Origin of the sequence: Paraglaciecola sp. MB-3u-78, assembly GCF_002835935.1 — a bacterium.
In the GTDB taxonomy this organism is placed as follows: domain Bacteria; phylum Pseudomonadota; class Gammaproteobacteria; order Enterobacterales; family Alteromonadaceae; genus Paraglaciecola.
Map to the genome: position 1 here is coordinate 173,015 of NZ_PJCF01000006.1, position 57,671 is coordinate 230,685.

At 40.9% G+C, this 57,671-nt stretch carries 56 protein-coding genes and 2 pseudogenes (2 of these 58 running past the window's edge); 38 read left to right on the forward strand and 20 right to left on the reverse strand.

Annotation, left to right across the window (positions count from 1 at the left end; genetic code table 11):
* Both uvrD and CXF95_RS14975 read left to right on the forward strand, forming a co-directional pair.
* Positions 1–1,010, forward strand: partial view of a DNA helicase II gene (gene uvrD, locus CXF95_RS14970; RefSeq protein WP_101199455.1) — the 3' portion only. The gene continues 1,159 nt to the left of window position 1, outside the view; 1,010 of the gene's 2,169 nt are visible here — the last part of the coding sequence; its start codon lies off the left edge, out of view; it ends in the stop codon at positions 1,008–1,010.
* A gap of 63 nt (positions 1,011–1,073) precedes the next feature.
* Complete coding sequence (locus CXF95_RS14975) at positions 1,074–2,312, forward strand: diguanylate cyclase (protein WP_101199456.1); 1,239 nt, start codon at positions 1,074–1,076, stop codon at positions 2,310–2,312.
* Between the two features lie 39 nt (positions 2,313–2,351).
* Here CXF95_RS14975 and rarD read toward each other — a convergent pair whose 3' ends face one another.
* Positions 2,352–3,251 (reverse strand): EamA family transporter RarD, encoded by a 900-nt coding sequence (gene rarD, locus CXF95_RS14980; RefSeq protein ID WP_101199457.1) that lies wholly within the window; start codon positions 3,249–3,251, stop codon positions 2,352–2,354.
* Between the two features lie 98 nt (positions 3,252–3,349).
* On the opposite strand from rarD, the pseudogene CXF95_RS31490 reads away from it, so the two are divergent.
* Both CXF95_RS31490 and CXF95_RS31495 read left to right on the forward strand, forming a co-directional pair.
* Positions 3,350–3,853, forward strand: a pseudogene (locus CXF95_RS31490) (chromate transporter); the annotation flags it as partial.
* 81 nt (positions 3,854–3,934) lie between these two features.
* Positions 3,935–4,498 (forward strand): chromate transporter, encoded by a 564-nt coding sequence (locus CXF95_RS31495; protein ID WP_369809323.1) that lies wholly within the window; start codon positions 3,935–3,937, stop codon positions 4,496–4,498.
* A 31-nt stretch (positions 4,499–4,529) separates the two neighbouring features.
* Here the strand turns inward: CXF95_RS31495 and CXF95_RS14990 are convergent, their stop codons facing one another.
* The gene (locus tag CXF95_RS14990) at positions 4,530–5,453 is read right to left on the reverse strand and encodes a diguanylate cyclase (protein WP_101199458.1); all 924 of its coding nucleotides are present in this window, start codon (positions 5,451–5,453) and stop codon (positions 4,530–4,532) included.
* Positions 5,454–5,743: 290 nt separating this feature from the next.
* On the opposite strand from CXF95_RS14990, the gene recQ reads away from it, so the two are divergent.
* Positions 5,744–7,561 (forward strand): DNA helicase RecQ, encoded by a 1,818-nt coding sequence (gene recQ, locus CXF95_RS14995; protein ID WP_101199459.1) that lies wholly within the window; start codon positions 5,744–5,746, stop codon positions 7,559–7,561.
* Positions 7,562–7,668: 107 nt separating this feature from the next.
* Positions 7,669–9,066, forward strand: a complete 1,398-nt coding sequence (gene dnaB / locus CXF95_RS15000) for a replicative DNA helicase (protein ID WP_101199460.1) — start codon at positions 7,669–7,671, stop codon at positions 9,064–9,066.
* Positions 9,067–9,131: 65 nt separating this feature from the next.
* Here dnaB and CXF95_RS15005 read toward each other — a convergent pair whose 3' ends face one another.
* The 4 genes from CXF95_RS15005 to CXF95_RS15020 form a co-directional block, all read right to left on the reverse strand.
* The gene (locus CXF95_RS15005; RefSeq protein WP_101199461.1) at positions 9,132–10,403 is read right to left on the reverse strand and encodes an OmpA family protein; all 1,272 of its coding nucleotides are present in this window, start codon (positions 10,401–10,403) and stop codon (positions 9,132–9,134) included.
* 144 nt (positions 10,404–10,547) lie between these two features.
* Positions 10,548–10,967 carry a secondary thiamine-phosphate synthase enzyme YjbQ gene (locus CXF95_RS15010; protein WP_101199462.1) on the reverse strand — a complete coding sequence of 140 codons (420 nt, stop codon included), beginning with the start codon at positions 10,965–10,967 and terminating at the stop codon, positions 10,548–10,550.
* Between the two features lie 16 nt (positions 10,968–10,983).
* Complete coding sequence (locus tag CXF95_RS15015) at positions 10,984–11,448, reverse strand: chemotaxis protein CheX (protein ID WP_101199463.1); 465 nt, start codon at positions 11,446–11,448, stop codon at positions 10,984–10,986.
* A 29-nt stretch (positions 11,449–11,477) separates the two neighbouring features.
* Positions 11,478–11,927, reverse strand: coding sequence for a transcriptional repressor (locus CXF95_RS15020; RefSeq protein ID WP_101199464.1), 450 nt, complete (start codon positions 11,925–11,927; stop codon positions 11,478–11,480).
* Between the two features lie 192 nt (positions 11,928–12,119).
* Here CXF95_RS15020 and nudC point away from each other — a divergent pair, with 192 nt between their 5' ends.
* Together nudC and hemE are read left to right on the forward strand one after the other, a co-directional pair.
* Positions 12,120–12,962, forward strand: a complete 843-nt coding sequence (gene nudC, locus CXF95_RS15025; protein ID WP_101199465.1) for an NAD(+) diphosphatase — start codon at positions 12,120–12,122, stop codon at positions 12,960–12,962.
* A gap of 272 nt (positions 12,963–13,234) precedes the next feature.
* The gene (gene hemE, locus CXF95_RS15030) at positions 13,235–14,302 is read left to right on the forward strand and encodes a uroporphyrinogen decarboxylase (protein WP_101199466.1); all 1,068 of its coding nucleotides are present in this window, start codon (positions 13,235–13,237) and stop codon (positions 14,300–14,302) included.
* 11 nt (positions 14,303–14,313) lie between these two features.
* Here hemE and CXF95_RS15035 read toward each other — a convergent pair whose 3' ends face one another.
* Genes CXF95_RS15035 through mpl form a run of 3 tightly spaced genes read right to left on the reverse strand, consistent with a single transcriptional unit; the run spans position 14,314 to position 18,396 of the window.
* On the reverse strand, positions 14,314–16,221 hold the full coding sequence (locus CXF95_RS15035; RefSeq protein WP_369809315.1) for an alkaline phosphatase family protein: 1,908 nt from the start codon (positions 16,219–16,221) through the stop codon (positions 14,314–14,316).
* Between the two features lie 17 nt (positions 16,222–16,238).
* A complete protein-coding gene (locus CXF95_RS15040; RefSeq protein ID WP_101199468.1) occupies positions 16,239–17,015 on the reverse strand; it encodes a S1/P1 nuclease in 777 nt (258 codons plus the stop codon).
* Between the two features lie 16 nt (positions 17,016–17,031).
* Entirely contained in the window at positions 17,032–18,396 is a 1,365-nt protein-coding gene (gene mpl / locus CXF95_RS15045; RefSeq protein WP_101199469.1) for a UDP-N-acetylmuramate:L-alanyl-gamma-D-glutamyl-meso-diaminopimelate ligase, read from the reverse strand.
* Positions 18,397–18,653: 257 nt separating this feature from the next.
* On the opposite strand from mpl, the gene CXF95_RS15050 reads away from it, so the two are divergent.
* The gene (locus tag CXF95_RS15050; protein WP_101199470.1) at positions 18,654–19,622 is read left to right on the forward strand and encodes a class 1 fructose-bisphosphatase; all 969 of its coding nucleotides are present in this window, start codon (positions 18,654–18,656) and stop codon (positions 19,620–19,622) included.
* 65 nt (positions 19,623–19,687) lie between these two features.
* On the opposite strand, the gene CXF95_RS15055 is transcribed toward CXF95_RS15050, so the two are convergent.
* Positions 19,688–21,682 carry a sodium-translocating pyrophosphatase gene (locus CXF95_RS15055; protein ID WP_101199471.1) on the reverse strand — a complete coding sequence of 665 codons (1,995 nt, stop codon included), beginning with the start codon at positions 21,680–21,682 and terminating at the stop codon, positions 19,688–19,690.
* A gap of 314 nt (positions 21,683–21,996) precedes the next feature.
* On the opposite strand from CXF95_RS15055, the gene ppa reads away from it, so the two are divergent.
* From ppa to CXF95_RS15070, 3 genes are all read left to right on the forward strand, one after another.
* Entirely contained in the window at positions 21,997–22,545 is a 549-nt protein-coding gene (gene ppa / locus CXF95_RS15060) for an inorganic diphosphatase (protein ID WP_101199472.1), read from the forward strand.
* 253 nt (positions 22,546–22,798) lie between these two features.
* Positions 22,799–23,272 carry a DUF3299 domain-containing protein gene (locus CXF95_RS15065; protein ID WP_101199473.1) on the forward strand — a complete coding sequence of 158 codons (474 nt, stop codon included), beginning with the start codon at positions 22,799–22,801 and terminating at the stop codon, positions 23,270–23,272.
* Positions 23,273–23,487: 215 nt separating this feature from the next.
* Positions 23,488–23,772: a hypothetical protein gene (locus CXF95_RS15070; protein WP_198556601.1), complete on the forward strand. Its 285-nt coding sequence runs from the start codon at positions 23,488–23,490 to the stop codon at positions 23,770–23,772.
* A gap of 55 nt (positions 23,773–23,827) precedes the next feature.
* Here CXF95_RS15070 and CXF95_RS15075 read toward each other — a convergent pair whose 3' ends face one another.
* A complete protein-coding gene (locus CXF95_RS15075) occupies positions 23,828–24,223 on the reverse strand; it encodes a thioesterase family protein (protein WP_101199474.1) in 396 nt (131 codons plus the stop codon).
* Positions 24,224–24,229: 6 nt separating this feature from the next.
* Positions 24,230–27,076, reverse strand: a complete 2,847-nt coding sequence (gene uvrA / locus CXF95_RS15080; protein WP_101199475.1) for an excinuclease ABC subunit UvrA — start codon at positions 27,074–27,076, stop codon at positions 24,230–24,232.
* A 198-nt stretch (positions 27,077–27,274) separates the two neighbouring features.
* Here uvrA and CXF95_RS15085 point away from each other — a divergent pair, with 198 nt between their 5' ends.
* Together CXF95_RS15085 and ssb are read left to right on the forward strand one after the other, a co-directional pair.
* On the forward strand, positions 27,275–28,612 hold the full coding sequence (locus tag CXF95_RS15085; RefSeq protein ID WP_101199476.1) for an MFS transporter: 1,338 nt from the start codon (positions 27,275–27,277) through the stop codon (positions 28,610–28,612).
* A gap of 12 nt (positions 28,613–28,624) precedes the next feature.
* A complete protein-coding gene (gene ssb / locus CXF95_RS15090; RefSeq protein WP_101199477.1) occupies positions 28,625–29,230 on the forward strand; it encodes a single-stranded DNA-binding protein in 606 nt (201 codons plus the stop codon).
* Between the two features lie 126 nt (positions 29,231–29,356).
* On the opposite strand, the gene CXF95_RS15095 is transcribed toward ssb, so the two are convergent.
* The gene (locus CXF95_RS15095) at positions 29,357–30,382 is read right to left on the reverse strand and encodes an IS630 family transposase (protein ID WP_198556590.1); all 1,026 of its coding nucleotides are present in this window, start codon (positions 30,380–30,382) and stop codon (positions 29,357–29,359) included.
* A 215-nt stretch (positions 30,383–30,597) separates the two neighbouring features.
* Here CXF95_RS15095 and CXF95_RS15100 point away from each other — a divergent pair, with 215 nt between their 5' ends.
* Both CXF95_RS15100 and CXF95_RS15105 read left to right on the forward strand, forming a co-directional pair.
* The gene (locus tag CXF95_RS15100) at positions 30,598–30,825 is read left to right on the forward strand and encodes a hypothetical protein (RefSeq protein ID WP_101199478.1); all 228 of its coding nucleotides are present in this window, start codon (positions 30,598–30,600) and stop codon (positions 30,823–30,825) included.
* Positions 30,826–30,889: 64 nt separating this feature from the next.
* Positions 30,890–31,048, forward strand: a complete 159-nt coding sequence (locus CXF95_RS15105) for a hypothetical protein (protein ID WP_198556641.1) — start codon at positions 30,890–30,892, stop codon at positions 31,046–31,048.
* Positions 31,049–31,050: 2 nt separating this feature from the next.
* Here CXF95_RS15105 and CXF95_RS15110 read toward each other — a convergent pair whose 3' ends face one another.
* From CXF95_RS15110 to CXF95_RS30710, 3 genes are all read right to left on the reverse strand, one after another.
* Positions 31,051–33,084, reverse strand: a complete 2,034-nt coding sequence (locus tag CXF95_RS15110; protein WP_101199480.1) for a TonB-dependent receptor — start codon at positions 33,082–33,084, stop codon at positions 31,051–31,053.
* A gap of 192 nt (positions 33,085–33,276) precedes the next feature.
* Positions 33,277–33,396: a helix-turn-helix domain-containing protein gene (locus CXF95_RS30705; protein ID WP_232787865.1), complete on the reverse strand. Its 120-nt coding sequence runs from the start codon at positions 33,394–33,396 to the stop codon at positions 33,277–33,279.
* Between the two features lies 1 nt (position 33,397).
* Complete coding sequence (locus tag CXF95_RS30710) at positions 33,398–33,568, reverse strand: hypothetical protein (RefSeq protein WP_232787866.1); 171 nt, start codon at positions 33,566–33,568, stop codon at positions 33,398–33,400.
* A 67-nt stretch (positions 33,569–33,635) separates the two neighbouring features.
* Here CXF95_RS30710 and CXF95_RS30715 point away from each other — a divergent pair, with 67 nt between their 5' ends.
* The 21 genes and pseudogenes from CXF95_RS30715 to CXF95_RS15220 all read left to right on the forward strand — a co-directional run bounded on the left by CXF95_RS30715 (position 33,636) and on the right by CXF95_RS15220 (position 51,425).
* Positions 33,636–34,034, forward strand: a complete 399-nt coding sequence (locus CXF95_RS30715) for a hypothetical protein (RefSeq protein WP_232787867.1) — start codon at positions 33,636–33,638, stop codon at positions 34,032–34,034.
* Positions 34,015–34,257, forward strand: a complete 243-nt coding sequence (locus tag CXF95_RS15125) for a hypothetical protein (protein WP_101199481.1) — start codon at positions 34,015–34,017, stop codon at positions 34,255–34,257. The genes CXF95_RS30715 and CXF95_RS15125 overlap by 20 nt, the downstream gene beginning before the upstream one ends.
* 233 nt (positions 34,258–34,490) lie before the next feature.
* Positions 34,491–35,420 carry an MSHA biogenesis protein MshI gene (locus CXF95_RS15130; RefSeq protein ID WP_101199482.1) on the forward strand — a complete coding sequence of 310 codons (930 nt, stop codon included), beginning with the start codon at positions 34,491–34,493 and terminating at the stop codon, positions 35,418–35,420.
* Positions 35,420–36,034, forward strand: coding sequence for a PilN domain-containing protein (locus tag CXF95_RS15135; protein WP_101199483.1), 615 nt, complete (start codon positions 35,420–35,422; stop codon positions 36,032–36,034). Before CXF95_RS15130 ends, CXF95_RS15135 begins: the two co-directional genes overlap by 1 nt.
* Positions 36,027–36,689 carry a type II secretion system protein GspM gene (gspM, locus tag CXF95_RS15140; RefSeq protein ID WP_101199484.1) on the forward strand — a complete coding sequence of 221 codons (663 nt, stop codon included), beginning with the start codon at positions 36,027–36,029 and terminating at the stop codon, positions 36,687–36,689. The genes CXF95_RS15135 and gspM overlap by 8 nt, the downstream gene beginning before the upstream one ends.
* A gap of 6 nt (positions 36,690–36,695) precedes the next feature.
* Positions 36,696–37,037, forward strand: coding sequence for a hypothetical protein (locus CXF95_RS15145; RefSeq protein ID WP_101199485.1), 342 nt, complete (start codon positions 36,696–36,698; stop codon positions 37,035–37,037).
* Positions 37,027–38,703, forward strand: a complete 1,677-nt coding sequence (gene mshL, locus CXF95_RS15150) for a pilus (MSHA type) biogenesis protein MshL (protein WP_198556602.1) — start codon at positions 37,027–37,029, stop codon at positions 38,701–38,703. The genes CXF95_RS15145 and mshL overlap by 11 nt, the downstream gene beginning before the upstream one ends.
* Positions 38,704–38,705: 2 nt before the next feature.
* Positions 38,706–39,614, forward strand: a complete 909-nt coding sequence (locus tag CXF95_RS15155) for an ExeA family protein (RefSeq protein ID WP_101199486.1) — start codon at positions 38,706–38,708, stop codon at positions 39,612–39,614.
* Positions 39,611–40,756 carry a lipopolysaccharide assembly protein LapB gene (locus tag CXF95_RS15160; RefSeq protein WP_101199487.1) on the forward strand — a complete coding sequence of 382 codons (1,146 nt, stop codon included), beginning with the start codon at positions 39,611–39,613 and terminating at the stop codon, positions 40,754–40,756. Before CXF95_RS15155 ends, CXF95_RS15160 begins: the two co-directional genes overlap by 4 nt.
* Entirely contained in the window at positions 40,753–42,624 is a 1,872-nt protein-coding gene (locus tag CXF95_RS15165) for a GspE/PulE family protein (RefSeq protein ID WP_101199488.1), read from the forward strand. The genes CXF95_RS15160 and CXF95_RS15165 overlap by 4 nt, the downstream gene beginning before the upstream one ends.
* A complete protein-coding gene (locus tag CXF95_RS15170; protein WP_101199489.1) occupies positions 42,611–43,831 on the forward strand; it encodes a type II secretion system F family protein in 1,221 nt (406 codons plus the stop codon). Before CXF95_RS15165 ends, CXF95_RS15170 begins: the two co-directional genes overlap by 14 nt.
* A gap of 4 nt (positions 43,832–43,835) precedes the next feature.
* Positions 43,836–44,366, forward strand: a complete 531-nt coding sequence (locus CXF95_RS15175; RefSeq protein ID WP_101199490.1) for a hypothetical protein — start codon at positions 43,836–43,838, stop codon at positions 44,364–44,366.
* Positions 44,367–44,488: 122 nt separating this feature from the next.
* The gene (locus tag CXF95_RS15180; protein WP_101200074.1) at positions 44,489–45,073 is read left to right on the forward strand and encodes a type II secretion system protein; all 585 of its coding nucleotides are present in this window, start codon (positions 44,489–44,491) and stop codon (positions 45,071–45,073) included.
* A gap of 384 nt (positions 45,074–45,457) precedes the next feature.
* Positions 45,458–46,000: a prepilin-type N-terminal cleavage/methylation domain-containing protein gene (locus CXF95_RS15185; RefSeq protein ID WP_101199491.1), complete on the forward strand. Its 543-nt coding sequence runs from the start codon at positions 45,458–45,460 to the stop codon at positions 45,998–46,000.
* A 90-nt stretch (positions 46,001–46,090) separates the two neighbouring features.
* Positions 46,091–46,651 carry a prepilin-type N-terminal cleavage/methylation domain-containing protein gene (locus CXF95_RS15190; RefSeq protein ID WP_101199492.1) on the forward strand — a complete coding sequence of 187 codons (561 nt, stop codon included), beginning with the start codon at positions 46,091–46,093 and terminating at the stop codon, positions 46,649–46,651.
* Entirely contained in the window at positions 46,638–47,180 is a 543-nt protein-coding gene (locus CXF95_RS15195; RefSeq protein WP_101199493.1) for a prepilin-type N-terminal cleavage/methylation domain-containing protein, read from the forward strand. Before CXF95_RS15190 ends, CXF95_RS15195 begins: the two co-directional genes overlap by 14 nt.
* Positions 47,180–48,025, forward strand: a complete 846-nt coding sequence (locus CXF95_RS15200) for a type II secretion system protein J (protein ID WP_101199494.1) — start codon at positions 47,180–47,182, stop codon at positions 48,023–48,025. The genes CXF95_RS15195 and CXF95_RS15200 overlap by 1 nt, the downstream gene beginning before the upstream one ends.
* Entirely contained in the window at positions 48,015–48,455 is a 441-nt protein-coding gene (locus CXF95_RS15205; protein ID WP_101199495.1) for an MSHA biogenesis protein MshP, read from the forward strand. Before CXF95_RS15200 ends, CXF95_RS15205 begins: the two co-directional genes overlap by 11 nt.
* On the forward strand, positions 48,455–48,886 hold the full coding sequence (locus CXF95_RS15210; RefSeq protein WP_101199496.1) for a hypothetical protein: 432 nt from the start codon (positions 48,455–48,457) through the stop codon (positions 48,884–48,886). Before CXF95_RS15205 ends, CXF95_RS15210 begins: the two co-directional genes overlap by 1 nt.
* Before the next feature lie 422 nt (positions 48,887–49,308).
* Positions 49,309–50,911, forward strand: a pseudogene (locus tag CXF95_RS15215) (IS1634 family transposase).
* Positions 50,886–51,425: a uracil-DNA glycosylase family protein gene (locus CXF95_RS15220; RefSeq protein ID WP_232787868.1), complete on the forward strand. Its 540-nt coding sequence runs from the start codon at positions 50,886–50,888 to the stop codon at positions 51,423–51,425. The pseudogene CXF95_RS15215 and the gene CXF95_RS15220 overlap by 26 nt, the downstream one beginning before the upstream one ends.
* Before the next feature lie 96 nt (positions 51,426–51,521).
* Here CXF95_RS15220 and CXF95_RS15225 read toward each other — a convergent pair whose 3' ends face one another.
* On the reverse strand, positions 51,522–53,753 hold the full coding sequence (locus tag CXF95_RS15225; RefSeq protein ID WP_101199498.1) for an EAL domain-containing protein: 2,232 nt from the start codon (positions 53,751–53,753) through the stop codon (positions 51,522–51,524).
* Between the two features lie 216 nt (positions 53,754–53,969).
* Between CXF95_RS15225 and CXF95_RS15230 the strand changes: the two genes are divergently transcribed.
* Complete coding sequence (locus CXF95_RS15230) at positions 53,970–54,878, forward strand: TIGR03899 family protein (RefSeq protein WP_101199499.1); 909 nt, start codon at positions 53,970–53,972, stop codon at positions 54,876–54,878.
* Positions 54,879–54,896: 18 nt separating this feature from the next.
* Here the strand turns inward: CXF95_RS15230 and CXF95_RS15235 are convergent, their stop codons facing one another.
* The 3 genes in view from CXF95_RS15235 to CXF95_RS15245 are tightly spaced (at most 25 nt apart) and all read right to left on the reverse strand, a layout consistent with a single transcriptional unit that may run on beyond the window.
* Positions 54,897–55,598 carry a phosphoadenylyl-sulfate reductase gene (locus CXF95_RS15235; protein WP_232787921.1) on the reverse strand — a complete coding sequence of 234 codons (702 nt, stop codon included), beginning with the start codon at positions 55,596–55,598 and terminating at the stop codon, positions 54,897–54,899.
* A 25-nt stretch (positions 55,599–55,623) separates the two neighbouring features.
* On the reverse strand, positions 55,624–57,354 hold the full coding sequence (gene cysI, locus CXF95_RS15240) for an assimilatory sulfite reductase (NADPH) hemoprotein subunit (protein WP_101199501.1): 1,731 nt from the start codon (positions 57,352–57,354) through the stop codon (positions 55,624–55,626).
* Positions 57,354–57,671, reverse strand: the 3' portion of a protein-coding gene (locus CXF95_RS15245; protein WP_101199502.1) for an assimilatory sulfite reductase (NADPH) flavoprotein subunit. It continues 1,491 nt past the right edge of the window; the window shows 318 of its 1,809 coding nt (coding positions 1,492–1,809); the start codon falls outside the window, past its right edge; its stop codon occupies positions 57,354–57,356. The genes cysI and CXF95_RS15245 overlap by 1 nt, the downstream gene beginning before the upstream one ends.

Sequence of the window (57,671 nt, forward strand, 5' to 3'; positions counted from 1 at the left end):
AAATTCGAGATGCCCTAGGTTATCTACGTTTAATTAATCAAACCATTGATGACGCCGCGTTTGAACGAATTGTCAATACACCGGCTCGTGGTCTTGGTGATAAAACCCTGTCGCAAATTCGCGAACTCGCTCGCGATTCAGAATTATCCATGTGGGATGCCAGCACCCGAATACTTGCTGAAAATCGTCTAACAGGCCGAGCTTCTAATGCCCTTACTTCATTTACAAAGTTAATCAGACAACTCACACAGGATACTGCAGAGCTTTCCTTAGAACAACAAGCTGACTACGTGATCAAACATTCTGGCTTATTTGCCATGTACAAAGCAGAAAAAGGCGAAAAAGCTCAATCCAGAATTGAGAACTTGGAAGAACTGGTCACCGCTTGTAAACAATTTGTGGTGCCAGAAGAGGCGGATAATATGAAACCTATGTCAGCTTTTTTAGCACATGCGTCTCTAGAAGCAGGAGATAATCAAGCTGACAAACATCAAGACGCGGTTCAAATGATGACCATTCACACCGCAAAAGGCCTAGAGTTTCCACTGGTCTTTTTGGTCGGTGTTGAAGAAGGCATGTTCCCAAGCCAGATGAGTAACGAAGAGCCCGGTAAAATAGAAGAAGAGCGCCGCCTTTGTTATGTAGGCATGACACGCGCTATGCAAAAGTTATATATCACTTACGCTGAAAACAGAAGGGTATACGGTCAGGACAAATATCACACCCCTTCTCGTTTTATCAAAGAAATCCCAACCGATTGTATAGAAGAAGTCCGTTTGCGGACAACCATCTCTCGCCCAGTCCAAAATAGGTTTACCCCAGTCACGGGTCATACTGCTTTCGAATCAACAGGTTTCCAACTAGGGGAAAGAGTGTCCCACCCTAAATTTGCTGAAGGTACGGTGTTGAATTATGAGGGCAGTGGTGAACATGCAAGAGTACAAATTAACTTCGATGAATTTGGAAGTAAATGGTTGGTCTTGTCATTTGCAAAGTTAACGAAAGTCTAAGTTTTCCAGAGCTTGGAACGGGTTAATCTGCTAAATTAAATTTTTTCCACTAGATGTTAGCCTATGCAACGCAAAGTATTAATAGTCGAAGACAGTAAAACCAGCATGAACCTGATGCGCAGTCTTATAACTAAGGCTAAATTGCGCCCGATTTGTACCACTAGTTTAGTCGAAGCCAAACATATTTTTTCTAGTTCGGCACCGGAAGAATACCTTTGTGCAGTGGTCAACTTTAATTTACCAGACGCTCCAAATGGTGAAGCTATAGACTTTGCGATTGAATCTTTTTTACCCACTATAGTGATAACTGGTAGCATAAATGAATCAACCAGAACTACTATTCTTAATAAAAGTGTGGTGGATTACATCCCTAAAGAAAACCCTCAGGTCTATGAATACCTGACACGTTTATTAAATCGCTTGGATAAAAATAAAAAAGTAGGGGTGTTAGTAGTTGATGATTCTAGGGTCAACAGACATGCAATGACCGCTCTACTTAGGCGACATAATTTTATTACCTTTGAAGCCTCGAATGCTGAACAAGGCGTAGAATATTTACGCAGCCATTCTAATATTAAACTAGTGATAATAGATGAAAATATTTCAGGTGTGTCCAGTATTCAGATGATGTCTGAACTCCGTAAAACCTATTCTAAAGAAGATCTTGGTATCATTGGTATAACCTCAGATACCACAAGTGGTTTGTCTGCAAGATTCATTAAAAGTGGCGCCACTGATTACTTAAATAAACCTTATTGCCATGAAGAATTTTTCTGTCGAATTATGCAAAATGTTGAACGTTTAGAAAATATCGAAACGATCAGGCGTGTTGCAAATTCCGACTACCTTACGGGTTTACCTAACAGACGTCATTTTTTTACGCGAGTAGCTGCCAGCCTAACAATCAAGCCCAAATCACAAAGTTTAGCGATTATTGATATCGATCATTTCAAAAAAGTGAATGACACTTATGGTCATGATTGTGGTGATTTCACCCTGAAAGAGCTTGCTAAGTTAGTCGCTGAATATTTTATTGATTACACTGCTGCGCGATTTGGTGGTGAAGAATTTTGTGTATACTTTTCGAATACAGCGCCCGAAAAAGTACTGCAAATAATGGAAGATTTTCGAGAAGCTATAGCGAATAAGATACTCACTTTTGAAAAGAAAAAGTTGTCTTGCACCGTTAGCATAGGTCTAACACACAAAAGTAAAGGCGGCATAAACGCCATGATACGTTTAGCCGACGAACATCTGTATAGTGCAAAAAATAATGGAAGAAATCAGGTAGTTGATGATTAATATCTGCTTTGTAAGCAGTTAATCCTCACTCCAAACAAGTTACTCTTGGAGAAGCCGTCGCGATTTTCGGTAGACTCTCAGTGAGTCATAGACATAAATCAATAACCCTGACCAAACACATACGAAAGTGATTACCCTTGTTGTATCTAGTGGTTCTTGGTAGAGCATGACTGCTAACAGGAACATCAGGCTTGGACCTATATATTGGAAAAAACCTAAAGTCGTATAACGGATACGTCTAGCTGCAGCAGTAAAGCATAACAATGGAGCGGTAGTCACCACACCGGCAAGCAGCAGTGTAACATTGAGGTCAAAACTATTTGCCAACATGTTGCCACTGGTTGTATCCATGACAAGCCAATACAACAAAGCGAAGGGCAACATTATACAACTTTCAATCAATAAGCCGGGCATAGAGTCCACAGTCACTTTTTTACGCAATAACCCATAGATACTGAAACTAGTTGCTAACACTAAGGCAATCCAAGGTATCTGACCATATGAAAAAATCAAAAAAGTCACACCCGCAAAGGCTACAAAAACGGCTAATAACTGTAACCTGGTTAAGCTCTCTTGCAGGAAAAAGCGCGCTAGTAATACATTAAATAAAGGATTAATAAAGTATCCTAAACTGGCATCAAGCATTTGATCGTTATTTACGGCCCAGATAAAAGTTAGCCAGTTCACCGCTAACAATAATCCACTTATTGACAAGATTGCGATGACTTTTGGATCGCGGATTGCCCTAAACACTTGACTAAATTTTTTTCGAACAGCCAACAACAAACACAATACCAGCACAGACCAAACTATTCGGTGCATAACAATTTCTAGAGCAGGTACACTTGTCAACAATTTAAAATACATGGGTGCTATGCCCCACATTGAATAAGCAGCTAGTGCAAAGATAACACCTGCTTTTACTGATTTATCGTTCAAGTATTTGACCTAGCTTTAACAGCGCTTAATATAGCGTGGAGTGTGATGTAAGCATTTCGCAAATGCAATCTAAAACCTAATTGAGGTAAGGTAAACCCATGAAGAAAAGCGGGGAGATATTTTGGCAATTTCTGTTGCTAGGTTGTATCAGTTTTGGTGGCCCAGTAGCACACATTGGATATTTCCAACGCACTTTTGTGCAAAAACTGGAATGGCTTTCTAATGATGCCTACGCCAGATTGATATCTTTAAGTCAGATTTTGCCAGGCCCTGGCTCAAGCCAAATTGGATTTGCAATAGGATTACATAAAGCATGACTGGCTGGAGGCATTGCAGCATTTTTAGGCTTTACCTTACCCTCATTTATATTGATGTATTGGCTGGCCGTGTCGGTAAACTTAGATACCCCAGCAAGTTGGTTACTTTCAGTGAGTAGCGGCCTAAAATTGTTAGCCGTTGTTGTTGTGTTAGATGCAGTAATCACAATGTTTAGAAGTTTTTGCAAAAGTCGCTTATCAATCTTAATCATGGTCCTTAGTGTGTTACTACTCGTCATCTATCAATCCTTTTATACACAAATGTTAGTGTTACTAATAGCCATGTTAATAGGCATGGCTAATAAGCAAATTATCCCTAAGCAAATCAACATAGGTCAGACCCTTAAAAAAACATCCTGGCTACCTATGCTGCTATTTATCTGTATATTTTTAATCAGTTTGGGTCTAAGTCAAGGTGATTCTGTGGCAGGCTTATTCGCGACATTTTATAAAAATGGCAGTGTAGTATTCGGCGGTGGGCATGTAGTCTTACCACTATTACAAACTAGTATTGGCGCGACACTGACAGAGCAGCAGTTTCTTTTTGGCTATGCAGCTGCTCAGGGGGTACCCGGCCCTATGTTTACTATGGCAACATTTATGGGTGCACAATGGATAGAAAACGCACCATTAATTGGGGCTGCCGTGGCTACATTGGCGATTTTTTTACCCGGTTTTTTATTGATTTTAGCCATCAACCATAGTTGGCAATCTCTAGCTCAACACCCAAAATTTATTGGCGCATCCGCAGGTATTAATGCTGCGGTAGTGGGTTTTCTGATTGTGGCTCTCTACGATCCAGTATTTATTAATGCAGTTCACAACTATATTGACTTGGGCCTAGTGGTCATCGGCTTTCTGGGCCTAAAATTATTTAACCCCCCTATTCTGCTGCTGATAAGTATTTTTATTTTGTTAGGTTTTATTTAAAAATGTCCTGCTAAGTTTATGCCTATAACGACTAAGTAGCCGCTGAATACTGATTACGACCTGCTTGCTTCGCTTTGTATAAATTGATGTCGGCCTTATCAATCAAATCTATAGGATCCGCCACAGTATTTTTTTTATGGGTGGGGCTAAAGGCTGAAATACCCACGCTGATTGTCACAACAGGATATGAAGCCCGATGTGCAGATGGAATACTCCGGTTTTGCACATTTTGGATTAACTCCTGTGCCACCTGTTCAGCCCCTTTTAAATCTGTGAAAGGTAATAGTAGGACAAATTCTTCTCCGCCATATCTCGCAGCAAAATCGCGCTCTCTCCTTTTACTTGAAGCTATAATTGAAGCTATAATTTTCAAACATTTATCACCCTCCAAGTGACCAAACTCATCGTTAAATAACTTAAAATCATCAATATCGATAATTAATGCAGCCACGGAATGACTCCCCCGAACAGCTGCATACCATTCCTTATTTAGCATAGTATCCAACTGCATTCTGTTGGCTAAGCCTGTCAGCCCATCAGTGCAGGAAACCAGAGCAAGTCTTTTCTGTTGCGCGACCATCGTCATTAAATTCGTGACACGGGAGACCAAAATTCTAGGCCGCGTTCTTTTGTCTATATAGTCCACTGCACCTAGGGTTAAACAATCTTCTTCTTCGTCAAGATTTGGCTTGTCGGCCAAAAACATCACTGGAATGTGGGCAGTAAGTTGGTTGTTTTTAACGAAAGTACATAATTCTTGTCCTGAAATAATTGGCGTATTCACCACACTCAAAACCAAATCAATATCTTTAAGCATGATACTTTGTAATGCGGTTTTGCCATCTTGGGCTATTTCAATATTAAATGTTTTAGCGAAAAGCGAGGAGAGTGTGGAAATACTGACAACGTCCTCGTCAATAATGAGTAATGTAAGATGATGGTTAAAAGCTGTCATAACGTCCCTGCAAAATACGGCAATGAGCTACTGACTAAAAAAGGCCCAAAATTTATAAAACTAATAAAAAACTGAATTTTAGTGTAAATATTAACCACTAATAAAGCATTTTCTTACTTATATTGCGAGCAAAATCACGTATTAAATTTGCGCCTAGATTATTAGATTACATAGCTTCCTGTAATATATTCACTTAGGCATGGAATTTGACCAGTTTTTCATTGTTAGCGAGTGAACCTCGAGATAAAAACACGTAAACTTATGTTTTACTAATATCTTTTGAGCAACAGTTGTCAGATCACCCAGCACATTTTTCGCCTGCAATTACCCAAGCGCAACAAGTATTAAAACACACATTTGGCTATGATCATTTTCGTGATGGACAAGCACAAGTTATAAACCAAGTGATGCTACAAAAAGATGTGTTGGTTCTTATGCCTACTGGTGGCGGTAAGTCTTTGTGTTATCAAATTCCGGCTATATTATTACCAGGTCTCACGATTGTTGTTTCACCCCTGATATCGTTAATGAAAGATCAGGTCGATGCCCTTTTAACCTATGGCGTCAATGCCGCTTACATAAATTCAAACTTGTCGCCACAAGATATGTTTAAGGTTTTCAGAGGCATGCAAGATGGCAAATACAAACTAATTTACGTTGCGCCTGAAAGGCTTATGCAACTGGAGTTTATCCAACGTTTACAAGGGCTTACAATAAGCCTTATTGCAGTTGACGAAGCTCATTGTGTATCACATTGGGGCCATGACTTTAGAAAGGACTATAGACTACTTGGGCAATTAAAAGCCACTTTCCCGTATATCCCAATTATGGGTTTAACTGCTACCGCCGACCTTGCCACCCGTGCAGATATCACTCAGCAACTAAAGTTACAGCAACCCTTTATCTTCAAAGGAAGTTTTGACCGCCCTAATATCCGATACAACCAAGTCACCAAATACAAGGCCACAGACCAAGCAATTGCTTTTGTAAAGCAACAAGACGGTAGCGGTATTATTTATTGTAATAGCCGCAGAAAGGTAGACGATCTCAGCATCGCTTTGGCCAAACACGGGGTTAATTGTGCTGGTTATCACGCCGGTCTTGAAGGTGAAATTCGTGACAAAATACAGCGGGATTTTATACAAGACAAAATTGACATCATAGTAGCAACTGTGGCGTTTGGCATGGGAATAGACAAATCTAATGTGCGCTTTGTTGTGCATTTTGACTTACCACGAAGTATTGAATCATATTATCAAGAAATAGGCCGAGCAGGCAGAGACGGTATGCCCGCCGAAGCGTTATTATTATTTGACGAAAAAGATGCAGCTCGCATTCGTCAATGGATATCAACGGGTGAAAATCCACATAGAAATAGTGTAGAACTTCAAAAATTTGCGGCTATGGAAGCGTTTGGTGAAGCGCAAACCTGTCGCCGACAAATTTTACTCAACTATTTTGCTGAATATTCTGCGGGACACTGTGGTAACTGCGATATTTGCCTCGACCCACCCAAAGCATTCGATGGCACTGTCGATGCGCAAAAGGTTCTATCTTGTGTGTTTCGTCTAAAACAATCTGTTGCCGGCCAATATTTAATTGATGTGCTCAGAGGTAAACAACTAAAGCGCATTCTAGAACACGGCCATGATAAATTGACTACTTATGCTATCGGCAAAGATAAATCAGATGCCTATTGGCACAACATTATTAATCAATTAATCCACCGCGGATTTCTTAGGGTAGATATCACCCAAAACGCAGTTTTGAAATTAACTGAAGAAGCGAGGCCGATATTACAACAAGCGCAAAAATTGCAGCTGGCGGTGCCAAGGCTGAGTCTTGATTTAAGTAAAAAAGCACAGCTCATTACACAAGATTATGATCGTGCGCTGTTCGCTAAACTGAAACATTTACGCAAAACTATTGCTGAGCAGGATGATGTGCCACCTTTTGTGGTATTTAGCGATGCAACACTAGCCGATATGGCAGATAAATTTCCAGAGTCCGCGTTCGACTTCTTAGATATTCATGGTGTAGGTCAAACTAAACTCGAACGTTATGGTGAGCGTTTTATTGCCGCGATTTCGAAGCACATTAATAAGTAACCTGATCTCTAAATAAGTAAATATTGTAAAAGCAAATGCCACTCAAGGTTTACTTATTAGGGCGATTTGGCGCATACTGATTTATCTTATTTGATCTGATAAAATCAATGCCAGTTAAAGCTGTTCCACAAAAAAATGCAGACCTAAAAGTCGAAAAACTGAAAATTCCGCCTCACTCTATCGAAGCTGAGCAATCGGTATTGGGCAGTATGTTAATTGCCCCTGATTCGTGGGATAAAGTGGCTGAAATTGTGGTAGAGACAGACTTTTACAACCGTTCACATCAAATCATTTTCCGCGCTATTGTCCGCCTCCTGACTAAAAGCCACCCTATTGATTTAATTACCGTTTCTGAAGATTTAGAAGGTATGGATGAGTTAGAGTCCGCAGGTGGTTTTGCTTATTTAGGTGAGTTAGCCAAAAATACACCAAGCTCAGCCAATGTATCCGCATATGCACAAATCATAAAAGAACGCGCGGTGATCCGTGAGCTCATTGGTGTCGCCCATGTCATTGCTGATACCGGATATAATCCTGAAGGTCGCAATAGTGGTGAAATTCTCGATATGGCCGAGAGTAAGGTATTCGAAATTGCCGAAAAACGCACCGGCAAAGACGAAGGCCCAAAAAATGTTGAGGCTGTGTTAACCAAAACCATCGATCGTCTTGAAGTATTAGTTAAGAGTAATAAAGAAGTCACAGGAGTATCTACTGGTTACACTGACCTAGATAAAAAAACCAGTGGCCTGCAACCTTCAGATTTAATTATTGTTGCAGCTAGACCCTCAATGGGTAAAACCACCTTCGCTATGAACCTGTGCGAAAATGCGATGTTATTGGAAGAAAAACCGGTATTGGTATTCAGCTTAGAAATGCCCTCTGAACAAATTATGATGAGGATGTTGGCATCCCTTAGCCGAGTCGATCAAACCAAAATTCGTACTGCGCAGCTTGACGATGAGGATTGGGCCAGGATGTCTAATACTATGGCCATGCTAAAGGACAAAGATAATTTGTTTATTGATGATTCTTCCGGTTTGACCCCTATGGATGTGCGCACCCGTTCAAGAAAATTGGCCCGTGAGAAAGGGGGGATCAGCCTGATCATGATTGATTATTTACAATTAATGCAGGTACCAGGATTAAGTGATAATCGAACCTTAGAAATTGCCGAAATTTCACGTTCCCTTAAATCTTTAGCAAAAGAATTAGAAGTCCCAGTGGTGGCGTTATCCCAGTTAAACCGAAGCCTTGAGCAACGCAGCGATAAACGCCCAATCAACTCGGACCTGCGAGAATCAGGGTCAATTGAGCAAGATGCTGATTTAATCATGTTTATTTATCGAGACGAGGTTTATAACGAGCAAAGTACTGATCAAGGTGTCGCTGAAATTATTATAGGTAAACAGCGTAACGGTCCCATAGGTACATCACGGCTGACATTCCAAGGCCAGTTTTCACGCTTCGATAATTATTCTGGGCCAGCTGTAGAAGACAAGTACTAATACCACTAATTTCTGAACAAAAAAAAAGAGATGCAACTAGCATCTCTTTTTTTGTAGTCAATAGTTTATCTTTCGACTTTCACTCTATTTCTTGCCGATACATTTGCAGTAATTCGACGATTAACCTTATTAGCCGCAACAGTGTTAGATGTATCCAACAACTGAGTTTCCCCAAACCCTTTAGCGGTTAAACGTGCACCATCAATACCATATTTATTGATTAGAAGTGTTCTAACAGCATTTGCTCGCTTTTGAGATATCATCATATTGTAATCAGCATCACCTGGTGCAGAAGCATGACCTTCAATAACAGCATCTGTACCTGGGAATCGCTCCATGAAATCTGCAAATGCTTGGAACTGGGCATTATTTGCGTTATCAATAATCGAACTATTGTTGCCAAACGACACATTTAGATTAGTTGATACCTCTTCCTCAACAAATACACTACAACCATTTGCATCGACTTTATCTGTCATAGGTGTGTCAGCACAATTATCTACATCGTCTAGTATACCGTCTTGGTCAGTATCTAATAATAAGCTACAGCCTTTGGCACCGACTTTTGTTCCGACTGGGGTATCTGGACACATATCAATTGTATTTAGTATACCATCACCGTCAAGATCGTTTTTACAGCCGTAACTGTCGACCTCAGTTCCTGCAGGTGTGTCCGGACAGTTATCTAAACGGTTAATCACGCCATCGCCATCCAAATCCAAAGTACAACCCATAGAATCTACTGCTGTACCCGCTGGTGTATCTAAACATTGGTCTTGGCTATCGACCACACCATCATTATCACCATCTTTTGGCATTGACATAGCTATTGAACCACCGAAAGCGTATGCTAAACCCAATTTAAATCCCAAGTGAGTTCCACTCTCACCGCTATCTAAATTTTGGTAGGCAGCCACCTCAGTAACAATTTTCATGCTGTTACCTACATCCCAGTGTTTGCCCAAACCGATATTGGCCATAAGATCACGATCAGTGATTTTGGTAAATTTTAAACCGCCAAAAGCATAAAGCATGTCATCAGACAAAAAATATAATACGTCTGCACCTAAGCGATTTCCTGACTTGTCTGATGGGGATGCGTCAATATTTAAGTGAGATAATTCCAATCGGGCAGCCCACCCAGGAGTAAACTTAAATCCCATTTCAGCGCCAAATCCAACACCATTATCCAAGAAATCTGGGAGGCCAGTTTCAGATTGATCAGTTGCATAATACTCAACAAATCCAGCAACCCACTTTTCATTTTCTTTAGTCTGAGCTTGAACATTTGCACTCAAAGCGGCTGCTACAGCACTTAAAAGCAATAATCTTTTCATTTAATTAATCCCTTATTTTCATTTTAAATTGTTGGCATAGAAATTCGTTTGATAATATATATATGCATATCTTTAAATCAACTATTTTATTGTGTTTAGATACCTATAATTGTGTTTAGATACCTAATTATTATATTTAGAAACCTATTTCCCACAAATAGTCACAATTAAGTGACGATTTCCTGCTCTAACTCGGTGTTCACCCAATACTATGCCTTGCCACATACCTAAACCTAAAGTGCCTTCTATGATAGGGATGGTAAGGTTGTTGCCAAGTAAACTGGCTTTAATATGGGCAGGCATATCATCTGCACCCTCATAGTTGTGCAAGTAATAAGCCATATTCTCTGGCACTATTTTATTGATATGGGTTTCTAAATCTTGGCGTACGGTAGGGTCAGCGTTTTCATTAATGGTTAAACTGGCGCTAGTATGTCGAATAAACAGGTGTAGTAAGCCTGTTTTGACTTGTCTCAAGCCTTCAAGTTGATTAACCACTTCGTCAGTGATCAGATGATATCCCCTGCTTTTGGGGGATAAAACGATAGATTGTTGAGTCCACATGTATTTTTTATGCTTCTTATTTGTTAAAGCACATTTCTAGGTAGAGGTTGCCTGATGTATGAGAAAATGGCATCACCATTTTTTTCCCATTGACTTGATGGTTTATCGTATGATTTATCCCAGAAACAATCATAGGCGTAGCCATACCAAAATCATAACCTTTTTGATCCAGTTCGTTTTTGGCTCCACCGCATATCATATTGGTGATTTCTCCCACCATATCTTGCACATCAGAATCGATGCTATCAGGTTTTTCACCTAACATTTTGTGCATGATTTCTAACGCTAGCCCCTCATCAAAGGAAATAGACATAGAACCCTGAATATTGTCACCCACCATGCCAATCAAGCCAGAAACCTGCCCCCTCGCTTGATTATCACTTTTCTTTTTAGGTTTACCAGGCAATAACTCAATTTGTGCCATGGTTGTCAATACATTGAGTAAAGCAGCGATAAAGGGGTTAATAAACTCTGCGTTCATTGGATTAGTTGTTCCTTATTAGATTGGATTTATTGGCAAGCAGCGCAGATACCATGAGCTTCAATTGTCTGATTTATTATGCTAAATCCAACAGTTTGGGCTTGTTTATCTAAGGTATCTTTTACTCCTTCAGATTGGATTTCTTGTACATCACCACAAGTATCACAAATCAAAAACTGAACTGGGTGATTACAATCAAAATGATGACAGGCTACAAAGGCATTTGTGGATTCTATTTTATGAATGAGACCAAACTCTAAGAGAAAATCTAATGTTCTGTAGACCGTAGCTGGCTTTGCGTTAGACTCAGTTATTTTTAGAGTATCCAACAGTTCATAGGCACCTACAGCACCTTGTTGTTCGAGCAATAAAGCATAAATCTTTTCTCTCAGTAGAGTAAATCTAGCCCCTTTGTCTTCACAAAACTGCCTAGCTTTATACACTTGAGCAGCAATAGAATGTTGGCAAGTATCAGTCACATTTCTTCCCTCAAAAAAAAGCATTTAATAATAACACTAATTTTTGTAGGTTGCGTATTTTAAGCATTTATTATTAGTTCTTCGCGACTACATACGTTAATTTTAATGATGCGATACTCTCATAAAAGTATATTTCGATACTGGGTTTTACTGTGTTAACTTAAATTAGAAAATTTGATTTCTGGTAACTATATGATCCAACAAAATATATCGGTAACAGCTGAAACAAAAGCTATTTGGTTAATTTTCAGCGGTGAAAAAGTTTTTCAATCCACTGAACATTCAGGATTAATGATAGACACATGGGCAACGCTGGGTTTTGCCCATGCCTATCAAGAGCAAATCGTTCGAATAGGCAGTCATGGCGACTTACCTTGCTACTTAATCGATATGGGCAATGAACATATTGAACACGAACACCTTTCACTTGTCAGTATGCGTGCCTTACTCATGCAAAACCAAACTAGCTTTTTTGGCATTGCCTCTAGAGCATGGCAGATTGCTCTGTTTATGCGCACTCATAGGTTTTGTGGTCAATGTGGTAGCTCTATGCAACAAATTGATTGGGAAATGGCGATGCAGTGTTCACGGTGTCAGCACCGTTGTTACCCGCGAATTTCACCTTGTATTATCGTGTCTATCCGTCATAACGATAAAATATTGTTAGCACAAGGTAAACCTCAACGATCTAGGCAAATGTTTTCGACTTTGGCCGGTTTCGTAGAAAGTGGTGAAAGACTTGAACAAGCAGTGCACAGAGAAGTATTTGAAGAAGTAGGCATACAAGTTAAAAACCTGCGCTACTTTTCGAGCCAACCTTGGCCTTTCCCTCACTCATTAATGGTGGGGTTTCTGGCTGACTTCGACTCAGGCGATATAAAAGTAGATGGCAAAGAAATACTCGAAGCATATTGGTTTGAACCAGATAAATTACCCAACATCCCACCCAAGTTATCCATTGCGGGGCAACTGATCCAGCATACTATCGAAGAAATAAAACAGCAGAAAAACCTCACAATTCCCACCTATTCTTAATTAAAATTTGAGCATAAAAAACCCCACATCTGTGGGGTTTGAATATTTTAGCGTATTGGTCTCGTCAACGAGATTCTTGATTTTTGGTTGCTTTCGCAACTCTGTTATAGCAGAGAAAACTCTTAAAGTGCAAGTTTTTGCTGAATATAGCGCAAGTTTTTACTAGATATAGTGCAATTTACCCTTTTTTCAGTGGATAAAATCGCTACAATACAGACCTTTTTAAGCCCTTAGCCTAAGCAGGGCCAGTTAATTTTAATTTGAGGAAATCAATGCAGCCATTGCAAAACGACCGATATTTAAGAGCATTGTTACGTCAACCAGTCGACACTACACCAGTATGGATGATGCGCCAAGCAGGTCGATATTTACCTGAATACAAAGCCACGAGAGCAAAAGCGGGCGACTTTATGTCACTCTGCAAAAATGCTGAATTAGCCTGCGAGGTCACACTCCAGCCATTACGTAGATTCGATCTAGACGCTGCCATCATATTTTCTGACATTTTGACTATCCCTGATGCAATGGGATTAGGCTTATATTTTGAAACCGGGGAAGGCCCGAAGTTTGAACGGCCATTAACTTGCATGGCTGATATTAAAAAATTACCAGTACTGGATCCTGAAGTAGAACTGGGTTACGTAATGAATGCCGTGCGCACCATACGCAAAAATTTAAATGGATCAGTGCCTTTAATTGGCTTTTCTGGTAGTCCCTGGACACTCGCTACTTATATGATCGAAGGCGGCTCAAGTAAGGCTTTCACCAAAATCAAAAAAATGGCCTTCAGTGATCCACAAGCTTTGCACCTATTACTCGATAAGTTAGCCGACTCAGTTATTTTGTATCTTAACGCGCAAATTGCCGCTGGGGCTCAATCAGTGATGGTGTTCGACACTTGGGGCGGCGTATTGTCAGGTCGTGATTACCAAGAGTTTTCTTTGCAATATATGCATAAAATTGTCGATAGTCTCACACGGGAAAATGATGGGCGTAAAGTGCCAGTGACTTTGTTCACTAAAAATGCAGGTCTGTGGTTGGAATCTATCGCTGCAACAGGATGTGACGCAGTAGGTTTGGATTGGACAGTGGATATGGCTGATGCAAAAGCACGAATCGGCGACAAAGTTGCATTACAAGGTAATATGGATCCCTCAATGTTGTATGCCCCTTCAGCACGAATTGAGCAAGAAGTGCAATTAATCCTCGAAGGTTTTGGTAAGGGCAATGGCCATGTATTTAATCTAGGCCATGGTATTCATTTAGATGTGCCACCTGACAATGCCAAAGTATTTATTGATGCGGTGCATAAATTGAGTAAACCCTATCATCAACAATAACGCCTAAACACTTAGTCCTTTTTAGTAAAAGTGACGACCTCACCGGAGGCACACAATTGCTGTGCCTCAACTTTATTACAAGCCGGATCTATTTTAAGTAACCCTATGCCAGCTCCATTTGATAGCGTGGTTAATTTGTGATTATTCGGCTTGCGGTGTCTAACCAGCATGTTTCGCCTTTGGGTGAACCAGTTTAATGGCGAATATTTGCTGTACAAAATGCGGTTAAGCTTATCGAACCACTTTAGCAACTTATCGGGAAATTCGTTTTTGATACCGCTACTAGTGATTTGAGTAATATTTGGGCTGTTATGCCTGAATCTTAGGGTAATGTCATACACAAATGAATAGTGTACATCACCGGAGAGGATCACAAAATTGGGTGGAGTTTTGCGATTGCGAAAAATATTTAACATCACACTAGCCGTGCCTTTATGGGCCATCCAGTTTTCTGCATCAACAGTCAATGCTTTACCAAAAAACGTAAAAATACGTTGTATGATTTCAATCAGTTTTACACCAAAAATAGGTGCTGCAGAAACCATGATGACTGCCTCTTGTCCGATTAGATCCTGTTGCAATTCGCATAGCGCTTCCCAGTCCATCAGACCTGAAGGTTTACTTAAACTTGACTCTGAACGCCAACGTTGGGTGCGTGTATCTAATACCACCAGCTTGGGTGACGTTTCTAAACAATAATGCCAATGTTGCCAATCGAGTATTTTTTGCACGAGTTCGTCATGTTGCTGAATGCCATTTTCAGTGAAAAATCCACTACAAGAATCAAACAAAGGTTGTAACTTGGTGGGGTCATTGCCCCAGCCTTGACACAACCAATATCCCAACAATGCATTACCCACTATACGTTTTGCAAACAAATTGCCGTATACAGCCTCTTCCCAGCCTCGAGTTAAATTCCAATCATCGGTAATATCGTGGTCATCAAAAATCATATACACCCGCACATGGGCTAAGGCTCTTCTAACTTTCTCTAAACCAGCAACGAAGTGTTCAATGATGACCTGTTCTTCTGCAAATTTTTGTTTGAAAGGTTCGGGGATTGTTTCATCACTGATATGCACCAGTTGCCACATTTCAGGTGACCAAGTGAGAATATACATTGCCATAACTTCAGCGAAGGATATTAGGTGGTTACTAGCATTGGCCGAAGTGAAAATAGGTTTGCGTTTACCCGCAAAAAATTGACTGTAAGTTTTGGCTGTACTTGGATCATCTGGAAGCAGCTCTGGCCGTTGATAAAAGCAGTGAGGATTTTCAAATAACTCATCGCTGTTGCCAATTGTCGCCCCTTCAAGTTCTTCATGAAACAAACATAAGCTGTCAATAGTCTGTTTAATCGCTACCAGTGTAGGGCCTGCTACATCATCGGTATAAACTTGATCGCCTGACATCATTAATAAGTCAGGCGTCTCTATTTGCCCTGCCAATGCTAACTCAATTTGTTGATCCACTATTACCAAGCCATCGTCACTATCATGATGAGGTTTACGGCAAGAGCCATGTAACATTTGTGCAATTTGCTTGCGGATCACAAAGCTGGGATAAGATTGACCTGAATAAAGCAAAGTGGGCAGTAACTCAAGCAGGTGAGTTTCAGACCCATCGGTATCCATCAGAGTGATGTCATAATTTACCCGACTTCCACATAAAATTTCAGCATTCGGCTCTAGGGTGAGCAAATTGACAAAAGCATGAGTCCCTACTTGCAACTGAGAGAGTTGTTGAGCATCTAGCTGAGCATCAAACCAAGTTGTCTGTTGTTGCTGACTGAATAACTTAACAGAAAATTTATAGGCTTTATTGGTTATCAACCAAAAGCAAACTTGCCTTGCATTCGCTCGCCGAACTATAGGCCCAGCGAGTATTTTCGGTAATGATATTGGCGTGATTTCAGACAAATTCTTTATGCGCTCAGTTATTCAAACAAGGCATTTAGATAAGCGGCAATCCGTACACCACCCATTTGTAAACGCTGTTTCACTATAGGCAGATTTTGATATTGATAATCCCATGACAACTTATCATTGTCAGGATATAAATTAGCTCGTAGCTTTGCACTTTCAGCTATCCATACCTTGGGATCAACTTCCATCCATTGTTGCGCCTGTTGCTCAGAAATTTTGCGACTTAAGATTTTAGTCCATTCTGTGTATGACAATTTCTGCCTGTCAATCAAGCCTGAATCCCAGACTCGGTGTAAATTAGAATCTTCCCAAAAAAACGTTAGCTTTACGTCGTTACCGCCCCTGTCTATGCCATTTCCGGCGTGAAAGGGTTGATGTAAATCACCAATAATATGCACAATAAATCGCAGTGCGAGCTGTTTCTCTGCAAAGCTTGATTGTTTACTTTTTAATTGTTTGGAGAACATATCTAAAGCTGTCGCAGCATTGCCTTCAGGCGGCGGCGCTACGTCTGAATATGTCTTACCGTCAAACACATTCACATAATGCCAAGGGTTAGCGGTTTTTTTCCAAAACTCACTAGGATTTGACTTCATCTCGTCGGCATAAGTCGAGGCCTTAGCTAAATCTTCATTGATCAACAATTGATTAATGGCACGCTGTGCTTCAAGTGTTAGATATTGCTCTGCAATAGCCCCTGTAACCCGATGGCCAATTTGCCCCCAGCTTAACGCTTGAAAACTCATTGCAGCCACAACCACACCAATAATCAGTTTATTTAATTTCATTTGAATAACTCTTTATTTAAGTCTTATTTAAATCGATTTTTGCTAATTGTTCTGTCAATAATTCATGAATGCCACCAAAACTACCATTACTCATCACTAGAATATGGTCACCCGGTTTAGCATAGGAAATAATGGATTTCACTAACATCTGCATATCTTTATATAACATGGCTGTTACGCTGCTCTGGGCCAGTAGATCATCCATCGACCAAGTTAAGTTTGACGGTTCAAAAATAAATACCTGATCGGCACTAGACCATGAAGCGGCAAGTGTATCTTTGTGTACCCCCATTTTCATGGTGTTAGAACGAGGCTCGAGTACTGCCAAAATGCGACCATCGCCAACCTTTGCTCTAAGTCCATCAATAGTGAAGGCAATAGCAGTAGGATGATGAGCAAAATCATCATATAAGGTAATGTCATTAACTTTGGCTTTAACTTCCATGCGACGTTTTACATTAACAAACTGCGCTAGCGCTGCAACCGCCAAGTCGCTTTTAACTCCGCTATGTTTTGCAGCGGCTATCGCCATCAACGCATTATTAACGTTATGTTCACCCATTAAGTCCCACTGCACTTTACCTTGGGCTTGACCTTTAAACATGATTTCAAACTCACTGCACTCTGGGTTACTGTTTTGTACCTGCCAATCGCCGCCCGTAAACTGTACTGGAGTCCAACATCCCATGTCTAACACTTTTCGAAGGTTGTTGTCTGACTTAGGCAATAACACTAAACCGTTATTAGGAACCGTTCGAAGCAGATGATTAAACTGTCTTTGGATATCACTTAAGTCAGAAAAAATATCAGCATGGTCGAATTCAAGATTGTTCATCACCAAAGTGCGAGGTCGATAGTGTAAAAACTTAGAACGTTTATCAAAAAAAGCACTGTCGTATTCATCTGCCTCAATCACAAAAAATGGACTTTCACCTAAACGCGCAGAAACATCAAAATTTTGCGGGATCCCACCAATCAAAAAACCCGGTTTTAGACCTGCATACTCTAATATCCAAGCTAACATGCTGGAGGTACTGGTTTTGCCATGGGTACCAGATACAGCTAATACCCAACGATCTTTGAGTACGTTTTCAAGTAACCATTGTGGACCACTAGTATAAGGTAGGTTTCTGTCCAAAACATACTCTACCGCTTCATTACCACGGGACAACGCATTGCCTATGACAACTATATCGGGCTCATTTTCAAATTGTTTGGCATCGTAACCTTCAAACAACTCGATTCCTAGAGACTCTAATTGTGTGCTCATGGGCGGGTATACGTTACTGTCAGAACCTGTGACTTTGTGCCCTAGCTCTTTAGCGATAGCGGCGATGCCACCCATAAAAGTGCCGCAGATACCTAAAATATGTAGATGCATAGATTGCCGTTCAAAATGTCTAATGACGGTAGATTACCAGAACAAAGATCCCTAACCCAATCAAGAATGTAAAAAAATACGTCGTTTTGACGGCTATGGCAGCAGCCCCATTATGATTCGGTTATAAAGAATACGTTTCGGTTACTGAGTTTCTGGTTTTTTGAAGGTATAATTACCTTACAGTACCTATAATAAAAAAAACGTACTGCGCACACATACTAATTCAAGGCCCTACAACTAAAAGGTATTTACGCATAATGAAAAGACTTAACTCGCAACTTCAAGAAGATGGTGCACCTATGGAGCTCATCCTGCTATTAAGAACATTATTAGCAGGCTGCAAGGAAATTGCTTTTAGGGTCAGTCAAGGTGCCCTAGCCGGGGTATTAGGTTCAACATTAAGTGACAATGTTCAAGGCGAAAGACAGAAGAAGCTAGACGTAATTTCTAACCAAATCCTAAAAGACATTCTGAGTGAATCAGGTTATGTGAAGGCGATTTCTTCTGAGGAAGAAGACGAAGTGGTGCCTTGTAATCCGGAAGGCAAATATTTAGTCAGTTTTGATCCACTAGATGGTTCATCTAACACAGACATCAATAGCTTAATTGGAACAATATTTTCAATTACTCACGCGCCACAATGGATGAAGCCAGATGATCCATCGGCATTCTTACAGCCCGGAACACAAATTGTTGCCGCCGGTTATGTGTTATATGGCCCCTCCGCAATGCTTGCTTTGACTACAGGCCGTGGTACACATCTTTATACCCTAGATAAAACTCATGGCGGTTTCTTGTTAACGACACCTAATGTCAAAGTGCCTGAGCAAACGTCTGAGTTCTCAATTAATACATCTAATCAACGTCATTGGGAAGCCCCAATTCAGACATACATTAGTGATTTATTGGCTGGTACAGAAGGCCCTAGGGAAAAGGATTACAACATGCGCTGGGTTGCTGCAATGGTAGGTGACATCCACAGAGTATTATCCCGTGGCGGTATATTTATGTACCCATACGATAAACGTGATCCGAGCAAAGCCGGTAAATTACGCTTGTTATATGAAGCCAATCCCATGGCTTTCCTTGTAGAGCAGGCAGGTGGTTTAGCTGAAACAGGCACAGGACGTATTATGGAGGTTATGCCCACTGAAATCCATCAACGTGTACCTGTATTAATTGGCTCAAAAGAAGAAGTAGAAACCTGTTTAAGCTATAACAAATAAATTAATGCTGAGCTCTGAATCAGCTATCAAAAAAGCCTCTTATGAGGCTTTTTTGTATTTTAAGCCTACAACAGCGGCGCTATAACCAAACTGACTATGGCCATAACATTGATGAGGATATTCATAGAAGGGCCAGATGTATCTTTAAATGGGTCGCCTACTGTATCCCCAACTACTACAGCAGCATGCGTATCTGATCCTTTCCCTCCTAAGTTGCCTTTTTCAACATATTTTTTTGCGTTATCCCAAGCGCCACCGGCGTTCGCCATCATTAGAGCCAATAAAACACAACCTAACAATGCACCACCTAACATGCCTCCCAGAGCATAAGCCCCTAAACCAAAACCGATCAAAGGAGGCACGCCAACGGCAATGACACCAGGTAAAATCATTTTTTTCAATGCGGCTTGGGTGGCGATATCGATACAACGGGCATTATCAGGCTCAGCAGTGCCTTCCATTAGGCCTTCAATTTCTCTGAATTGACGTCGAATTTCTTGGATCATTTCAAATGCGGCATCACCTACAGCAGTCATAGTAATAGAGGCAATTAAAAATGGCAGTAAGCCACCAATAAACAAGCCTATTAAGACCATAGGATCGCCTAGATTCAATGTGAAATCTGGGTATTTAGCAGTAAGGGTTTCGATAAACGCAGCAATGATAGCCAGGGCTGCGAGGGCTGCCGCACCTATAGCAAAACCCTTACCAATAGCGGCGGTGGTATTGCCTAGCTCATCTAGCGAGTCTGTAATGGCGCGGGTTTCTTCTCCCAAACCTGCCATTTCGGCAATGCCACCAGCATTGTCAGCCACAGGCCCATAAGCATCAATTGCCATGGTAATGCCCACTGTAGCCAACATACCTACTGCGGCGATGCCTACGCCGTATAAACCGGATAGTTGAGTAGAAGCAAAAATAATCGCACAAATAGTTAGCACTGGAATAACCACTGATTGCATACCTACTGCCAACCCTGTAATCATAACAGTAGCAGCTCCAGTTTCCCCAGCTTTAGCTATTTTACGTACAGGTGTGGATGCGGTGTAATATTCGGTCACTAGACCAATAATAATGCCACCCACGGCGCCAGCAACCACCGCCCACCACACATGGTCACTCACACCCAGCTTGGTAACCACAAAATAAGCTGCAGCAATAAAAATAACTGCCGATGACATAGTACCAGCACGCAATGCCACCTCTGGTTTACTGGCTGACAACAATTTAACCATGACTATGCCTGCAACTGAACATAACAAACCAGTTGATGCCAAAGCCAAGGGCAAGAACATTAACGACTCTCGGCTTCCCAATACACCCACAGCCATTGTCGAAGCAATAGCAATAGTGGCAATCATTGAACCGCAATAAGACTCAAAGATGTCTGACCCCATTCCCGCCACATCACCGACATTATCACCCACATTATCAGCTATAACACCGGGATTACGTGGATCATCCTCAGGAATGCCAGCTTCTATTTTCCCGACTAAATCAGCGCCAACATCTGCACTCTTAGTGAAAATCCCTCCTCCTACCCGTGAAAACAGAGCAACAATTGAAGCCCCCATACCAAACCCATGGATTACGTGAGCTGTGGCCGGATCACCACCGAAAAACCAATACAGCGACCCTAACCCCAAAAGCCCCATTGATGCGACACATAACCCCATTACGGAGCCTCCCATAAAGGCGATGGTCAAAGCTGCTGCTGGGCCTTCGTCATGAGCTGCTTGAGTAGTTCGCACATTTGCCTTTGTGGCAGTAAACATGCCCATATAACCTGCAATGGCGGAACATAATGCTCCGGCAACAAAAGCCATAGTGGTGTATTGACCTAAAGAAAAATACAAAGCAATACCCACTACTAAGGCAAAAAGAAACAACATTTTATATTCGCGGTGCATAAACACCATCGCACCCGAATGTATGGCATCACCTATTTTGATGATAGCCAGATTAGAAACAGGTGCTTTTTTAATCAGTAGATAGATAACAAAAGCGCTAATTAAGCCCGCAAATCCCAAGATAGGTGGCAGATAGAATAGTTCAGACATGAAGGTTCCCTGAGTTAATGTAACAATGACACAAAACAAACCATCTTGAATAAATACAAAAATGGATCCGCTTTGCAAACCATTTATGCCAACTTCTCATTACTAACAACATTCATGAGTACATGGCTACTTTGTTGTTTTATTTACAATTTATTTACATTTACAGAGCAACTATAACGAGATTTTGTTGTTTAGTTCAAGTTTTAATCACTAAATGTACTTAGTCTGCGTATTAATCACTTTGTTGAGTTTCATCTTGTGTCTCTAAGCACTATAATCTCGCGCAATAAAATTCAACAACTTTAGGTATTACTATGAGTCTCAACGCTGTACCCGCTGGTAAAAATTTACCAGATGAAATTAATGTAATAATCGAAATCCCTGCTCACTCTGATCCTGTAAAATATGAAGTGGACAAAGAATCAGGTGCCATTTTTGTTGACCGTTTTATGGCAACCTGTATGCACTATCCTACTAACTATGGTTATGTCCCACACACTTTATCTGAAGATGGCGATCCAGCTGACGTATTAGTTATGACGCCTTTCCCACTTTTAGCTGGTTCAGTTATCAGGTGCCGCCCAGTAGGCGTATTAAAAATGACTGATGAGTCAGGTATAGATGCAAAAATTCTTGCAGTACCTGCTGATAAGTTATCAACCATTTATCGTGGCATTACTGATATTGATGATATTCCTGAGCTGACAAAGCATCAAATTCAGCATTTCTTTGAACATTATAAAGATTTAGAGCCAAACAAATGGGTGAAAATTGAAGGTTGGGAAGATGCAGCAGCGGCTAAAGCCGAGTTAGTCAACAGTGTTAAGTTGTACGAAGCATCAGAAGAGAAACCTGCCTTCTAACTTAAAGAAAAAAGATTACATTTAAAAGCCGGTATTTACCGGCTTTTTTGTAGCTGCGGCAATCACGTCAGTTGTGGTTAAACCAGCCTTACTGGATATAGTATGATTGATATCGCTTAGCATGGTATTTTATAGCGGTATAGATTTTGTGGTGTATGCCTTATGTTTAGCGCTGAATATCCCATGTCTAGATAACGAAATACTGAAAAAACCCTTTAAATTAGGCTAATCAAATTCAGACAAGTAAAAACTTATGATAAAAATTGCCAATGCAACGTGCTTAATATTGGTCTTATTCAGCCAGATAATATCAGCCAAAGAACCCCTTGAGCTGTTTTGGGAAGACATGGTGCCAGCGGATTACCAAACTCCCGACACTCCTTTAAGTCACGATGGCAGTATGGTGCAAATGGGACTAGATGCGCCCATCGTCGAGAGTCTAAATGGCAAGCTAGTAAAAATACCAGGATTTGTTGTTCCCTTAGAGGGCGACAACGAAACAACCACCGAATTTTTGTTAGTTCCGTATTTTGGTGCCTGTATTCATGTGCCACCACCACCAGCAAATCAAATAGTTTACGTGAAGTTTTCAGATGCAGTACCGATAGATAATCTATATGACGCTGTTTGGGTCACCGGTACCTTATCCACAAAAGGGTGGGAAGGTGATTTGGCGACCGTGGGCTATTCCTTAGTCGGTATCAGTGTGAGTCCGTATGATGGTTAAAACATAGTGAAATCGGTGACTTAGCAGTAAGAATTCATTTTCTTCTTTAAGAATTTTTCTATACTGATTTCCAAATTCAGATGAAGTGCCTTACTTATATACACAAAGTCGCAGTCACAATATAAAGGTGATTTGATGAATTTTTTAACAAAAATGTCTATTGCGCAAAAGCTATTTCTCATTCCAATTATTTGGCGTTTGATGTATCCAAATCGATGATAGACGGTACAGCCGATTATTCAAAACTGGGGCAACTGTCGACCACAATGAATGACAATTATGACAACGCCTTTGAAAACTTAACGAAATTTAGAGAGGTTCGCACTAAAGCCTTTCAAACAGACATACAAAAAGCCAGCGACAGCGGCCAATCTATCGTAGTCATAGGTGGAATTATGGCCTTGTTAACCATCATATTATTATTTGCCACAGCCGTTGGCTCAGAGCTTGCACAATTAGCTAAACATTTAGAAGGCATAGCAAAACAATTTAAAGTGTAATTTAACCCATAAAAAAAACCGCAGTTGCGGTTTTTTTATGGGTTAAATAGTGAACCTACTCTGGATAACTATTAGCCAAAAGCTGAGCTTTTATTTCATCATTTATTGCTACAGCTTGTTTAGTCTGAAAATCATAATGCACCATAGTTGTTGTACCCGTTGCACATTTTTTTTGCTGCTGCCACAACTCCTGATAAACATCAAAAGAACTCGTCCCTATTCGGCTGATATAAGTGCTAACTTGCACTTTCTGTCCATAATAAATCTGCTCTAAAAAATCAACTTTATAACTGGCTAAAATAAGAGGCCAATTTTGTAAATCCAATTCAGGATTAAATAGTTTGAAAATAGGCTCTCGACCGGTTTCAAACCAACCTACCAGCACAGTATTACTCACGTGAGCTAGGGCATCAGTTTCATAAAAACGAACATTAAACTCTTCACTGAACATGCAATATCATCCCTGTTGTTGCAATTGTTGTTGCAGTAAGGGTTTGAGAAAACGTGCCGTATGCGATTCTTGTACATTACAAATATCTTCTGGGGTCCCTTGGGCTACGATCTTACCACCACCTGAGCCACCTTCAGGGCCAAGATCTATGACCCAGTCTGCCGTTTTTATCACGTCTAAATTATGTTCAATCACAATGACTGTATTACCATGATCACGCAATCTATGTAGAACGTGTAATAGCTGTTTGATATCGTGAAAGTGTAAACCTGTAGTAGGCTCATCCAAAATATACAGAGTTTGGCCTGTGTCCCGTTTGGATAATTCTTTCGCTAACTTAACGCGCTGTGCCTCTCCACCCGACAGAGTAGTTGCAGCTTGACCTAAACGTACATAAGACAACCCCACATCCATCAAGGTTTGTAATTTACGAGCAATAGCCGGGATAACATCGAAAAAAGGGCGGGCCTCTTCTACTGTCATATCTAATACTTGATGGATATTCAATCCTTTATACTGGATCTCCAATGTTTCACGGTTGTAACGCTTGCCTTTACATAAATCACAAGGCACATACACATCGGGTAAAAAGTGCATTTCAACCTTTATAACACCGTCACCTTGGCATGCTTCACAGCGTCCACCTTTAACGTTGAAACTAAACCGTCCGGGTTTATAGCCGCGAGATCTTGCTTCTTGTGTACCCGCAAACAATTCACGCACCGGCGTAAAAATACCTGCATAAGTCGCAGGATTAGAGCGTGGTGTTCGGCCAATAGGACTTTGGTCAATATCCACTACTTTGTCCATAAACTCCATACCGGTAATGGTTTTATAGGGTGCAGGCTCCCCTGTAGTTGCTCCATTTAATTCTCTATGGGCAATGCGATAAAAGGTATCGTTAATCAATGTGGATTTACCTGAGCCAGATACACCGGTCACGCAAGTCATTAAGCCTAGTGGCGCTCTAAATGTCACATCTTGCAAGTTATTGCCAGTGGCACCCGTAAGCACCACCCACTTGTCTTGATCAATTTCGGTTCGTTTAGCGGGTATTTCAATTCTTTCTCTACCAGACAAGTACTTACCTGTTAGCGAACGTTCACTATTTTTTATATCTTCGATAGTACCCTGTGCCACAATTTCGCCACCGTGTACCCCTGCACCTGGACCAATATCCAACACAAAATCCGCAGCTCGGATCGCATCTTCATCATGCTCAACCACTATAACGGTATTACCTAAGTCACGTAAGTGAACAAGGGTCTCAAGCAACCTTGCGTTATCTCGCTGATGAAGTCCGATAGAAGGTTCGTCGAGCACATACATCACACCCACTAACCCAGCACCTATTTGACTGGCTAACCTAATCCGCTGGGCTTCACCTCCCGACAAGGTATCGGCGCTCCGTGAAAGAGATAGATAATTTAGCCCTACGTTGACTAAAAAAGTTAATCTATCGTTGATTTCTTTAAAGATTTTTTCTGCAATTTTTAAACGTTTACCGGTTAGGGTAAGATTGGCGAAAAACTCCAAAGCACCTGCAATCGACATGTCGGTAATGACATTAAGTGGCGTTTCTCCAATAAATACATTTCTAGCTTCTAGTCTAAGCCGCGATCCTGAGCAGGTTGAGCAATGCTGTTGGCTCAAATATTTAGAAAGCTCATCCCGTACCGCATTAGATTCTGTTTCCTTAAAGCGTCGTTCCATATTCGGGATAATCCCTTCAAATGGATGTTTGCGTTCCATAATGTCGCCACGGTCGTTAATGTATTTAAACTTTAACGATGTGCCTTTACTGCCGTTTAACACAATATCTTTGGCTTGTTCATCGAGCTCTGCAAAAGGCACTGTCAAATCAAACTTGTAGTGATCAGCCACAGCTTGCAACATCTGAAAATAATAATAACTGCGTTTGTCCCAGCCTCTAATAGCGCCACCCGATAAACTAATTTCGTCATTGGCGATAATACGCTTTGGATCAAAAAACTGCCTTATACCTAAACCATCACAACTTTGACAGGCTCCAGCAGGATTGTTGAAGGAAAATAAACGTGGCTCTAACTCAGCCATGCTATATCCACATTGTGGACAAGCAAAGTTTGAAGAAAACACCATTGGTAACTTGTCAGGCTCGTCCATATAAGCAACTGTTGCGGTGCCGCCAGACAAGTTTAGGGCTGTTTCAAAAGACTCCGCTAAACGAAGTTTTAAATCTTCGCGCACTTTAAAACGGTCAACGACCACTTCAATGGTATGTTTTTTGTGTAAGTCGAGTTCTGGGGGATCCGACAAATCACACACATTACCGTCTATTCTCGCCCGAATAAAACCTTGGGCAGCAAGATTTTCGAGGGTTTTAAGGTGCTCACCTTTACGGGCTTGAACCACAGGAGCAAGCAACATCAATTTTAAATCGGCTGGCATGTCTAAGACACGATCAACCATTTGACTGACCGTTTGTGCATCTAATGGCAAATGATGCTCAGGACAACGCGGCTCTCCTACCCGTGCATACAACAAGCGTAAGTAGTCGTAAATTTCTGTAATGGTTCCCACAGTAGAACGAGGATTGTGCGAAGTAGATTTTTGCTCGATGGAAATGGCTGGCGATAAACCTTCAATATGATCCACATCAGGTTTTTCCATCATCGATAAGAATTGCCTGGCATATGCTGACAAGGACTCGACGTATCGCCTCTGCCCTTCTGCGTAGAGTGTGTCGAAAGCCAAAGAAGATTTACCCGAACCAGACAACCCCGTGATCACGGTTAGTTTATCTCTCGGTATATCTAGATCGATGTTTTTGAGATTGTGGGTGCGGGCACCGCGTACTTCAATTCTATCCATTTTTGACTTTTATCGACTCCAAAAGAAGAAGTATTACACACTCTTGAAACTAGCTCTATGGCCACGCAGATTATCTTTTTACTAGTACCACGCAGTCAATCAAAAATATTGTTTAAATTGTTTGTCGAAAACGAATCTATGCTAAACTAAATGGCCCTTTTTCTTGTATATTTTCATTTTCCGATATTAGATTAAACCTTGAATTCTACTGAACTCCGCAGCGCCTTTTCTCTTGCCTTTGTGTATGTGCTTCGCATGCTTGGATTGTTTATGGTGATGCCAGTCATAGCCATTAGTGCCAAAACCTATCCAGATTATTCAGCCTTTTTGGTGGGCCTAGCAATAGGTGGTTACGGTTTGACTCAAGCATTACTACAAATTCCCATGGGGGTTCTATCAGATAAAATTGGTCGAAAACCCGTTATTGCAGGTGGTTTAGTGATGTTTGCCATTGGCAGTCTTGTGGCGGCCACCGCTGATAGTTTAGTTTGGGTCGTAGTCGGTCGTTTTCTGCAAGGTGCCGGCGCAATAGCTGGAGCCATCATGGCTTTGGCAGGAGATTTAAGCCGTGAAAGTCAAAGGCCAAAAGTGATGGCTATTATAGGTATTTCTATTGGCTTCTCTTTTTACTTAGCCTTACTGTTGGGCCCTATTATTGCGGGTAAGTTTGGCCTAAGCGGTATTTTCCTAATGACGGGTGTATTGGCTTGTCTGTGTATTTTTCTTGTGTTGTTTGTTGTACCTAATGCAAAAAATATTGCACCTAGGGGCGATACCCTACCAATTTATAGTGATTTAAAAAGCCTCTTTTCGCACCCTCAATTAATACGCCTCAATATCAGCGTGTTGTTATTACATATGCTGATCACTCTACTTTTTGTACAAATCCCAGTATTTTTAGTTGATTTAAATTGGCCTCTTTCTACTCATTGGCAAGCATACTCAATAGTTTTAGTCGCTTCAGTTGTCGGTCTTATTGGCCTGATGGCCTTAGCGTCAAAGCATAAACAGTGGGTCATGCAATTCAGTGTGGCTGGTCTGGCAATAGTATTTGCATTGTTAATATTCGGCCAACATTCAATTATTTATTTGATGTTACTGGTTAGCCTGTTTTTTACCTGCTTTAACTATCTCGAAGCGAATTTTCCAGCTATGGTGTCAAATATTGCCCCAGCTGGGAAAAAAGGCTCAGCCATGGGAGTTTATGCCAGTTTTCAGTTTTTCGGCGCATTTTTAGGTGGAGTATTATCCGGCGGTCTCGGCGAGCTGTTAGGCACTCAATGGGTATTTGGTTTAGCCAGTATTTTATGTTGTGTTTGGTTGCTGTTAATCAGAGGTTTGGGCGCGACGAAAAGACTAAAACGTTATACACTTAGTACCAACAATCAAATAACAGATCTGACTTTACAGCAGCTTTCAGAATTAGAAGGCGTGGTGGATATAACAGTTGTTCCAAATGAACAGGTTATGTATTTAAAGGCAGAACAACATTTCGATATTCAACAAGCTCGACTTGTGCTGAATTTAAAAGATTAATTAGGAGAAATCATGGCTAGCAAAGGCGTAAACAAAGTAATTTTAGTGGGTAACTTAGGTAAAGATCCCGAAGTAAGATATACCCCAAATGGCAAAGCCGTAGCCAACTTAACCTTAGCCACATCAGAAAGCTGGAAGGATCAAAGTGGCCAAATTCAGGAAAAAACTGAATGGCACCGCGTGTCCATGTTTGGCAAGTTAGCGGAAATCGCAGGCGAATATTTGCGTAAAGGTAGTCAAGTTTATATTGAAGGTAAATTGCAAACCCGCAAATGGCAGAACAAAGAAGGTCATGATCAATACACCACAGAAATTGTTTTAGACCCATTCAATGGTGTGATGCAAATGTTAGGCAGTAAAGGTGGTGGTCAATCTGAAGGTGGTTTTCAAGGGCAACAACGTCCTGCAGCTGCGCAACAGCAACCCAATCAAGGTTATCAACAAGCACCGCAGCAAAGCAATCAACAAACACCGCAGCAAGGGCAACAATATCAAAAGCCGCCAGCCCAAGGTGCGACCCAACAACCCAATCAAGGCTTCAACCAAGCACCAGCCCAAGGGCAACCTGCGCCTATGGCTGAACCAGATTTTGATTTTGATGATGATATTCCGTTCTAGACAAAGACAAAATATTAAATGTTGAAAAATATTCTATAATTACATAAAGCCCTGATAATCAGGGCTTTTTTTATTCACCTAAGTTATTTAGAATAACTGTCGACAAATATCTATACCCAAGTTACTTCAACTTGCAGGTTTTAGTACCTGAAAGTTATCATTTATCCGACTGTTTAATATGTCAGCAATATCCGGAAGGGTGACGTTAAAAAAATGCCGAATGTGTTGTCGAAATTCCTTTGCGCTAGAGAAATATCGATTATTGCGAGCATATTCATTCATGACTTTCCATAATCGCTCTATGGGGTTCAGATTAGGGCTGTATGGGGGCAGATAATGCAGTGTAATTCCTAATTCAGCCGCTTTGTCTTTCACCTCCTTGGAACGATGATAACCCGCCCCATCCAGCACTAAATGAAGCGTATTATTTGCTAAGTACCTCTGCTTTAGGTGCTCCATAAAATCCATGATGGTGCTGCCATTTACAGTCTCGTAATCATGCACTACCGCTTCAGCTAAATGATTTAACCGGATCGCGCCTACAACATTCATTCGGGTGCGACTGCCTGTGGTTTCAATGGGTTTATCTACCCCTTTACGTATCCATCCAGATGTCACCTTGGTCGCTTGAGTAGGATGCACTGCATCCATGAATAAAATAGGCTCATCATCCGATACGCTATCCCGTAACGTTTCATATTCTTCGATAAACGCAGCTTGCTTTTGCTCATCAAATTTATGAGGCACACCTTTAGGCTGTTTGTAACTAAAGCCGTTTTGGTGGAGCCATTTATTTAACCCAGACACTGAATAGGTAATCTTCCACGTCTTTTGAATGTAGGCCACTATTTGATGGGTGTGTAAGTAAGTGATATCTGACAGGTGTGCAACCAATTGCTGGGTTTGCTCAGTATTTAAATGACTGGCAGAGCCACCACCCGCAGGCTTGAGCTTCAGACGTTTGGCGTAATCACCGATATGGCGTGTAATGCTGGCTTCACTCTTACGCAAGGCTTGTGCAATTCTAGCGACGGTCCACCCTTCACTGCGTAACAACACCGCTTTAATACGGTCACGCTCCCTTCCATCACGGGCTTTCGTATGTCTCGCTTCTAGCGCGGTTTTTTGGTCGGGTGTAAGGGAAATATCAATCATAGGTACAGCCTGATCCTCAAATCAGACAAAATCAAGCATTTTCATTGATCACGGGTATATACCAATGAAACTGCAAATATTACAAATATATATTTTGTCCTGAAAAATCGGAGATAATGAGGAATTAGACGGTTTCGATGAATGGCTTGTTAGGACTGACATATTCTCTAGATTATGGACGCAAAAAATGAAAGAAAAAATTCTCGTAGTAGATGACGACCCTGCAATATTACGTATTAAAACCCTTCAACCACAAAAAATTCCTTGTGCGCACCCAATTTCACTTAAAAATGCGCCGCTTAGTAAAAGAAGTACAACTAGCAAACGAAAGTTTAGAAAGCAAAATACAAGCCCGAACCCAAGACTTAACTGACTCAAATAAAAAACTCAACCAAGTTATCGACGAAAGAAAGTTACTAGAAGGTCGTCTCAAACACTAGATTGGGACTGATTTTTTAACACAACTTCCCAGTGCTCTGCGAAATGCTGAAAAAGGTGGCAGACTTGTCTAGCAACATTATGATTGCCAAACATATAGAGCAAGAATCGGTGGCTAAAAGTTTAACTGAACTAGGTATCGACTTCGCCCAAGGTAGCTTATTTCGTGAACCAGAGTCACTTAGCAATTTAGATAACCCCGAGCTGGGGTTATCTAAAAAATAAGCCTAAAATTGGTATTGCACAGTGGCATAAACTGCTCGAGGTTCACCTACAAAGTATCGGTAGCTGCCAAACCCAAAATCGGCTCTTTCAGCATAATCCTCATCAGTCAGGTTGCTGACTCTGACCCCGATATCTAGTCTTTCACTTAATCTTAAGCCAGTTCGAAGATTAAGTAAGTTGTGACCACTATATTCAGCACTATTTTCTGGATTAAGATAGTAGTTACCTTGGTGTACCCACTCCAGCTCTATAAACTCACCTGAATCAGAGCGCCAACCTAGTTGTGCACTCCCCATATGTTGTGGAGCGGTATCTATTTCATTGCCTTGGATATTGATCCGACTTAACGTCAGGTTTGAGTTATACTGATGTTTAGCGAAGGTGCCGTTGGCAGAGGCATAGAAATACTGCCATTGATAGTTTATCGCCAGCTCTATTCCCCGATGTGATGTTTTACCATCGCTGATATTTTGCCTATCCGTGTCTTGAAAAATAAAATTGTCTTTTTGCATAGAAAATAAAGTCACATCATAAAATAACGATTCAGTCTGCCCTCTTATGCCTAGTTCAATTGAATTGATATTTTCAGCATCAAGCTCTGCCACTGTTTGCCCGGCTTGTAGTCTAAATAACTCTGTGGTTTGAGGAGCACGATACCCTGTAGAATATTGGGCATAGAGTCGATTCTGATTGGTTAAGGCGTAATTTGCATTTATTTGGTAAGACCATTCGTCATAATCGACTATTTGGTCTTCTGGGCGAGTAAATCGGCAATTTTCAACACCTTGTTCACATGCACTACCTGTACTTAAGCGATTATCGTAATCATATTTGCTGTGTTCATAACGCACCCCAGCACTCAGCATTAATTGTGGTGTTGCTGTCCATTGAAGTTGAGCAAAAGGAGAGTACACACTGGCATTCACCTTGTAATCATAATGAATGCCCGCAGGTAAAGCAGGCGAAAATTCAGCAGCTTGAGTCTCAGTCAATTGCCCCTGAGTATAATCGGCGTCAAAGCCGCTTAACCATGTTAAGTCGCCATAATCCTTTTGAAATTGTGCTTGCACACCAAGGCTGTTGTGACTGTTTTCCTCTAGGGGTTGCCATGGAAGAAAATGCTGTAAAAATTGCATATCTGTCGACCTTATATAAGGCGTAATGCTAAAGCTGGTTGTGTCGTTTTCAACGTAGCTGATTTGGCTATAAACCCGCATAGACTGACTATCACGAAACGCTTCAGGGTTGGGGTTTTTCTTTTTGAGTGCGGCGTCTTTATACACCTCGAAACCACTGATAAAACCGGCAGTTTCTTGATTCAGATTAGTGACCGCTAGTACATTCTTGATCTGCCATTTACCCTCTTGATATTGATGTATCAGATTAAGTTTTTGCTGATCAAAGCCACTGTCATCTAAATACCCGCCATCTTTTGTGACGTTGCCATAAAATAACAAACCATGTTGTTCAGTGCTTGTAGACAAGCTAAACATGCCACGAGAGTAGCCATGAGGCCCTATACTCAAAGACGAATTTGACTGTTGTGTATCAAAAGGATTGGGTGTTAGCACATTAATCACCCCATGCACTGCATTAGAGCCATACATGGTACTTGCAGGGCCGCGTAAAACTTCAAGGGACGATGCCTGTTCGGTATTCGCATCGAACAATTGATTTACATTGCAAAATCCGGGTGCACGTAACGATATTCCATCCTGCGCAATAAAGAATGCACCACAGCCACCCGCACCGGTCAGAACTGGTGAACGTATGGCGGTCAGATGTTCTTGGCCATTGCCTCGACTTATCCATGCGCCTGGTATGCGAACCAAAGCTTGATTGATGTGCTGTTGGTCAATCAATCTTAAACTTTCCTCGTCTAGCCAACTGATATTGCCAGCTACATCCAAAATATTTTGATTCGTGCGGGCAGCAGTCACAGTGATCCGCTCTATTGCTTGTTCTTGTTCTTGGTTTTGGCCTAAAACCGATGTGCTCAATAGGATGAAAGCTAAGTAACTCTTATTTAAGTTCAAAAAATATTCCTAGGTAACAATTTAAGATGAAATTATGGCTGGACTTTAAGTCATTGTTTGCTGCATTCATACGCACAAAATGTAAGAAAGTTTACTTTAGTTACGTCATTTCATGTATTTAAAGCAATGCTAACTTGGGCAAATTTGCGCTTATTTAGCCAGATTATCCACTGTGTTTTGCTGCATATTTTCTCATAATTGGGACGGCAAAGTCCCAAACATTAAACGAAACTGACGACTAAAATAACTGTGTTCAGAAAAACCACAACGATAAGCCACATTGGTAATGGGCAAACGGGTTTCGATTAACATTCTACGGGTGTTTTCTAAACGAATTATCGGTGATAAATTGTTTGGCTATATGCGGCGAAAAAAACGCTAAGTCTGACTTGCCTAATACTTGATTAAGTGAATGCATGCCAATTTGCTCAACAAATTTTTTATTGGCATAAATCACCTCACAAATGGCAATATTGATGTCCATTTATTGTTAGTAAATTTGTTATTAGCCGTAAATCTTAACTCGGCTACACAAAGGGTAGGTATCATATATGGTTACAACGATTAAAAAAACATCACTATTACGCAGTTTTCGATTCGCTTTAGTCATGCCTATTGCATTGAGTTTATCCTCTGTCACCTTCGCCCATGAAGTAGGTTTACAGTTGTACAGTGTAAGAAAGCAAATGGAGCAGGATTTACCCAAGGCCTTTAGTCAAATTAATCAATGGGGGATCAAAGTAGTTGAAGGTGGAGGAGCGTTATATGGACACCCTGTTGAAGAGTATAGAAACCAATTACTAAAAAATGATCTACAAATTGTCAGCGTAGATGCTTCATTTGAAGAGCTGCGGGACAACCCCATAGCAGTGGTGTACAAAGCTAGATACTTTGGCAGCCGCTTTGCAACATTTTATTGGATACCACACGATGCTGCAAAAATGGTTTGATCTCGAAGATGCCAAAGGAGCAATTGAGGTCATGAATAAAGCCGGCAAGTTGTTAAAAGAAAATGGCATAACCCTGCAATATCACGCACATGGATACGAATTTCTACCACATGGAACAGGCACGTTGTTGGATTACATACTTGAAGATGAATCATCTAGGGTAATGTCTCAAGTGCCTGAAAGTTTATGCTATTTAAAAAATTTTGATAAAAAGATGCACTAAGGGATGGATGTTGGTCAATATCAAGCTCAGTCTATCTGGGCTTTATTACACACTAAATATACCCTTTGATTGAGTACTTCAAACATAAAACTTAGCTAAGTGATTTGTTTTTTTACTTTATAAATCATTGGGTTTAGTGAACAACAGTTGCAGCTCATAGACCATATAAAACTAGCTCTTTAGGTGGTTTTTTGCTGTAATGGAGATAACTAGAAAGCTATAAAGCTTGTGACATGCAAATTGGTTGGCGCGATTTTATTAAAGGGCTATTCAAAAAGGCCTCACTATTTCATTCTGTAGGGATTGAAATAGGCGTTAACGACTTTCATATCTCCACCTTAATAAATGTCAAAGGCAGACTAAACTGGGTAAAACAACACTCTGCACCGATCGATAATTGGCAAACTACACTCAAAACTTACGTCGAAAATAATCATCTGGCTAACACTCAATGTAATATCGCCTTATCTATTTCAAAGTATCAACTGTTACAGTTCGATAGGCCTGCGGTAGAAGACTCTGAGTTAAACCAAGCTTTGCAATGGACGGTTAAAGAGCACTTATTCAGTGACGAGGAACTTGTTATTGATTATTTTGATCCTCCGGCGGCGGCAACATCTTCGGTCAAAAAATTAAATGTGGTTGCTGTCAGTAAGCGAGACGTGATAGAAATTCGCGATGGTGTATTAAAAGCAGGTTTAGCACTTAATATCATAGGGATTGAAGAACTAGCAATCTGCAATCTTTTAGCACCAAGTGACGATGCCATCATTACTTTAAAACAAGAGGAAGGTGGGCAACTTAGCTTGAACATTGTTAAGCGCAACCAATTGTTCTTTTCTCGACGCTTACGTGGTTATGAAAATTTAGCTCATTTTTCACCAGAAGAATTAAAAATGGGGGTGGTTGATAACTTAAGTTTAGAAATTCAACGCTCCATGGATTACTTTGAGAGCCAGTTACGACAAGCACCTGTTAAAAAAGTCTATATTTCTTTAGATACCATCCATCAAGAACCACTGGCAGACATGATCAAACAAGTGATTTTTGTTGCAGTGGAAAAATTCATACCTGATGTGACGACAGACGCTAATATGCCTATTACACCATCAAGCTTTGCTAGCTTAGGCGCAGCAATGGATAACGCGAGTTTGATTAAATAATGAAAAATATAGTTAACCTTTATCATCCAGAGTTTCATCCAAAGTTACGATTGCTAACGCTGTCTACTGTTCTTATGAGTTGGGTATTTGCAGCACTTTTTTGCAGCTTGTTGTACTTTTATGTGGCATCTAAACAGCAAAATTTCAAATCTGAAATTTCTAAGATAGAACAAAATAAACAACAACAACAATTATTGATTAAGGAGCTACAAAGCGCAATAAACAACCAAAAAGTGGACCCAGAACTGTTTAAACATGTGGAAAAAAACCAACACGTTATTAATCTTAAAAAACGTGTGTTAGATAAATTGTCTGGTCAAGAGAAACTAAAATCACAGAGCTTTTCAAAACTGATGATAGATCTCGCCAATCATCACCAAAGCGGACTGTGGTTAACTCATATAAACTTGAATGGTATGCATGTGTTAATGGAAGGCGCAGCGACAGATTCTGCCATAGTACCTAAATGGCTAAGTTCATTAGGTCAAACTGATTATTTTAGAGGCCAAGAATTCGCAGACACTCGTCTTTACCGTGACTCTGGGCAACAACTCAATTTTGTTATTTCAACTGGTAAAGAGCTTACAATAGAAAATGGCTCTAATAATGAATAATTCTTTTGAGCAGGAATACAAAAAACTATCAAGCAAATTCCTCGAGGTAAGCTTACGTGAACAAGTTTTAATTCTGTTTTGTGGCTTAGTTGTTGTGATATTGATGATGTACAGCTTGTTACTAGAACCAATATTTGAGAGTTCTGAAAAGTTACAGCAAAACAGTAAAAGTGCCGATAAAGAAATCCGTTTTTTGATAGCGCAAGTGGCTGAATTATCCGACAACATTAAGACAGATCCAAACGGGCCAGTACTTGAAAGAATCGCTTTATTGAAACGCCAAATTCTAAACATTACCAATCAATTAAAGACACAAACGGACAATTTAGTGCCGGCTAATAAAATGGCAGGTATGTTAGAAAGTGTGTTAGCAGGCAGCAAGGGGTTAACTTTAATTGAATTACAGTCTATTGCGCCTATTCCTATATCACTAGGGCTCCCCGAAGAGCCCGATGCTGGTTTATATCGCCATGGAGTCACACTTGTGTTTCAAGGAAACTATTTCGATATTCAACGATACTTAGAGAAACTTGAATCTCTGCCATGGCAATTCTACTGGGAAAGATTTGACTATTTAGTCGGCGACTACCCAACTGCAAGTGTTGAGTTAGAGATATATACACTCAGTACCAACAAAGCTTTTATAGGGGTTTAAGAGTATATGAAACAGTTATTATTACTATTATGCCTCGGCTTGACTCACGTACAAGCCAACACATTGACGGATCCAACGAAACCCAACCCAAATACATCGATGTTTAATACTGGTAAAGACCCAAAAGCGGTGATGACAATGGCGCTAAAATTAACCGCAATCATCAATAACAGTCATACTAAGCAAGCGATTATCAATGGTAGAAGTTTTACAGAAGGGCAGCAGGTACAAGGTTATAAAGTGGTTTTGATCAGTGAAAATCACGTGGTATTGGATGGGTCAGATGGTAAACAAACACTTTATGTCAATAACAACAACATTAAAAAAGACGCACATAATGGTTTTTAAGAAATTACTACTTTTGAGCATAACCCTGGTTATTTGTTCATGCCAAAGTCAGCAAAAAACGACAGCAGTGGCTCACTCCTTAGACTCTGCTATTGCTGAATATGACAACGAAACTAAACAAGAAAGTCCGTCTTCCAATGACCAGTCGTTACAAACTGTCCCTGACGCAATCAACCAAGCCTTATTGCCCAGTCCAAGCGAAACATCCAGCCATCTCTTTGGTGAATCAAAATATGATATTAATGCGCAAAAAGTAGATGCTGCTGCATTTTTTAGCAGTATAGTCAAAGGAACACCATACAGTGTCGCTATCCATCCAGACGTTACGGGCGAAATCTCACTGGATTTAAAACAGGTGGCACTGGCTGATGTATTCGATTTGGTAGCCGAGCTATACGGTTATGAAATTGAGCTTAAGCGAAACATCTATCGTATTTATCCTTCTGGAATGCGTACTGAGACCTTCGCAATTAATTATCTGTTAATGACACGAGATGGTTCAACGCAAACGAGTATTACTTCCGGTGGCGTTTCACAAGAGTCTGGAAACAACAGTAGCAGTAATAATAGTTCTCAAAATGGCTTCAGTGGTAATTCAAGTAATTCGGGCAACAACAATAACAACAACGGTGGTTCAGGCAGTAATAGTAATGGCACGAGTATCTACACTCGCACCGAGACAAACTTTTGGGCCGAACTGTTGGCTACTCTGGAGTCTATGCTTGGTGATGGAGAAGGGAAAAGTGTGATGGTCACGCCTCAAGCAGGTTTAGTAACCGTTCGTGCTATGCCTAAAGAAATTAGGGCCGTAAAAGCCTTTTTAGATGTGTCTGAAGAAATCATTCAAAGGCAAGTGATTCTCGAAGCCAGAATTATAGAGGTCGCACTTGATGATGGTTATCAACAGGGCATTAACTGGGGGCAAATTTTAGCGAATAGCGGCTCAACTGATTTTCAATTTTCTAACAGCGCAGGAGTCATAGGTAATAGCCTTAGTGCAGCATTAGGCAACGTAACCAGCCTGTCATTTGTTAACAAAGATTTTTCCGGCGTGTTATCGCTACTGTCTACCCAAGGCAATGTACAAGTGTTATCCAGCCCACGCGTCACTGCAATAAATAATCAAAAAGCCGTGATTAAAGTGGGAGATGATGAGTATTTTGTCACCGATGTCTCTAGCCAAAGCACCATATCTAGCAGTACCACGTCTGTGGTGCCTAATATTGAATTGACACCTTTCTTTTCAGGTATCGCCTTAGATGTCACACCACAAATAGATGCTGACGGTATGGTTTTATTGCATGTGCATCCTTCCGTAATTGAAACCCAAGAGCAAGAAAAAATAGTGACATTGAACCAAGAACAATTTGTACTGCCTCTTGCTCAAAGTAATATTCGCGAATCTGATACCGTTATTCGAGCTAAATCTGGTGAGATAGTGGTGATTGGTGGATTAATGCAATCCATTATTTCAGAATCAGAATCAAAGACACCTCTGCTCGGTGATATTCCAATTTTAGGTAATCTGTTTAAAAACAAAAACAATAGTGAAATCAAGAAAGAACTGGTCATTTTAATCAAGCCAACTGTGGTGGGTAAAGACACCTGGAGACAGGAGTTACGACGTAGCAGAGATCAAATGGCCGATTGGCTGCACGTGGATTAATCATGTATCTATACCACTACGGTATTAAAGAATTTCCTTTCACTTTAACTCCTAACACCAGTTACTTTTTTGGTTTGCCCAGCCATAAAGAAGCGATTCAAGTGTTATTGACTGCACTTAAAACAGGTGAAGGTTTTATTAAAGTCACTGGCGAAGTTGGGACAGGTAAAACCTTAATTTGTCGAAAGTTGTTAAACGAATTACCTGCCCATTTTGTCGCCGCTTATATTCCTAATCCATATTTAACCCCCACAGAGCTGCGCCGAGCAGTGGCGAGTGAGTTGAATGTGGTGTTAACTGACCATTCCGATCAGCAGGAATTTACACAGCGTATTCAGCAGCGCCTGATCCATATTCACCAAGAAAACAAAGGGGTCGTGCTGATCATTGATGAAGCGCAAGCGCTACCGGTAGAAAGTATTGAAGCACTCAGGTTAATTACTAATCTAGAAACCGAATCACGTAAATTGTTACAAGTGGTATTGTTTGGCCAGCCAGAATTGAACGATAAGTTGTCTTTGCCGGAGCTAAGACAATTAAAACAAAGAGTGACATTCTCTTATACTCTGCAATTGATGGATGGCGATCAAGTTTATCAATATGTAAAACATAGAATGAATGTAGCGGGTTATCGTGGGGGCGATTTGTTCGACCGAAAATGTTGCTCTTTACTTTTTAAGGCCAGCAAAGGCACCCCACGAATAGTCAATGTGTTATGCCACAAAGCTTTAATGCTAGCCTATGGCGAAGGCGTGCAAAAAATCACTGCATTACATGTGAAACTGGCGATAAAAGATACCGAAGCCGCCACGCAAACTAAATACACCTTACTCATTTCATATATCGGTGTGTTAGTTGTTATGGTCGCTTTAAGTTTTGCTTATTTTAGCTGGTTAAGGTTTGCTCTATGAGTGTAGTGAACAAAATGCTGAAGGATTTAGAAGCGCGTCAGTCTAAAACACACGAGATAAATGCTGACTACCAGGCACCGCAAAAAAAGCAATCAAAGCGATTGCTTTTAGCACTATTAATATTGTCTATTGCCGCTATCACTTTTGCCTTAGTAGATAAAAACCAGCTGTTTGGTGAAAACAAGAATACCGAAGTTATAGCCACTGTGAATACGCAACCTTTGTCTCCAGCATCTTCATTACAAAAGATGACTATTCTCACAGAAACGGCCCAGATAAAAGAGCAAATTCAGCCACAAATAGCTGCAACGCAACCCTCTAAAGATAAGGTTGAAAGGGTTATAACTGAAACCGACGTTATCTCAACAATTAAGGTGCCAGCTGACGAACAAATATTGCCTACTAAACTTGAAATGGCCGCAGATAATCCCGTTTTTTTACAAAAGATAAAAACTCAAAATATAAAAGTACAAGAGAAACAACTAAACACCCTAGACAGCAACGAACTCAAGATCCAAAGGGTACCAGAACAAACATCAAGCTTTACCATGACTGGCAGCAGTCAGGAAAATAATACTAGTAGTTTAAAACAACGAATTGCCGAGAGCCTCAACAATGATAATCTCAACTTGACACAGTCCTTATTACAGGAATTATTGGAAACAGAACCAGATAATATTAAAGCCAGAAAAAAATTAGCTTCTTTGCTTTTTGCTCAAGGCAACTACACACAATCTAGGCAGCTACTGTTACGAGGTCTTGAGTTACATCCGAACCAAAGTGATCTGAGGTTGATGTTAGCAAGATTATACATGGTTCAAAAAGAACCTTCACTCGCCATGAATATATTGTCTGAATTTCAGCCTAGCAGAGAAGACCAAACCGAATACTTAGCCTATCGCGCGGCTTTAGCGCAGCAATTAAAGCAGACAAAGCTAGCTAAGAAGGATTATCAAACCCTGACTAACATCGAATCTGATAATGCAAAATGGTGGTTGGGTTTAGCGGTTGCAGAAGATCAATTGGGTGAAATAAATATGGCGATAAAGTCCTACAATAAGGCAAGTTCACTTGGCCAATTACAAGGTTCAGTAAACGAATTTATTCAACAACGTATTACAGTATTAGCGGGCACACCATGAAACCTAAAGTCAAAATACGCTTAGGCGATTTACTTGTTCAACAAGGTATCATCAGCGAAGAGCAGTTAATACAAGCGCTTGCCGCGCAAAAAGAATCAGGCCGCAAACTAGGCTTTATGTTAATAGAGCTGGGGCTTGTGACCGAAAGCCAGCTTCTGTCGTTTTTGGCGCAACACTTAAACGTGCCTATGGTGGACATCAGTAAACATAATGTGTCGGTAGCCGCAGTGAATATGCTACCTGAAGTGCAAGCTCGCCGGCACCGAGCTTTGGTACTTGAAGACCAAGGGCACAGCTTCCTTGTCGCAATGAGCGACCCAGCAGATTTAGCGGCGCTTGATGTTATATCTGGATTATTACCCAAACCAATAAATGTAGCTGTAGTTAGCGATACACAACTGATCCTAGCGTATGACAATTTTTATCGGCGTACCGAAGAAATTGCTTCTTTTGCCCAAGAACTGGCTGAAGAATATCAAGATGAAACCGAGTTCGATTTTGACTCCGACTTAGGAGGCGAACAAGACACAGCCGTCGCTAGGTTATTGCAATCTATATTTGAAGATGCGATTCAAGCCAAAGCCTCAGATATCCATATTGAACCTGATGAAGCCTCGTTACGCATTCGCATGCGCGTAGACGGAGTCTTACAGGAAAACGTGATCCAAGAAAAAAATATCGCGTCGGCCTTAGTACTCAGACTCAAATTAATGTCAGGGCTGGACATATCTGAAAAACGTTTGCCCCAAGATGGCCGAACCAGTATGCGTATTAAAGGCCATACTGTCGATGTACGGGTTTCAACCATGCCGATCCAAGCAGGCGAATCTGTTGTCATGCGTTTGTTGGATCAATCTGCGGGTATATTGACCCTAGACCAAACGGGTATGCCAAATAATTTGTTAACGCGTTTTAGACGTTTGTTACATCGCCCACATGGTATGATTTTAGTGACCGGCCCCACCGGCTCAGGCAAAACCACCACTTTGTATGGCGCATTGAGTGAATTAAATAAAGCCGCTACAAAAATCATTACTGTTGAAGACCCAGTGGAATATAGGCTTCCTAGAGTTAATCAGGTACAAACTAATAATAAAATTGGTCTCAGTTTTTCAAACATACTACGCACCACCCTGCGCCAAGATCCTGACATTATAATGGTGGGCGAAATGCGCGACCAAGAAACCGCTGAGATTGGTTTACGTGGCGCATTAACCGGTCACTTAGTGCTATCAACCTTACATACAAACGACGCTATCAGTAGCGCAATAAGGTTATTAGATATGGGGGCTCCGGGTTATTTAGTCGCCAGTTCATTACGTGCAGTAGTAGCACAAAGGTTAGTACGTAAAATATGTGAAAAATGTAGTGAGGATTATCGACTCAATGCCGAAGAATTATTGTGGATGAACAGCTTGGACAATAATCTTAACACCATCAACTTTAAGCGTGGTAAAGGTTGTCAAAGCTGTAACAAAACCGGTTATAAAGGGCGAATAGGCGTATTTGAATTACTTGAAATGACCGAAAGCATGATGAACGCATTAAAGGTAAATGACACTGTCACCTTTTCCCAAGCAGCCCAACAAAGTCCTGGTTTTATTCCATTGGCCAAGGTAGCGCTGATGTACGCCAAGATGGGCATTACTTCAGTAGATGAAGTGCTTAAGTTAATTGAAATGGTAGCAGATGAGCGAACTATAACTCAAACAGATATCGCCGAAACTATTGAGCAAGAGTTAACACCGTCAGTGATAACACAAAATACCAATCAAACACCAACTGACGCACCACCTAAATCATCTGGATTTTCATTTGAATTAGAGCCAAAGGATCAACCATCTGGAGGCGACGGTGGCACAGTTTAGTTATAAAGCCAGAAAATCCGGCGGTGAACTGGCTACAGGAGTACTAGAGGCGCCTGATGCTTCAACTGTGGCTCAAATTTTAACTGGACGTAGCTTTATCCCCATAGAGATCATCGAAAATAGCCAAGAACAGATCAATGAAATTTCACAAATTTCGTTTTTTACACCCAAAATCACTCTCGATGACTTGGTGATATTTTCTCGGCAAATGTATTCTTTAGCCAAGTCTGGGATCCCAATTTTACGTGCGGTGAGAGGATTAGCTGATACAACAAATTCCAAACGTATGGCTGTGGCTCTGGATGATGTAGCAGATCAACTTGAACGGGGACGCACCTTATCTTCAGCCTTAAATAAACACCACAATGTGTTTGGCCGATTATTTGTGAGCATTGTGCATGTAGGTGAAAATACAGGTAAGTTAGATGACGCCTTTTTACAGTTATCATTTTACCTAGAACGCGACCAAGAAACCCGAAAGCAAATTAAAGCGGCAACGCGTTATCCTATGTTTGTGATAATTGCCATTGTAATCGCTATGGTGATCATGAATATCGTGGTCATTCCTATTTTTGCTGATATGTTTTTATCTTTTGGTGCCGAGTTGCCGCTGATGACACGTATATTGCTGGCCACCTCTGACTTTTTCATTACTAAATGGGCATATTTATTAATGGCCATTGCCCTTACAATTTTCATAATAGTGAGATATTTGCGCACCCAAGATGGCCGTTATAAATGGGACAGAACCAAATTAAAATTACCTGTAGTCGGCAGTATTTTTGAACGTACTTTATTAGGTCGATTTGCTCGTAGCTTTTCCATGATGTTGGCCTCTGGGGTGCCATTAACCTCGGCCCTTAATTTGGTAGCAGATGCCGTCAACAACGCCTTTATGGCCGAGCGTATTTTGAGTATGCGCAAAAATATCGAAAAAGGTGAAAACTTGTCTAGAGTAGCCAGCAGCAGTAAATTATTCACGCCTTTAGTTTTACAAATGATCAATGTGGGTGAAGAAACAGGACGAGTCGACGAGTTATTAGCCGAGGTTGCTGAGTTCTATGAGCGAGAAGTCGACTACGACTTAAAAGGCCTCACCGCAAAAATTGAACCTATTTTAATAAGTATTGTGGCAGGCATGGTATTAATATTGGCCTTAGGCATTTTCACCCCGATGTGGAATATGATGGGAGCTATAAAAGGCTAACTTGATGAAAAGAAACCAAGCAGCAGACGAGCGCAGTCGTAGTCTATTTATCAACATCACAGTCGTCATGGTATTTGTGGGATTAATGGTGGCTTTTATTGTGTACTTAAATGATGGCTCCACCAATCTCAGGCGTATAGCATTAGAAAATTTAGCCGATCAATTTTCCACCAGCGTGAGTAATTCACACTGGCAGTGGCAAGGTGAAGGGCGGCCGCAGATTGTCATGTTGATCACTTATTCAAATAAATTAGGCAAAAACAACACTCTAGTAGAAACAGCAAGAAAACCTATTTTCATGAGCCACCTAGGCTGGCCAAAAGCCGAACCAACCTCAGAAGGTTGTGCAGAAATATGGGATATGGTGTTAAATATTCCTATGGACATAGATGGTTTTAAGGTATTTGCTGAATATTATGATGGGCTAAAACTCACCAATAAAGCACTTGACTCTGTTTGCCGATATCGTTTATCCACTGGTCCATACTTTGAATACAAAGTATTTTTGGGTCAGGTATTAAAGGTAAAAAAATGACTTTCTTAGTTAAAAAGATCACAAGTAAAAAACCTTGTAGGAGCACCACCATGAGCGATAGAAACGGTATAGTTGTAAAAAACAAGCAGCACAAAACAATCCAATCTAGTCACACTAAAAATATGGCTTCGGGTTTTACCCTAATTGAACTGGTCATTGTAGTGGTTATTTTAGGCTTATTAGCAGCGACCGCTTTACCAAGATTGCTGGATGTTACGGCGGATGCAGAAGATGCCACCGTCGATGGTGTCGCTGGAGGTTATGCCACCGGTGTTGGGCTAGTACGAGCAAAATGGGAGTTGGAAGGGCGACCCAAAGAAAATAATGGTACTAATTTAACCTTTGTCACCATTGAAAGCATTGAAGTAGGCATTGATCAAGATACAGGTTATCCCACGGGTCAATTAAATACCGACAACAGCAGTGAAGATGACCAAATGAGCACCTTAGACTGCGAGAGTATTTTCAACTTAATCATGCAAAGTGCTCCGACTATATCCTCTGATTGGAACGATCTCCCATTTGAAGATTACCGGTATTTTACCAACGTTAGGACAGGTGTAGGTTCGGGCGGTAATGATGTATGTTATTACTATCTCACTCAAACCGTTAAAAATCGTACCACAGAGCCAACGGATAACTTAGCCGGCAATGGTTTTATCTACGACCCAAGGATTGGCCAAGTCATAGTGTTTAGTAATAATTAAAAGCAGCTAAAGGATAAAAAGCAGCTGCGAGTTTCTAGCTACGAGCCGCGAGCTAAAAGATAAGAACAAAGAATTTGAACCACGGAGAACACCGGGTGCCGCGCGCAGAGAGCACAGAGGGAAAAACAATGAATTGTGAAATCTGTTCCTCTGTGTAGCGATGCGGTCGGCGCTCTTTTTCCTCTGTGGTGAATCGCTCTTATCTTTTAGGTTTTAGCTCGTAGCTCATAGCTCAAAAAGCATACAAAGGTATGAATAAAGATATCAATAGATTAAGATATCAAGATATAATATAAGTAATCAACATTACTCGATGTTTTGATGGTATAAAACATTTAATAAATTCAGTGACTTAGTTCAAAAGCAACCTTTTTGAGGATAAACATGCAACAACAACGTGGTTTTACATTAATAGAATTAATTATCGTGATCGTAATCTTAGGTATTTTGGCTGTGACCGCCGCACCTAAATTTATTGATATTCAGGGTGATGCGACGGCTTCTACTTTACAAGGTGTAAAGGCTGCGCTGCAAGGTGGGTCACAACTTATCTATGCTAAATCTGCGGTTGCAGGCGAACAAAAAACCGCTGCAGCTGGCGACGCAACTTCTCAGGTATCGGTAGGTGGTATAACAGTTGAAACAGATTTTGGTTACCCAGATGCACATACAACAGATGTAGCTTCTCTGTCAGGTTGGGTTGACATCAACTCGACAGAGTTCACTGTTATTGCGGGCGCGGCTGGAGTCACAGCTGCAGCTGCTGCATTGCCTGGAGGAGGAACTTTTGCCATTATCCCGTTTGGTCAAACAACAGTGGACTACACTAAAACTGGAGAAGAAGATATAAGTTGTCATGTTCTATACACAGAGTCTTCAGGTGTGAACACCTCACCATCAGTAACCGCAGTCACTGGCGGCTGTTAACCCGTTAGGTTTAAATTACAGAACAGGGAGCAAAAGCTTCCTGTTCTATTTAGACAATCTCATAATGAGTCATATCACGCGAAAGTCGGCATGATGTTAAATAGCCAATGTTTCTCACTCAGACTTAAAGGCTTTACTCTAATAGAGCTGGTAATAGTGATTATTTTGATCAGTATTTTGAGTGTTACTGTTTTCAGCCGTTTTTCTGGCACCTCTGGTTTCTCGGAATACACTTACCAAGCAAGATTAATATCCACCCTACGTAATATGCAAACTCGTGCGATGCACGACACACGGGATGAATACTGCTTTCAAATCAACTTTGATAGCGTTGCCCCAGCCTTTGGTCCACCGACCCTTAGTTATACGATGGGTTCCTCTGCTGATACCTGTCAAATTAGTATTGACTTTACCAATGCCGATTACCTGACCACCAGCGCTTCTGAAATGACAGCTGCTGAAGTTAGCCTGTCAACGCTTTCCAGTTCAACACCACCCGGTTTTAGTTTCATCGCTTTTAATAGCTTAGGGCAACCTATTACTGCGACTGGGGATCTCACTTGTAGCTCTCAATGTAAAATCATCCTAACAGGTGAGTCTGCGGTATCGGTATGTATTGAGCCACAAGGCTATATTCATGCTTGCGAATAAAGCATCGGGTTTTACCTTAATCGAACTGGTGATTGGCATAGTGGTATTTTCTATTGCCTTAGTATTGTTTACCTCGTTAATTGTGCCCCAAGCAATACGCAGTGTTGATCCTATATTTCAAGTGCGCGCGTCTGAGTTAGGCCAAGCCCTGATGAATGAAATTGTCAGCAAGTCTTTTGATGAAAAATCTGATCGTACTGGCGGTGCAACCCCTTGTGATGCAACCTGCATTGGCAGTATAAATTTAGGTCCTGATGACGGTGAAAGCCGCACTAGTTATAATGATGTAGACGATTATCATGGCCTGAATGTGTCTAACGGTGATATAAAAAATAGTTTAAATGAAACCACGGTGTTAAATGGCAGCAATTTATATCAAGGGTTTAATGTGAAGGTGAGTGTTGTTTACGACGAAGGTATGGACGGCACAGCAGATAATGTGGTGGGTAACGCCAAGCTAATTACCGTAACAGTCACAACACCCAACGATGAAGAAATTATATTTGCATCGTTTCGGAGTAACTACTGATGGTCAGGATTACCAAGGCAACAGCAAAAGGCTTTACCCTTGTTGAACTGGTAACTGTGATCATAGTGTTAGGTGTGGTGTCGGTGGGTATATCAGGTTTTATCCGCACCGGTGTACAAATTTATGCTGATGTTACTGAGCGTGATCAGCTCTTGGGCGATAGTCGTTTTGTGGTAGAACGCATCCATCGAGAATTACGCATAGCGATCCCCAACAGCTCACGGGTTAAGGCCAATAATGCCGGTAATATTCAGTGTCTCGAGTTTGTGCCTGCAGCATGGGTCAGTTTCTATACCAGCTTATCTGTTCTACCAGCCTTAACAACTAGGGCCAATATTGTAGAGTTTGCAAACAATGCTGCCAATTTCAGTTTAGAAGTGAATGATTTTGCAATTGTTTACCCCACATCAAACCTCGATGTCTATGACTTAAACAACAATAAACGCAAAGTCATCACTGCTTGCACGGTGAATGATAATGACGATTGCAACCAAAATGTTGACCCTAATGGTATTGCTGAATTAACCGTTAGCGGTGCCTTTGAAGACCACTCTCCAGCGTCACGTTTATACATTGCCAGTACAGCCGTGAGTTATTGCGCCCATTCAAGTGGTGAAATATATCGGATAGAAGACGCTATCAACACAACACAAACCGTTTATTCTTCTGGCACTTTAATGGCCGAAAATCTAAAAAATAATTTTTCACAATCTAATGAAGCGCCTTTTAGAATATACGAAGCTACTTTAACCCGAAATGGCTTAGTGCATATTTTATTAGCCTTTGAACGAAACGAAGAGATTATTAACTATTCCAGCGAGGTACATATTCCTAATGTACCTTAAACGAAAAGCACTAAATTTGGCTGCGTCACCACGTTATCAACACGGCAGTATGCTAGTCATAGCCTTATTCGTCATTATTGTTTTAGCCCTTTTAGGGCTTACCATGACTCGACTGTTGTCATCGACGTCAGAAACAATTATTCATGAAGTGCTGGGGCAAAGAGCCATAAACGCGGCCAGATCCGGAATAGAGTGTGCAGTGGCAGCTGAGGTTGGTGCAGGCTGCAGCAACCCTGCTTTCAAAGACCTTAGTGGTGTAGCCGGCTTAGAAAATTGTAATTACAGCGTAGCAGCAATGCCACCTAAGACCATTACAGACGGCGGCAGTACATTTACCTATTTGACATTTACTAGTACTGGGCAATGTACAGCAGGTAAAATAAACGTGACACGTATTGTGTATGTTGATGCGATGCTGGAAGAAGACTAATGAGAATTATTGTTTTCTTTTTGCTTTACCTGTTTAGCGTCAATCAGGTTATTGCCACGGGCCAATGTAGCGCAGTATTTCCTGATGGAGCTTCTACACACAGTGCTGGTGGTAGTGTCTCTTTCGGACACAATGCTCAATTAATAGGTAGTAATAACAATCTACTCGCCACCACTACAATCAGCAAAAATGATGGTTCAACCAAAAACACGGCTGACTGCGTAGCAACAGGAGCGCCCTCAGATCCGGCCTCAAGTGTTAGTTTTGAGACCACAACAAGCACAGTAGATGTTGCCGTAGCGTTTAAGGGAGACGTGGTTGTAGGAAGTGGCAGTTTTTCTGACAATGAATTCAACGAAATCAATCCCGGCGGCTCTTCAAAAGCGAGTATTACCTTTTCAGATACTCACAGTATTTTTTTGTTAGCTTAGTTTTGGGCTGTAAATAAACCTAGTATCTACAAGCTGGCACCACCTATCAGAGCGACGAAGTTGCAGAGACTGATTTTGGCGATATCTGTGACTTATCTCCGCCTGTGGTGCTTGAGCCAATCTAAGATTATCGGTTTGATGCATGCAGCTACACTGGGATAGCCGGTGATGTTATTGATCAAACAGGTAATTATAATGGGGGCTCTAACGGCGTAACACCCAACAATGACTCAGCAATTATCAATAAAGCACTGGACCTAAGTACCAACAATACCAGTGATTGGGTTGGTGTACAACTGTCGTTCCGCACTTAAATTAACCATTAATTTTGGTCAATAAACAGACGATTTAAAGAATAATGAAAAAAAACTTGACGTAGATCTCAGATCTTGATCTATTACTCTCTTTTGAGAGCTAGAATTATGTCCTCACCTTTTACTAAAACATTAGAACACCACGGTCTGGTTGCCGGTTTTTGCAAAGAAATCCGCTTAGCCCAAATTATTGATCAAGCTCTTGGCGTCTCAGACAAGAGAAATATCAGCTTTGGACAGCTCTTTGTCGCCATGATTATCAATGGCCTGGGCTTTACTGGCCGTACCCTGCATATGTACAGCGAATATTTCGAGGACAAACCTCTTGAGCGACTGATTGCACCCGGGATCGAGCCTGAGCATATCAACGATGATGCCCTAGGTCGCTGTCTGGATGCGCTGTATGAAAAAGGCGTTTCAGCCCTTTATCAAACCCTTGGTGAAGCCGTAGTTAAACACCTAGACTTGCCTTGTGACTCTGTTCATCTCGACTCCACGAGTTTCCATTATGACGGCCAAGGTAGGCCAGCAGAGGATGAGTTCAACTGCATCCAGGTCGCCAAAGGCTACTCCAGAGAGCATCGACCTGAGCTCAATCAGGTGATCTTAAATCTTATTTGCGAAAACCAGTCGGGCATTCCGGTATATATGAAGCCGTCCAGCGGCAACACTAATGATATGGAAGGTTTCAAAAAAATTGTTAAGTCTCATATCCAAAGCTTAAAAGCCGCACAAGCGAGCCGCTATCTGGTGGCCGATGCGGCGCTGTATGTCAAAGAAAGTATTGTTCATCTTGATGCAATCAATCAGTTGTTTATTACCCGTGTTCCTCAAACATTGAACGAGGCGAAAAGTTTAATCGCTCAAGCCCATCAACTGGACTTTGTTGATATAAGCGACGGTTATCAAGGCGTGTGGCACGAAACGAGCTATGGTGATGTGGCGCAAAAATGGTTGCTGGTATGCAGTGAGCAAGCCAGAAAACGTGAAGGCCATAATCTGGATAAGCGGATGCTCAAACAGTTTGAACAAGGCCGTAAGTCCTTCAAGAAATTGGGTCAACAGGAGTTTGCATGCCAAGAGGATGCCAAACAAGCTTTAGCGCAGTGGGAAGTCAAACAGCCTTATCTGATGGTCGACAGCCAGATCAACAAGGTGCCTGTTTACGCGGGTGCAGGGCGCCCTTCCCAGGACAAACAGCCTAAACGTGAGTATTATCACATCACAGGGAGCCTCTATACTGGTCTTGCAAAACGACAGGATGCGTTGAAGCAGCTGGGCTTATTTATCATCGCTAGTAATGATTTAGCGGATGATTTAAGCATGGAAAAGATACTCAGTACCTACAAATCCCAGCAGTCCGTAGAAAAAGGCTTTCGATTCTTAAAGAGCCCCGACTTTTTAACCAGTGCTATTTACCTTAAAAAACCAGAGCGTATTGAAGCACTACTGATGGTGATGACCAGCTGCTTAATGGTTTACGCTTCGTTAGAACATCAAATACGTAAACAGTTAAAAGTCCAAAACCGTTACTTCCCAGACATGAAGAAGAAACCCAGTCAAAACCCCACCGCCCGTTGGGTATTTTCAGTGTTTTCAAGGGGTGACCCTCTTGAATATTGAGGGGAAAGAGTTAGTGGTAAACCTAAAAGAACGACAAAAAATAATCATTGATTGTCTGGGCAGTGAATACCAGCATATTTATTATTAAAAGTGGTGCGGAAGATCGGTTACAACATTCAGGCAATGCAAAGTTCATTCTGATTGGTCAGGCGCCGGGAATTAAAGCGCATCAAAGCAATAAGCCATGGAATGATGCGTCAGGAGAAAGGTTACGTTTGTGGTTAGACATGACGGAACACACATTCTACGACAAAAACACCTTATCTATTGTGCCCATGGAGTTTTGTTATCCCGGCAAAGGAAAGTCCGGCGACTTGCCACCTCGGCCAGAATGCGCACCAAAATGGCATTCTCTGCTGGTACAACAAGATACATCTAAAGTTATCCTTTTAGTTGGTAAGTACGCACAAGACTATTACTTAGCAGACAGAAGAACATTAACTGAACGGATTAAAAACTGGCGTGAGTACCCAGTTCACTTCCTGCCATTACCCCACCCTTCACCAAGAAATAATATTTGGTTGAAAAGAAATCCATGGTTTGAAAACGATATATTGCCGCAAATGCAAAAAATACTTAAAGCCAAGATGCAGGCTAATTGATCTGGGATCAGAGTTTTGTAACTCAATGCTGTCATTGGTTACCTGTATCAATACCCTTTAAAAATACTCAAAGGTATTGTTTATACTGAACTCAAGTTATTTATCTTGCGATGCTAAAAACACGAGTAGTTGTTCATAAGGCATAGGTTTGGCAAACAAAAATCCTTGAGCTTCATCACAGCCTAACTTCAACATATAACTAGCCTGCTCTCTTTTTTCAACGCCTTCTGCAATTGTTGATAAACCGAGTTTATTACCTAAAGTCACAATAGTCTCAGCAATAAAGGCAGACTTACCAGGCGTAATTTCGTTGACAAAAGAACGATCGACTTTTAGTCGATCAAGTGGTAGTTGTTGTAGATAACTCATTGAGGAGAATCCAGTACCAAAATCATCAATCGCTACTTTGACTCCAAAGCGCTTCAATTCTTGTAAAGCTTCAATCACAATATGAGGCTCATCCATCACTACGCTTTCAGTTATTTCTAACTCTATCCTATCTGGCTCAACAGCAAATTTTGTAATGATGTTTTTTACGGTTTCAATAAAATTAGGGTCTCTGAATTGCGGCATAGAAATATTGACAGCCATTCGCAAGCTTGTGTAGCCTTGTTTAGACAGAGCACTTAATTTTCGACATGATTCTTCCAAAACCCAAATGCCAATATCAATAATCAAACCTGAATACTCAGCTAAAGGAACAAATACCGCCGGCGAAACAAAACCACCATCAGAAGTTGGCCAGCGCAATAATGCTTCCATCCCAACTATTTTTTCAGTCACTAAATCGACTTGGGGTTGATACCAAAGTTGCAATTTTTTAGCTTCAAAGTCCCTAGTTAATTGTCTAATCATGTCCAAACGCCAAGTTGTTTCCTCTTCCATTTCAGGCGCATAATATTCAAAATTCGTATTTAGATTTTTCTTGGCTTTATTTAATGCGATATTACTATGCTTGAGAATATTGATACCGGTTTTTAGGTTTCCATCTAAACGACAAAAACCAAAAGAGGCCGAAAGCGGTAATGTATGCTCCCCCCCTTTGAAAGGTGGCACAAACATTTCATTCAATGTTTGAGGATTGACAAAGAAATCTGCACCGATTAGGCCAAAAACGTCTGAGCCAATACGGCCCATTTTCACCTTATCTAAAAAAGTTTCTTGTAAGCGTTGGGTGACGGCCAGTAGTGTACTATTACCAGCATCGGGGCCCAGTCCATCATTAATATCTGCAAAATGATTGATGTCAATTAATGCCACAACTGAATTTTCGATGCTGTTTTTAGCAGCGCCACAATCGTCCAACATGTTGATGAATTCACTGCGGTTAGGCAGCTTAGTTAACCAATCCTTAAAGGCAGCGGTGCGGAGTTGATGAAATAAATTAACGTTTTCATAACCAATAGAGATACTCGATAAAAACACTTCTAATAATTGTTTATCGACCAAACTGATTTCTTTACCTATTTGTAAATAAACAGCGGCTTCATAACCGGAGCTATTAAGATATAGCACGGAAAATTCATTCTCAAATATATGTTTTTTAAGCTGCAAACAACTGTTAACAAATTTAACGATTCGTAAATTATGTAAGTTTTCTAGTCTTTCATTGATGTAGGGGGCAAATTCACCAGCAGCGCCAAGGACATAAACGCCATCGTCCTCTTTATCCAATACGGAGCCTGCTCTTGCACAGACAACGCCACCTGCTTCTAAGCCAATCAGTGAACTAATTTGAGTCACTACACCTTCACAGAAACTCTTAATAGAATGCTCTTCCATTAAGTTTGCTGCGGACGCTATAATTTTTTGTAAGCCTAGACGGCTTTGATTAATTGACAATATCTGTTGATAAGAACGCAAGGAAGCAATAATGGTTGTTACCAATTTGCTCCGAGTCAGTTCTGTTTTGGTTTTGTAATCATTGATATCATAATCTTTAATGACTTTTTCTTCAGGTGCATATCCAGGCTGACCAGTTCGTAAAATAATACGAGGTTCCAAAATCCCCATTTCTTCGCGCATTATTTTGGCCACAGTTAAGCCCGCATCATCAGCTTCCATCACCACATCTAATAAGATGATGGCAATAGATGATCCCATATCTTCAATTATTTTTAATGCTTCGGCACCAGAATAAGCATGTATAAAATGCAAGTTTTTATCATTGACCACCAAATCTGATAGTGCAAGCCTAGTGACCGAGTGTATTTCTTCATCATCGTCAACAACTAATACATTCCAGATACCTGTAATTTCTGGTGTGTTTGAGTAAGTATCTTCTGATAAAAAAATTAATTCATCATTTTCGTATTTACTAGGGCTCATTTTTATTCCAACAAGGTTGAAATCCTGCTGTCAGGAGCAATCATGCCTTGTTCTTTAAATTTATTTCACTCCAACACAACACGAAGAAAAAGCTATGAGAGTATGAAATCTATTGCGGATTTTATTTAAATTTAACATTTTTATTTGCTCATGTAACATGAATTAACGCAATATACAGGTCAACTACACAAAATTTAAATCAGCGTTTTAAGTTTCATGAAAATTGAGCCGAATTCTTCGTTAATTACAAATCAGTTAAAACCTATTCTGTCGCAAAAAACAGGGGAAGGGGTGAGTGAAGCTAATACACAGTCTGAAAATAGGATAAGCAAGCAATCAAGTCAAAAACGTATTGTTAATTGGTTTTCTCAGGCAGGTGTACAAGGGGAGAGTCGCTCTTTTAAAACCTCCACCAGTAATGAAAAAATTAAGCGTAAAAATGAGTTATTGGCTCAAAGAAAATTAATTAATTTAGAAAACATCCTAGGTAGAGCGTTAGATTTTTGTCTCGATGACGGCAAAGAAGAAGAATTAGATCCCGATTGGTTTTTTAGTTTCGTGAAAATGGCAGAGGAAATATTTTCTCCTACCATGCAGGAACTATGGGGTAAGATCTTTGCGGTTGAGACAGCAAGACCAGGGAGTTTCTCTTTAAAAACCCTAGGTCTATTGAGACAGCTGACACAAAAAGATGCACAAATTTTTCGCAATGCAGTCAATCTATCGAGTAAACGCAAAGGTGAATCTACGCCTAAACTTTTACTTGGCTATTATCAAAAAAAGAGTATTTGGTCGTTCTTTAATTCGAACAAGGACCATAGACTTAACTTGGCTGAATTTGGATTAGGTTATACTGATATTTTGTCACTAATGGACTTGGGGTTAATACACCATAGTGAAATTGAGTCCGGAGAGTTACCTATCGGTATTTCTGTTGAATGGCGTTGTGCAGGGCAAACATTAGATCTATGTGCAAAGGGTTCAGGCACGACATTGGTTTATTACAAATTCACTACTACAGGTGCTGAATTAAGTAAATTGTTGACGCGAAAACAACAAGCCATTTATGCTAAGTCACTAAGGGAAGCCTTAGACAATGCTTTTAATATCCTCGATAACATTTAGAGGATTAGTGCGAAATCACTAGATCCCATCACCAAATTCATGTAGCCCACATTCTCTTTTTAATCCGTAGAAACGCGTATCTTGTTCATTCATACCCTCTTCCAAGGAACGAGTACTGTGCCAATCACCAATAGATACATACCCTTTTTCCCACAAAGGATGGTACGGCAGGTTATGTTCTTTTAAATACAAATGAATATCTTTGTTCGACCAATCAATAATGGGATATATCTTATATTGATTATTCAACTGCTGCACAACGGGTAAGGTTTCTCGCATGTCAGACTGACTGCGGCGCAATCCAGCAAACCAACTTTTTATTTGCAAATCATTTAACGCTTTTTGCATTGGCTCGACTTTATTCAGCGCGTTGTACTTTTCAATACCTTCTAGGCCATGTTCCCACATTTTTCCCATACGGGCTTCTTGCCATGCGGAGGAAACATCTGCCCGATAAACCTTCAGGTTAAGGTTGAGACGTTCTGTTAACTCATCAACAAACTGATAGGTTTCAGCAAACAAATAACCTGTATCTGTCAGTACAACGGGTATATCAGGATATTGCTGCGTAACCATATGTAACATCACAGCCGCTTGGGCGCCAAAACTTGATGACAACATAAAGTTGTGAGGCAAGTGTTCTAAAGCCCAAGCAACACGTTGTAAAGCAGACTGCTTTTCTAAGGCAAGATTAGTGTGAGCTAATTCGTCGCCTGACATACTCAGTGCGGCACTGTCTACTTTGTTAAATTGAATAGCTTGGGTCATCATAAAAGTCCTTGGCTGAGTCAATAACAGGTTTGACGACTTGTGCTCTGATAACAAAATCACCAAAAGCTTCGTTAGCATCACGTTCTTTAGACCAGCGGCCTATTAAGTTATCTAACTCACTCATGATTTCTTTTTCATCGATATTTTCACGGTACATTCTAGGGATCCGTGTACCTTGACGGTCACCACCTAAATGGAAGTTGTATTTGCCTGGGCCTTTACCCACCAAACCGACTTCTGCCAACATAGACCGGCCACAGCCATTAGGGCAACCGGTAACACGATAAATGATACTTTCATCCTGCATACCATGCTTGGCTAATAGCCCTTCAATCTCTGTCACCGCATCAGGTAAATACCTTTCTGCTTCAGCCATCGCTAATGGGCATGTTGGTAAAGACACACAGGCCATCGAATCTCTACGCTGCAAACTCACATCATCAGCCATTAACCCGTGCTCACGTGCTAGCTTTTCAATCTGCGTTTTTTGCTCAACGGGTACCCCAGCGACTATCAAATTCTGATTAGCCGTTAGACGAAAATCACCTGTATGTATTTTTGCAATTTCAGCACAACCAGTTTTCAGTGTTTTGCCTGGATAGTCTAAAATTCGGCCGTTTTCGATAAATAAGGTAAGGTGATGCTTACCGTCTACACCTTCAACCCAACCAATGCGATCACCACGTGAAGTAAATTCGTAAGGGCGGCTTTGTGCAAAACTAATTCCTGAGCGTGTTTCTACTTCCGCTTTAAAGTTTTCAACACCAACACGCTCTAACGTATACTTAGTCTTCGCATTTTTACGATTAACACGGTTCCCCCAGTCACGTTGAGTAGACACTACCGCTTCAGCTACAGCCAAAGTGTGCTCTAAGCTAATATACCCAAAGTCATCTGCTTTACGTGGGAAAGTAGAGGTATCTCCATGAGTCATGGCTAAGCCACCACCCACCAATACATTAAACCCCACTAATTTTCCATTTTCGGCGATGGCCACAAAATTCAAGTCGTTAGCATGCACGTCTACATCATTTTGCGGCGGAATAACCACTGTCGTTTTAAACTTACGAGGTAGGTAGTTATTACCTAAGATAGGCTCTACTTCAGTTGTTTCAGATTTTTCGCCATCCAACCAAATTTCAGCGTAGGCACGCGTTTTAGGCAGCAAATGTTCACTGATTTTCTTCGCCCACTCATAGGCTTCTTGATGTACTTCAGACTCTACTGGGTTAGAGGTACACAACACATTACGGTTTACATCCCCGGCAGTCGCAATAGAATCGACGCCAACCTGATTAAGCATTTGATGCATAGATTTTACGTTAGGCTTTAATACTCCGTGAAACTGAAATGTTTGACGGGTAGTTAAACGAATACTGCCATAGATACTTTTTTCTTCCGCAAACTTATCAATCGCCAACCACTGCTGCGTAGCTATGATGCCTCCGGGTAATCGGGCTCTTAACATCACATTTTGTAGTGGCTCTAATTTTTGTTTAGCGCGCTCTGCACGGATATCACGGTCGTCTTGCTGGTACATGCCATGAAAACGAATAAGCTGGAAATTATCGCCAACAAATGCACCGGTTAAATCATCGTTCAAATCTTCTGCAATGGTGCCACGCAAGAAATCACTTTGGCTTTTAAGGCGTTCGTTATCAGCTAACTTGCCTTCAACGACGAAATTTTTGTGGTCTTTACTCATTAATAAACGTCCTTCTGGTAACGTTTTGCACGGCGCAAGTCAGAAACATACTGTTCTGCTTGCTCTTCACTTTTAGCGCCATGTTCAATCACAATTTGCACTAAAGCGTCTTGTACATCTTTGGCCATATGGTTGGCGTCACCACATACATAAAGGTGGGCGCCTCGCTCAAGCCATTGATAAAGCTCAGCGCCTTGTTCAAGCATACGATGCTGCACATAAATTTTTTGTTCTTGATCTCTGGAAAATGCCAAGCTGACTTTATTTACCACCCCATCTTTTACAAAACGCTGCCATTCTGTTTGATACAAGAAGTC

Coding starts and splice junctions, on each gene's coding strand:
- CXF95_RS14975 (WP_101199456.1), top strand. CDS start 1,074: ATGCAACGCAAAGTATTAATAGTCGAAGACAGTAAAACCAGCATGAAC.
- CXF95_RS31495 (WP_369809323.1), top strand. CDS start 3,935: ATGCTGCTATTTATCTGTATATTTTTAATCAGTTTGGGTCTAAGTCAA.
- CXF95_RS14990 (WP_101199458.1), bottom strand. CDS start 5,453: ATGACAGCTTTTAACCATCATCTTACATTACTCATTATTGACGAGGAC.
- dnaB (WP_101199460.1), top strand. CDS start 7,669: ATGCCAGTTAAAGCTGTTCCACAAAAAAATGCAGACCTAAAAGTCGAA.
- CXF95_RS15005 (WP_101199461.1), bottom strand. CDS start 10,403: ATGAAAAGATTATTGCTTTTAAGTGCTGTAGCAGCCGCTTTGAGTGCA.
- CXF95_RS15010 (WP_101199462.1), bottom strand. CDS start 10,967: ATGTGGACTCAACAATCTATCGTTTTATCCCCCAAAAGCAGGGGATAT.
- CXF95_RS15015 (WP_101199463.1), bottom strand. CDS start 11,448: ATGAACGCAGAGTTTATTAACCCCTTTATCGCTGCTTTACTCAATGTA.
- nudC (WP_101199465.1), top strand. CDS start 12,120: ATGATCCAACAAAATATATCGGTAACAGCTGAAACAAAAGCTATTTGG.
- hemE (WP_101199466.1), top strand. CDS start 13,235: ATGCAGCCATTGCAAAACGACCGATATTTAAGAGCATTGTTACGTCAA.
- CXF95_RS15040 (WP_101199468.1), bottom strand. CDS start 17,015: ATGAAATTAAATAAACTGATTATTGGTGTGGTTGTGGCTGCAATGAGT.
- mpl (WP_101199469.1), bottom strand. CDS start 18,396: ATGCATCTACATATTTTAGGTATCTGCGGCACTTTTATGGGTGGCATC.
- CXF95_RS15050 (WP_101199470.1), top strand. CDS start 18,654: ATGAAAAGACTTAACTCGCAACTTCAAGAAGATGGTGCACCTATGGAG.
- CXF95_RS15055 (WP_101199471.1), bottom strand. CDS start 21,682: ATGTCTGAACTATTCTATCTGCCACCTATCTTGGGATTTGCGGGCTTA.
- ppa (WP_101199472.1), top strand. CDS start 21,997: ATGAGTCTCAACGCTGTACCCGCTGGTAAAAATTTACCAGATGAAATT.
- CXF95_RS15065 (WP_101199473.1), top strand. CDS start 22,799: ATGATAAAAATTGCCAATGCAACGTGCTTAATATTGGTCTTATTCAGC.
- CXF95_RS15070 (WP_198556601.1), top strand. CDS start 23,488: ATGATAGACGGTACAGCCGATTATTCAAAACTGGGGCAACTGTCGACC.
- CXF95_RS15075 (WP_101199474.1), bottom strand. CDS start 24,223: ATGTTCAGTGAAGAGTTTAATGTTCGTTTTTATGAAACTGATGCCCTA.
- uvrA (WP_101199475.1), bottom strand. CDS start 27,076: ATGGATAGAATTGAAGTACGCGGTGCCCGCACCCACAATCTCAAAAAC.
- ssb (WP_101199477.1), top strand. CDS start 28,625: ATGGCTAGCAAAGGCGTAAACAAAGTAATTTTAGTGGGTAACTTAGGT.
- CXF95_RS15100 (WP_101199478.1), top strand. CDS start 30,598: ATGACGACCCTGCAATATTACGTATTAAAACCCTTCAACCACAAAAAA.
- CXF95_RS30705 (WP_232787865.1), bottom strand. CDS start 33,396: ATGTTAATCGAAACCCGTTTGCCCATTACCAATGTGGCTTATCGTTGT.
- CXF95_RS30710 (WP_232787866.1), bottom strand. CDS start 33,568: ATGGACATCAATATTGCCATTTGTGAGGTGATTTATGCCAATAAAAAA.
- CXF95_RS30715 (WP_232787867.1), top strand. CDS start 33,636: ATGGTTACAACGATTAAAAAAACATCACTATTACGCAGTTTTCGATTC.
- CXF95_RS15125 (WP_101199481.1), top strand. CDS start 34,015: ATGCTGCAAAAATGGTTTGATCTCGAAGATGCCAAAGGAGCAATTGAG.
- CXF95_RS15130 (WP_101199482.1), top strand. CDS start 34,491: ATGCAAATTGGTTGGCGCGATTTTATTAAAGGGCTATTCAAAAAGGCC.
- CXF95_RS15135 (WP_101199483.1), top strand. CDS start 35,420: ATGAAAAATATAGTTAACCTTTATCATCCAGAGTTTCATCCAAAGTTA.
- gspM (WP_101199484.1), top strand. CDS start 36,027: ATGAATAATTCTTTTGAGCAGGAATACAAAAAACTATCAAGCAAATTC.
- CXF95_RS15145 (WP_101199485.1), top strand. CDS start 36,696: ATGAAACAGTTATTATTACTATTATGCCTCGGCTTGACTCACGTACAA.
- mshL (WP_198556602.1), top strand. CDS start 37,027: ATGGTTTTTAAGAAATTACTACTTTTGAGCATAACCCTGGTTATTTGT.
- CXF95_RS15155 (WP_101199486.1), top strand. CDS start 38,706: ATGTATCTATACCACTACGGTATTAAAGAATTTCCTTTCACTTTAACT.
- CXF95_RS15160 (WP_101199487.1), top strand. CDS start 39,611: ATGAGTGTAGTGAACAAAATGCTGAAGGATTTAGAAGCGCGTCAGTCT.
- CXF95_RS15165 (WP_101199488.1), top strand. CDS start 40,753: ATGAAACCTAAAGTCAAAATACGCTTAGGCGATTTACTTGTTCAACAA.
- CXF95_RS15175 (WP_101199490.1), top strand. CDS start 43,836: ATGAAAAGAAACCAAGCAGCAGACGAGCGCAGTCGTAGTCTATTTATC.
- CXF95_RS15180 (WP_101200074.1), top strand. CDS start 44,489: ATGGCTTCGGGTTTTACCCTAATTGAACTGGTCATTGTAGTGGTTATT.
- CXF95_RS15185 (WP_101199491.1), top strand. CDS start 45,458: ATGCAACAACAACGTGGTTTTACATTAATAGAATTAATTATCGTGATC.
- CXF95_RS15190 (WP_101199492.1), top strand. CDS start 46,091: ATGATGTTAAATAGCCAATGTTTCTCACTCAGACTTAAAGGCTTTACT.
- CXF95_RS15195 (WP_101199493.1), top strand. CDS start 46,638: ATGCTTGCGAATAAAGCATCGGGTTTTACCTTAATCGAACTGGTGATT.
- CXF95_RS15200 (WP_101199494.1), top strand. CDS start 47,180: ATGGTCAGGATTACCAAGGCAACAGCAAAAGGCTTTACCCTTGTTGAA.
- CXF95_RS15205 (WP_101199495.1), top strand. CDS start 48,015: ATGTACCTTAAACGAAAAGCACTAAATTTGGCTGCGTCACCACGTTAT.
- CXF95_RS15210 (WP_101199496.1), top strand. CDS start 48,455: ATGAGAATTATTGTTTTCTTTTTGCTTTACCTGTTTAGCGTCAATCAG.
- CXF95_RS15225 (WP_101199498.1), bottom strand. CDS start 53,753: ATGAGCCCTAGTAAATACGAAAATGATGAATTAATTTTTTTATCAGAA.
- CXF95_RS15230 (WP_101199499.1), top strand. CDS start 53,970: ATGAAAATTGAGCCGAATTCTTCGTTAATTACAAATCAGTTAAAACCT.
- CXF95_RS15235 (WP_232787921.1), bottom strand. CDS start 55,598: ATGTCAGGCGACGAATTAGCTCACACTAATCTTGCCTTAGAAAAGCAG.
- cysI (WP_101199501.1), bottom strand. CDS start 57,354: ATGAGTAAAGACCACAAAAATTTCGTCGTTGAAGGCAAGTTAGCTGAT.